This window comes from Thermogemmatispora sp. (assembly GCF_042408735.1).
Taxonomy (GTDB): Bacteria; Chloroflexota; Ktedonobacteria; order Ktedonobacterales; family Ktedonobacteraceae; genus Thermogemmatispora.
The window spans coordinates 57,672-108,822 of the sequence record NZ_JBHOQV010000128.1 but is presented as its reverse complement, the minus strand read 5'-3'; the positions used below and the strand labels follow the sequence as shown (position 1 = coordinate 108,822).

At 61.4% G+C, this 51,151-nt stretch carries 42 protein-coding genes and 2 tRNA genes (1 of these 44 running past the window's edge); 29 read left to right on the top strand and 15 right to left on the bottom strand.

The features are described from left to right. The first annotated feature begins 886 nt into the window (after nucleotides 1-886). The 7 genes from ACFMO7_RS12895 to ACFMO7_RS12865 all read left to right on the top strand — a co-directional run bounded on the left by ACFMO7_RS12895 (nucleotide 887) and on the right by ACFMO7_RS12865 (nucleotide 8,731). A complete protein-coding gene (locus tag ACFMO7_RS12895; RefSeq protein ID WP_376795889.1) occupies nucleotides 887-2,116 on the top strand; it encodes a glycosyltransferase family 4 protein in 1,230 nt (409 codons plus the stop codon). An 88-nt stretch (nucleotides 2,117-2,204) separates the two neighbouring features. Further along, on the top strand, nucleotides 2,205-3,812 hold the full coding sequence (locus ACFMO7_RS12890) for a sugar transferase (protein WP_376795888.1): 1,608 nt from the start codon (nucleotides 2,205-2,207) through the stop codon (nucleotides 3,810-3,812). A 5-nt stretch (nucleotides 3,813-3,817) separates the two neighbouring features. Then, nucleotides 3,818-4,990: a glycosyltransferase gene (locus ACFMO7_RS12885; RefSeq protein ID WP_376795887.1), complete on the top strand. Its 1,173-nt coding sequence runs from the start codon at nucleotides 3,818-3,820 to the stop codon at nucleotides 4,988-4,990. A 101-nt stretch (nucleotides 4,991-5,091) separates the two neighbouring features. Then, on the top strand, nucleotides 5,092-5,925 hold the full coding sequence (locus ACFMO7_RS12880; protein WP_376795886.1) for a YveK family protein: 834 nt from the start codon (nucleotides 5,092-5,094) through the stop codon (nucleotides 5,923-5,925). A 252-nt stretch (nucleotides 5,926-6,177) separates the two neighbouring features. Beyond that, nucleotides 6,178-6,858, top strand: a complete 681-nt coding sequence (locus tag ACFMO7_RS12875) for a CpsD/CapB family tyrosine-protein kinase (RefSeq protein WP_376795885.1) — start codon at nucleotides 6,178-6,180, stop codon at nucleotides 6,856-6,858. Nucleotides 6,859-7,071: 213 nt separating this feature from the next. Then, entirely contained in the window at nucleotides 7,072-7,731 is a 660-nt protein-coding gene (locus tag ACFMO7_RS12870; protein ID WP_376795884.1) for a hypothetical protein, read from the top strand. A 79-nt stretch (nucleotides 7,732-7,810) separates the two neighbouring features. Next, nucleotides 7,811-8,731 carry an alpha/beta hydrolase gene (locus tag ACFMO7_RS12865; protein WP_376795883.1) on the top strand — a complete coding sequence of 307 codons (921 nt, stop codon included), beginning with the start codon at nucleotides 7,811-7,813 and terminating at the stop codon, nucleotides 8,729-8,731. Nucleotides 8,732-8,793: 62 nt separating this feature from the next. On the opposite strand, the gene ACFMO7_RS12860 is transcribed toward ACFMO7_RS12865, so the two are convergent. Further along, nucleotides 8,794-9,957 carry an acyl-CoA dehydrogenase family protein gene (locus ACFMO7_RS12860; RefSeq protein WP_376795882.1) on the bottom strand — a complete coding sequence of 388 codons (1,164 nt, stop codon included), beginning with the start codon at nucleotides 9,955-9,957 and terminating at the stop codon, nucleotides 8,794-8,796. 947 nt (nucleotides 9,958-10,904) lie between these two features. Here ACFMO7_RS12860 and ACFMO7_RS12855 point away from each other — a divergent pair. Further along, nucleotides 10,905-12,116: a tRNA dihydrouridine synthase gene (locus tag ACFMO7_RS12855; RefSeq protein WP_376795881.1), complete on the top strand. Its 1,212-nt coding sequence runs from the start codon at nucleotides 10,905-10,907 to the stop codon at nucleotides 12,114-12,116. A gap of 35 nt (nucleotides 12,117-12,151) precedes the next feature. Here ACFMO7_RS12855 and queC read toward each other — a convergent pair whose 3' ends face one another. Further along, nucleotides 12,152-12,829, bottom strand: a complete 678-nt coding sequence (queC, locus tag ACFMO7_RS12850) for a 7-cyano-7-deazaguanine synthase QueC (RefSeq protein ID WP_376795880.1) — start codon at nucleotides 12,827-12,829, stop codon at nucleotides 12,152-12,154. 475 nt (nucleotides 12,830-13,304) lie between these two features. Between queC and ACFMO7_RS12845 the strand changes: the two genes are divergently transcribed. Further along, nucleotides 13,305-13,976: a queuosine precursor transporter gene (locus ACFMO7_RS12845; RefSeq protein ID WP_376795879.1), complete on the top strand. Its 672-nt coding sequence runs from the start codon at nucleotides 13,305-13,307 to the stop codon at nucleotides 13,974-13,976. 163 nt (nucleotides 13,977-14,139) lie between these two features. On the opposite strand, the gene queF is transcribed toward ACFMO7_RS12845, so the two are convergent. Then, complete coding sequence (queF, locus tag ACFMO7_RS12840; protein WP_376795878.1) at nucleotides 14,140-14,595, bottom strand: preQ(1) synthase; 456 nt, start codon at nucleotides 14,593-14,595, stop codon at nucleotides 14,140-14,142. 622 nt (nucleotides 14,596-15,217) lie between these two features. Between queF and ACFMO7_RS12835 the strand changes: the two genes are divergently transcribed. The 8 genes from ACFMO7_RS12835 (at nucleotide 15,218) to ACFMO7_RS12800 (ending at nucleotide 24,387) form a co-directional block, all read left to right on the top strand. Further along, a complete protein-coding gene (locus tag ACFMO7_RS12835; RefSeq protein WP_376795877.1) occupies nucleotides 15,218-17,902 on the top strand; it encodes an ATP-dependent Clp protease ATP-binding subunit in 2,685 nt (894 codons plus the stop codon). Nucleotides 17,903-18,366: 464 nt separating this feature from the next. Continuing rightward, nucleotides 18,367-19,506: a phosphate ABC transporter substrate-binding protein PstS gene (gene pstS, locus ACFMO7_RS12830; protein WP_376795876.1), complete on the top strand. Its 1,140-nt coding sequence runs from the start codon at nucleotides 18,367-18,369 to the stop codon at nucleotides 19,504-19,506. 133 nt (nucleotides 19,507-19,639) lie between these two features. After that, entirely contained in the window at nucleotides 19,640-20,641 is a 1,002-nt protein-coding gene (gene pstC / locus ACFMO7_RS12825; RefSeq protein ID WP_376795875.1) for a phosphate ABC transporter permease subunit PstC, read from the top strand. Continuing rightward, nucleotides 20,638-21,561, top strand: coding sequence for a phosphate ABC transporter permease PstA (gene pstA / locus ACFMO7_RS12820; RefSeq protein WP_376795874.1), 924 nt, complete (start codon nucleotides 20,638-20,640; stop codon nucleotides 21,559-21,561). The genes pstC and pstA overlap by 4 nt, the downstream gene beginning before the upstream one ends. Nucleotides 21,562-21,663: 102 nt before the next feature. After that, nucleotides 21,664-22,416, top strand: a complete 753-nt coding sequence (pstB, locus tag ACFMO7_RS12815) for a phosphate ABC transporter ATP-binding protein PstB (protein ID WP_376795892.1) — start codon at nucleotides 21,664-21,666, stop codon at nucleotides 22,414-22,416. A gap of 38 nt (nucleotides 22,417-22,454) precedes the next feature. After that, nucleotides 22,455-22,691 carry a hypothetical protein gene (locus ACFMO7_RS12810; protein WP_376795873.1) on the top strand — a complete coding sequence of 79 codons (237 nt, stop codon included), beginning with the start codon at nucleotides 22,455-22,457 and terminating at the stop codon, nucleotides 22,689-22,691. A gap of 24 nt (nucleotides 22,692-22,715) precedes the next feature. Next, nucleotides 22,716-23,615, top strand: a complete 900-nt coding sequence (pstB, locus tag ACFMO7_RS12805; RefSeq protein WP_376795872.1) for a phosphate ABC transporter ATP-binding protein PstB — start codon at nucleotides 22,716-22,718, stop codon at nucleotides 23,613-23,615. 16 nt (nucleotides 23,616-23,631) lie between these two features. Then, nucleotides 23,632-24,387, top strand: coding sequence for a response regulator transcription factor (locus tag ACFMO7_RS12800; protein ID WP_376795871.1), 756 nt, complete (start codon nucleotides 23,632-23,634; stop codon nucleotides 24,385-24,387). A 64-nt stretch (nucleotides 24,388-24,451) separates the two neighbouring features. Here ACFMO7_RS12800 and ACFMO7_RS12795 read toward each other — a convergent pair whose 3' ends face one another. After that, nucleotides 24,452-25,243, bottom strand: a complete 792-nt coding sequence (locus tag ACFMO7_RS12795; protein ID WP_376795870.1) for a PhzF family phenazine biosynthesis protein — start codon at nucleotides 25,241-25,243, stop codon at nucleotides 24,452-24,454. A gap of 178 nt (nucleotides 25,244-25,421) precedes the next feature. On the opposite strand from ACFMO7_RS12795, the gene ACFMO7_RS12790 reads away from it, so the two are divergent. The 4 genes from ACFMO7_RS12790 to glp all read left to right on the top strand — a co-directional run bounded on the left by ACFMO7_RS12790 (nucleotide 25,422) and on the right by glp (nucleotide 28,336). Beyond that, nucleotides 25,422-25,955, top strand: coding sequence for a vitamin K epoxide reductase family protein (locus tag ACFMO7_RS12790; RefSeq protein ID WP_376795869.1), 534 nt, complete (start codon nucleotides 25,422-25,424; stop codon nucleotides 25,953-25,955). Between the two features lie 203 nt (nucleotides 25,956-26,158). Then, nucleotides 26,159-26,710, top strand: coding sequence for a hypothetical protein (locus tag ACFMO7_RS12785; RefSeq protein WP_376795868.1), 552 nt, complete (start codon nucleotides 26,159-26,161; stop codon nucleotides 26,708-26,710). Between the two features lie 126 nt (nucleotides 26,711-26,836). Beyond that, nucleotides 26,837-26,913 (top strand) — tRNA-Glu (locus ACFMO7_RS12780). 202 nt (nucleotides 26,914-27,115) lie between these two features. Next, nucleotides 27,116-28,336, top strand: a complete 1,221-nt coding sequence (gene glp, locus ACFMO7_RS12775) for a gephyrin-like molybdotransferase Glp (RefSeq protein ID WP_376795867.1) — start codon at nucleotides 27,116-27,118, stop codon at nucleotides 28,334-28,336. 29 nt (nucleotides 28,337-28,365) lie between these two features. On the opposite strand, the gene ACFMO7_RS12770 is transcribed toward glp, so the two are convergent. From ACFMO7_RS12770 to ACFMO7_RS12755, 4 genes are all read right to left on the bottom strand, one after another. Next, a complete protein-coding gene (locus ACFMO7_RS12770) occupies nucleotides 28,366-29,508 on the bottom strand; it encodes a sigma-54 interaction domain-containing protein (protein ID WP_376795866.1) in 1,143 nt (380 codons plus the stop codon). Nucleotides 29,509-29,677: 169 nt separating this feature from the next. Continuing rightward, entirely contained in the window at nucleotides 29,678-31,240 is a 1,563-nt protein-coding gene (locus tag ACFMO7_RS12765) for a DUF4388 domain-containing protein (protein ID WP_376795865.1), read from the bottom strand. Between the two features lie 297 nt (nucleotides 31,241-31,537). Beyond that, nucleotides 31,538-31,621: transfer RNA gene (locus ACFMO7_RS12760), tRNA-Ser, on the bottom strand. Between the two features lie 156 nt (nucleotides 31,622-31,777). Beyond that, nucleotides 31,778-33,043: an aminoacyl--tRNA ligase-related protein gene (locus ACFMO7_RS12755; protein WP_376795864.1), complete on the bottom strand. Its 1,266-nt coding sequence runs from the start codon at nucleotides 33,041-33,043 to the stop codon at nucleotides 31,778-31,780. Nucleotides 33,044-33,362: 319 nt separating this feature from the next. Here ACFMO7_RS12755 and ACFMO7_RS12750 point away from each other — a divergent pair, with 319 nt between their 5' ends. The 3 genes from ACFMO7_RS12750 (at nucleotide 33,363) to ACFMO7_RS12740 (ending at nucleotide 36,205) form a co-directional block, all read left to right on the top strand. Then, nucleotides 33,363-33,830, top strand: coding sequence for a DUF402 domain-containing protein (locus tag ACFMO7_RS12750; RefSeq protein WP_376795863.1), 468 nt, complete (start codon nucleotides 33,363-33,365; stop codon nucleotides 33,828-33,830). Nucleotides 33,831-34,482: 652 nt separating this feature from the next. Beyond that, nucleotides 34,483-34,944, top strand: a complete 462-nt coding sequence (locus tag ACFMO7_RS12745) for an HAD family hydrolase (RefSeq protein WP_376795862.1) — start codon at nucleotides 34,483-34,485, stop codon at nucleotides 34,942-34,944. A gap of 322 nt (nucleotides 34,945-35,266) precedes the next feature. Beyond that, nucleotides 35,267-36,205 carry a DMT family transporter gene (locus tag ACFMO7_RS12740; RefSeq protein ID WP_376795861.1) on the top strand — a complete coding sequence of 313 codons (939 nt, stop codon included), beginning with the start codon at nucleotides 35,267-35,269 and terminating at the stop codon, nucleotides 36,203-36,205. Between the two features lie 36 nt (nucleotides 36,206-36,241). Here ACFMO7_RS12740 and ACFMO7_RS12735 read toward each other — a convergent pair whose 3' ends face one another. From ACFMO7_RS12735 to ACFMO7_RS12720, 4 genes are all read right to left on the bottom strand, one after another. After that, nucleotides 36,242-37,120 (bottom strand): DUF429 domain-containing protein, encoded by an 879-nt coding sequence (locus ACFMO7_RS12735; RefSeq protein ID WP_376795860.1) that lies wholly within the window; start codon nucleotides 37,118-37,120, stop codon nucleotides 36,242-36,244. Between the two features lie 222 nt (nucleotides 37,121-37,342). After that, a complete protein-coding gene (locus ACFMO7_RS12730) occupies nucleotides 37,343-37,918 on the bottom strand; it encodes an ATP/GTP-binding protein (RefSeq protein ID WP_069801542.1) in 576 nt (191 codons plus the stop codon). Between the two features lie 27 nt (nucleotides 37,919-37,945). Next, nucleotides 37,946-38,440, bottom strand: coding sequence for a roadblock/LC7 domain-containing protein (locus ACFMO7_RS12725; RefSeq protein WP_052888162.1), 495 nt, complete (start codon nucleotides 38,438-38,440; stop codon nucleotides 37,946-37,948). 223 nt (nucleotides 38,441-38,663) lie between these two features. After that, complete coding sequence (locus tag ACFMO7_RS12720) at nucleotides 38,664-39,029, bottom strand: roadblock/LC7 domain-containing protein (RefSeq protein ID WP_376795859.1); 366 nt, start codon at nucleotides 39,027-39,029, stop codon at nucleotides 38,664-38,666. Nucleotides 39,030-39,442: 413 nt separating this feature from the next. Between ACFMO7_RS12720 and ACFMO7_RS12715 the strand changes: the two genes are divergently transcribed. Continuing rightward, the gene (locus ACFMO7_RS12715) at nucleotides 39,443-40,210 is read left to right on the top strand and encodes an N-acetylmuramoyl-L-alanine amidase (protein WP_376795858.1); all 768 of its coding nucleotides are present in this window, start codon (nucleotides 39,443-39,445) and stop codon (nucleotides 40,208-40,210) included. 66 nt (nucleotides 40,211-40,276) lie between these two features. Here ACFMO7_RS12715 and guaB read toward each other — a convergent pair whose 3' ends face one another. After that, entirely contained in the window at nucleotides 40,277-41,836 is a 1,560-nt protein-coding gene (gene guaB / locus ACFMO7_RS12710) for an IMP dehydrogenase (RefSeq protein ID WP_376795857.1), read from the bottom strand. An 845-nt stretch (nucleotides 41,837-42,681) separates the two neighbouring features. Between guaB and ACFMO7_RS12705 the strand changes: the two genes are divergently transcribed. Continuing rightward, nucleotides 42,682-44,256 (top strand): amino acid permease, encoded by a 1,575-nt coding sequence (locus tag ACFMO7_RS12705; RefSeq protein WP_376795856.1) that lies wholly within the window; start codon nucleotides 42,682-42,684, stop codon nucleotides 44,254-44,256. Nucleotides 44,257-44,480: 224 nt separating this feature from the next. Then, nucleotides 44,481-46,049 carry a helix-turn-helix domain-containing protein gene (locus ACFMO7_RS12700; protein ID WP_376795855.1) on the top strand — a complete coding sequence of 523 codons (1,569 nt, stop codon included), beginning with the start codon at nucleotides 44,481-44,483 and terminating at the stop codon, nucleotides 46,047-46,049. Nucleotides 46,050-46,068: 19 nt separating this feature from the next. Here the strand turns inward: ACFMO7_RS12700 and ACFMO7_RS12695 are convergent, their stop codons facing one another. Together ACFMO7_RS12695 and ACFMO7_RS12690 are read right to left on the bottom strand one after the other, a co-directional pair. Then, the gene (locus ACFMO7_RS12695; protein ID WP_376795854.1) at nucleotides 46,069-47,001 is read right to left on the bottom strand and encodes an ABC transporter permease; all 933 of its coding nucleotides are present in this window, start codon (nucleotides 46,999-47,001) and stop codon (nucleotides 46,069-46,071) included. Nucleotides 47,002-47,009: 8 nt separating this feature from the next. Next, entirely contained in the window at nucleotides 47,010-48,143 is a 1,134-nt protein-coding gene (locus tag ACFMO7_RS12690) for an ABC transporter ATP-binding protein (protein WP_376795853.1), read from the bottom strand. A gap of 333 nt (nucleotides 48,144-48,476) precedes the next feature. Between ACFMO7_RS12690 and ade the strand changes: the two genes are divergently transcribed. Both ade and ACFMO7_RS12680 read left to right on the top strand, forming a co-directional pair. Next, nucleotides 48,477-50,213, top strand: coding sequence for an adenine deaminase (gene ade / locus ACFMO7_RS12685; protein ID WP_376795852.1), 1,737 nt, complete (start codon nucleotides 48,477-48,479; stop codon nucleotides 50,211-50,213). 119 nt (nucleotides 50,214-50,332) lie between these two features. Beyond that, a protein-coding gene (locus ACFMO7_RS12680; RefSeq protein WP_376795851.1) for an FAD binding domain-containing protein crosses the window boundary here: on the top strand, nucleotides 50,333-51,151 show its 5' portion. Its footprint extends 141 nt past the window's final position; 819 of the gene's 960 nt are visible here — the first part of the coding sequence; it begins with the start codon at nucleotides 50,333-50,335; its stop codon lies beyond the right edge, outside the window.

Genomic DNA, 51,151 nt, shown 5'->3' with positions numbered 1-51,151 from the left:
ACGTCGAGACGGAGTTGTTTGGCCAAAGCACTTCTCTCCCGTACTTGATAGCTCGCGATTGAGTGATGTGCACACTAGGCAATTCCGAGACTTTAGGCTATATTACACCGACGCCGAGAAAAACGCAACGCATGGGAAAGGGCATAGTAAGGCCGAGTAGAAGCCGCCTCACCAGGACAGGCTCCGGCTTGCCGCCATCCACCGCAGCCGCTCCATGCGCCTCCTCTTCGGTATTCTTTAACAAGGGGCCTTGCCGGGCCAGGCCCAGCCTGGGCGGTACCTTCTGACTTTCCGACTTCACTCCGCCGCCGGCACCACCCCTTCCCGCGCGGCGCTTGTCCTGTCCGGCTGCCGTCCTCTTTGCTCTCCCTCTCCTCCCTGGCTGCCTGACCAAGACAGGAAACGGCCAGTCCACCCTGGGTCGAGCCCGACCAGGAGGAGGAGTGCTTCCCTTTTTGCATTGTATACAGGCAAGGGGCTCTGGTCAAGAAAGCTGGCCTGAGTGGTCCGGAGGTCAGGGTCACTCAGGGTGGATCAATCTGGAGCAGGAACCGGCCTGAAAGCCGGCTCCCAAAGGGCCTGACCTCGCCGGCAGGCGCGGGAGAGCGGCTAGAAGAGGGGGAGGGTCCCTTGTGTCTAAAGGACCGGGCCATGCGTTATAACCGTAATGGGGTAGTAGAGACAGGCGACAGAGAGGTGAAATGAGGCTGAGCTGAGCTGGACTGAGCGGTTGCCCCTGGCTGGGGCAGACGGGCCGACAAAGGGCGGGCGAAAAAGGCCCAGAGCTGTTACCAGGCTAGCCTGCGAGCCGTTCTTCTGGCAGGTTATAGCGGCTGCTATAGCATAGAATAGGGAATATGCAATTCTGAGAGGGGCAGTGGCCGTTATGCATATTGGGATCAATGCACAGCTCCTATCCTACAGTCAGGGCTACCGGAACAGTGGCGTGAGCCGCTATATTCGCCGACTGCTGGAGGGGCTGGCTCAGGAGCCTGGTGAGCATAGTTATACTATCTTTGTCAATGGTCAAGAGGTGGCAGAGCAGCTGGCAGCAGTGGCGCGCCACCCCCAGTTGACCTACGTGAGCGCACCCTGGCCGGAAGAGCGGCCCGCGATGCGCGTGGCCTGGGAGCAGCTGAAATTACCGAGCGAGCTGAGTCAGCGCCGGATTGAGCTGCTGCACTCGCCAGTGAATGTGCTTCCGTTTCGGCTACCGGCGGGCTGCCGGGGGATCGTCACCCTCCACGATCTGGCGTTTCTGCGCTTCCCAGAGGTTCTGACAGGCCCGAAACGGCTCTATCAGCGCACCTTTACCCTGCATAGCCTGCGCCGGGCAAGGTTGATTGTCACCGTCTCGGAAAGCACACGACGCGACGCCATCGAGCTGCTCTCTCTGCCAGCGGAACGCCTGCGTACCGTCTATCCCAGTATCGATGCCCGCTTCAACGCCACGCACGGCGATGAGCAGGCCGTCCAGGCGCTGCGCGCGCGCTATGGACTCGAGAGCGGTTTTATTCTCTACATTGGGACGCTAGAACCACGAAAAAATCTTGATACGCTGATTGAAGCTTTTGCTCGCCTGAAGCGCCAGCAGGGGATTCGCGAGAAGCTCGTGCTGGCGGGCGGCAAGGGCTGGCTCTATGACTCGATCTTTGCCCGTGTCCGCAGCCTTGGGCTTGAGTCAGAAGTCCTATTCCCGGGCTTCATCGCGGACAGCGAGCAGGTTTTATGGTATCATGCAGCCACGGCCTTTGCTTATCCCTCCCTCTATGAAGGGTTCGGACTGCCGGTAGCGGAGGCGCTGGCTTGTGGGCTGCCGGTGGTCACCTCTACTGTCTCCAGCCTGCCCGAAGCGGGTGCCGGCGTGGCCCTGACAGTCGAGCCACGCGATGTGGATGCCCTGGCGAACGCTCTCTATCGGGCACTCAGCGACGAGGCTTATCGGCAGCACTGCCGCGCAATGGCCAGGACGGTGGCAGAGCGCTTCTCGCTACGCACCATGGCTCGCCAGATGCGAGCCGTCTATGAGGAGGCCCTCAGCCAGGAGCCGAGGCAGCCACCCCAGCCCAAGCCGTGGCCGCAGCACGAGGAGCGACATGTTTCTTCACTGGAGTGAGAAAAACGTTGAATAAAGCAGGACTATGGCCGTGAAAGGTAGCGAACTCTCACACGCACAGCTCTCCCGAAGGTCAGAGGCGGGCCCGTTGGCCGCGCAAGCGGGGTCTTCAGAGACGGCCGCAGCACCAGCAGCAGCCGCCGGCACCAGTACGATGATGGGCACCACGGGGGTGATGGGAGTAACGGGAGCCACTGGCCAACTGACGCGCATCATCTCTCAGCGACGCTCGCACCGGCGCCAGTGGCGCATCCTGGAATGCATCGTGATGATGCTGCTGGACGCGACATTAGTCGCGATCTCGTTCTACCTCGCTTACCTGATTCGCTTCCAACTGCTGTTTGAAAGCCCCTGGCTGGATCGCCTGCGCAGCGCGCTGACCGACGCCGGCCCCAGCCATGCCACCTTTATTCCTATCGATAAACTGACCGAGATGCAGATCGGCATCGTGATCGGGGCCATCGCTATCTTCGCCGTTCGCGGCCTCTATCGGTTGCGCCTGACCGGAACCTGGTTTCGCCAGATGTGGACGATCGTGAGTTCGGCGACGCTCGGCATGGCCTTCTTGATCACGTACTACTTCGTCTTTCAGCCGACAGCCAATTCACGCTTGCTGGTACCTTTTGTCTGGGCCACCTCGATCGTGCTGCTCTGCCTGGGACGCCTGATCGCTTCGGCGATCATGGGCACCCTCTATCAGCTTGGCCTGGGAGAGACGCGGGTGCTAGTGGTTGGTTCAGGTCGCCTGGCCAAGATGATCATGCAGCACATTACGGCCAATCCCAGCCTGGGCTATTCGATTGTGGGTTTTCTCCACGATCTGGAGAATCCGCCTGGCGACTTCGGCCGCTTTAAGATGTTGGGCACGCTGGATGACCTGGGCATGGCCATCCGCTCCATGCAGGTCGATGAGGTAATCATCGCTTTGCCCTCTCACCTGCATGAGCAGGTGATCAGGACCGTGCGCCTCTGCGAGCGGTTGGGCACCTCCTTTAAGCTGATCCCCGATCTCTACGAGCTAAGCCTCTCGCGCATCGATATGGAGTCGATTGAGGGGATCCCCCTCATCGGCATCAAGCAATCCTCGCTCAATCGCTGGCAGCGCGCCGTCACTCGGGCGGTCGATATCGCGGTCTCCAGCCTGGTTCTGATTCTGGGAGCCCCACTCTGGCTCTGCATCGCTCTGGCCATTCGCCTGGATTCGCCCGGCGGGGTGATCTATAAGTCGACGCGCATCGGGCTGAACGGGAAGCCTTTCCAGATGTATAAGTTCCGCTCGATGTACCAGAACGCCGATCAGATGTTGACGGCACTGCTCGACCGCAACGAGGCCCAAGGCCCGCTCTTCAAGATGCGGGCTGATCCGCGCATAACGCGGGTTGGGCGTTTCCTGCGTAAGCTGAGTCTGGATGAGATTCCCCAGTTCATCAACGTGCTCAAAGGAGAGATGAGCCTGGTTGGCCCGCGCCCGGCGCTACCGCGCGAGGTCGCCCAGTACGAGGAGTGGCAGAAGGGCCGGCTGGCTATTAAGCCCGGGATCTCGGGCCTGTGGCAGGTGCGCGGTCGCAGCGATCTGAGCTTCGACGAGGGCGTGCTTCTCGACCTCTACTATATAGAAAACTGGTCGCTGCGCCTCTACTTCCAGATCTTGCTGGGTACTATTCCAGCGGTTATCTTCAGGCGGGGTGCATACTAAAAGCGATGAGAGTGGCGCTCGTCCATGATTATCTGAATCAGATGGGGGGCGCGGAGCGCGTCGTGCTGGCATTGCATGAGCTGTTCCCAGATGCCCCCCTCTATACTTCTATCTATGACCCGAAGCGAGTCGATCCCGCGTTTCGGCGTATGGACATACGTACCTCTTTTATGCAGAAATTTCCGCTGGTGACCAGCCATCACCAGCCCTATTTGCCTTTCTATCCCTACGCGATGGAAAGCCTGGATCTGCGTGGCTACGATCTGGTGCTCAGCAGCTCCAGCGCTTTCGCCAAGGGGATCGTCACACGCCCGGAGACCTTGCATATCTGCTATTGCCATACGCCAATGCGCTGGTGCTGGAACTACGAGGAGTATGTGGAGCGCGAGCAGCTCGGAGGGCTGGCCCGCCGCCTCTTGCCCTTCCTGATCAGCCGCCTGCGCCTCTGGGATCAGGTGACAGCGGCCCGCGTTGACCACTTTATCGCCAATTCTCCCGTAGTGGCGGAGCGCATTCGCAAGTACTACCGCCGCGAGTCGGTGGTCATCCCCCCTCCGGTCGATGCCAGCCGCTTCAAGTTCGAGCCGCAGGCCCGAGGCAACTATTTTTTGATCGTCAGCCGCCTGGTTCCTTACAAGCGCATCGACCTGGCCATCGAGGCCTGCAATGCCCTGCGCCTGCCGCTGGTTATTATCGGGAAGGGGCGCGATCTGCCGCGCCTGAAGCGCCTGGCCGGCCCGACCATCCAGTTCGCCGGTCAGCTCAGCGATGCCGAGGTTCTGGATTATTTCGCCCACTGCCGGGCCCTGATTTTTCCAGGCGAGGAGGATTTCGGCATCACGCCGCTTGAGGCCCAGGCTTCGGGTCGTCCGGTGATCGCCTACGGAGCTGGGGGGGCCCTGGCTTCCGTCATCGAGGGCGTGACCGGGGTCTTCTTCCGCGAGCAGACGGTGGAGAGCCTGGCCGCCGTTCTGGCAACCTTCGATGAGCGGGCCTTCGATCCCTATACGATCCGTGAGCACGCTCTGGAGTTCGATAAGCCGCGCTTCCAGCGCCGCATCCAGCAATTCATCGAGGCGAAGCTGGCCGAGCGCCGGTCGGGCGAGCAGGCTCTGGCTCTCTCTTCGGCAGCAACGCAAGGCCGACCACCGGGGCAGGTAGGAACCCCCGGATCTTAATAGCGGCTCAGCAGGCCGCCTCTCCACTGACTACGTGTATGCTGATAAAGAAAAAAGAAGAAAAGAAGAAGAGGAGAAGAAGAGAGGAAGGATAGTCAATCGTGGAATTGCGAGCTTATTGGGGTGTCGTCAGGCGTCGTCTCTGGCTCGTTATCCTGGTAGTAGCGATCGCTGCTCTCTATGTTGCCTATCAGGGCTATCATCTGTGGAAGACGCCCGGTGCGCTGAAAGCCTACCACTCGACGGTGACGGTTCAGGTGGGCTTGCAACCGGCTCCTCGCAGCATGATTCCTAGCTATATCGAGGATATGCAGGTTGCAGAGGCGCTGGCCGACGCGGTGCCGAGTGTGGTCACGATGCCCGGTTTCGACCAGGCCGTTGCCAATCAGATCGGACAGGATATGCAGGCTATCCAGGCACGCTACGGCAGCAATCCGGACCTGGGAGACTGGCAGAATCCAGGGGCGATCGCCGGTGCGCTGTCGGCCAGTCGAGTGCACAATCTGGTGACCATCGATGTGAGCTGGCCCACCGCCCCGGGAGCCTGGGCTATTGCCAACGCCGTGGGCGAGGTACTGACGAGCCATCTGAATACCTATCTCGACTATATTATCGAGGGTACGCCGGGCACCGCTGTTAACGGGCAACAGTTGCAGCCGGCAGCCATCGGGCGCCTGGTAAGCCCGGCTTCCGACCCCGCACCTGGCTCTGGCTCGGCGGGGAATCGCTTGACGTTGCTGGCCGCGATTCTGCTCGTCTCCCTGATCATCGGTCTGGCTCTGGCCTTCCTGGTAGACTACCTGGATGACCGTCTACGCAGCGCCGAGGAGGTCGTCGAGCTACTGCAGTTGCCAGTGTATGGGGAGCTACCCAGAGCGCCACGGGCTGGGGAGCGCAGCGCAGAGCGACGGGTTCCACCGGCTCCAGTTTCCTGAGCCGGTGAAGATGCTCACAGCACGCGAACCTGCAGCTTCCTCGTCCTCGATCGGTGACTGAGCCAATCAAAGGGGGATGGCATGGATTCTCTCCCCGATCAGCGGACCGCCAGAGGAGCGAAGAGGCAAGCTGTGAGCTAGCTAGAAGCGACTCGACTAACGAAGAGGTGACTGGACGGCGGTTCTCTGCTCGACAGCCGCTAGCCGATCCAGGCAGGGGCTTAGCCGTCTGGCAACTCGGGAGATTGTAGCGTGGGTGAATCACATACGCAGATGCAGCCTTTGTTATGCGATTATGATCCCGGTTCAGACTATGTGGAGGCAGTCTTCTCGCTTTTTGCAACGATTCGCCTGAACTGGGAGAGCCAGCAGCGCTCGTTAGCACTGTTGTTGACCAGTCCGTCTCATCCAGAAGAGCAGGCGACAGTGGCAGCTAATCTGTCCATCGCTTCGGCTCAAAGTGGTCTGCCAACGGTGCTGATCGAGGCCGATGTGCGCCATCCCGGATTGAGCCAGCGCTTTGGCGTGAGTCAGGGGCCGGGCCTCTCGGATCTGCTGTTGCAGGATCAGGCTCTGGCTCCACAGCAGGTGAGCCGTTACCTGGTGCCAACCTTTGTACCTCACCTCTGGCTGCTGAGCAGCGGCACGGCCAGGATGCCCCACGGCCTGGCGCCGCAGGCGGCTCGCTTGCCGGAGCTGCTGCAGAGCCTGCGGCGTTTTCTTGAGGAGGGCCAGGGCCAGCCAGGCTTATTGGTGGTGCAGGGGACACCGGTTCTGGAAGGCGGCGACGCTTCGCTTGTGGGTGCCTGCGTCGATCAGACTTTCCTGGTGGTTGTTCTGGGAGGCAGCACGCGCATGGCCACCAAAAAGGCCAGCGAGCAACTACAGCGCGCCCGCGCCCACCTGAGCGGGGTGATCCTGGTTCAGAGATAGGCTGGCCGGATGTTTCTCAGCCCGCCAGACAAAATCTGGTCGAAGCGGCTTGCTTTCCGAGAGCTTCTCCACACATAATGTCCTTAAGGAAAACAGTCAAGGGCAGCACGGGCGCAAGCGAGAAAGCCTGGACACAGAGGCTGCCTGATACAGGGCATCGCTGGATAGCAGGTGAGCGAACGCCATGCTGTTACAACACGGCGGGAGGATTGCATGCCAGGACGCAGGGACTGGGATGAAGGGTCTCAGGAGCGCTATGAGGAGGATTTTGCCGAGTTCGACATAACCGAGGGGGCCAACGGCCACAGCGGTCGCGGCCGCCGGTCGGCAGCAAGGGGTCGATCTGCTGCCTGGTTCCCTGCAGAGTTTGAGCCGGAGCTTCCTCGCAGACCCAGACGGGGCTGGCTATGGTTGGGAATCGCCGCCGGCTTGGTCATCTGTGCGATCTGTGGCTTCATGGGCGTCTTTGCCGCTGTCAATCTGCAGACAGGCCTGAGCCTGAACAAGGATGCCGCGGTGACAGCCAGCAACTTCCTGGCCGCCTTGGGCACCCAGGATTATGCTCAGGCCTACCGCTACCTTGGTCCCCCCATGACGCTTCAGCCAGGCGCCCAGAGTAGCTTTATCGCTCAGGCCCAGCGTTACGACGCTTGCTTTGGTCCAGTTGTAGACTATAAGCAAGTCGAGGACACGACTGTCATGCAGGACAATAGCTGGAGTTCTACCTACGAGATCACTCGCAGCAAGCTCCAGCGCAGCTATCGCCTAACGCTCACCCTGCAGGAGGATAGCAATCACCAGTGGAGAATCGTAGACTATCAGAGCGAGGGAGCGGATAACGCCCTGGCTCCTTCCCAGCCGGCTTGCCAATGAGCAGCCGGCCGCTTGCGCGTGCTGCGAAAACAGAACAAGCGAGTAAGCACAGAAGAGGGCCAGTGGAAGAGAGCGCGCTATGCCCAGCCTGCGAAGCCTTCTCTTTCGTCATCTCGTGCGCCTTGGCTCGCTCAGCAATCGAGCTAATGTCGACCTTGCCCGGCTTCGGGCCAGCATGGAAAAAGGCAGTTGGTTTCTTTCCCTCTCGATCCCTCGCGGCACAGGTATTGAGCCGGTCGTCGCGGGCGGCGTTCCGGCGGAGTGGCTTTTGCCGCCTGCTCATGACCGCGAGAGCACCCTGCTTTTCCTCCACGGGGGAGCCTTCGTCATGGGTTCACCGCGCAGCCATCGTGGCCTAGCAGCGCGCATCGCGGCAGCGGCCCGGCTGCGCGCCCTGGTCATCGACTATCGACTGGCGCCCGAGCACCCTTTTCCGGCAGCGCTTGAGGACACGCTGAGCGCTTATCGCTGGCTGCTCCGGGAGCACTGCCGCCCCACGGAAATAGTCTTAGCCGGTGATTCGGCCGGCGGCAATCTGGTGCTGGCGACCCTGCTCGCCCTGCGCGCCGCCGGCGAGGCTCTGCCCGCCGCGGCGGTTTGCCTTTCGCCCGCCACGGCCCTTGACGGTAAGGGGGAATCGCTGCGCACGCATGCCGAGCGCGATCCAGTTCTGCGCGCCGAGACCATTGGTCCTCTGGTAGCGGCCTACGTCGGGGGCCACGATCCAGCGGAGCCGCTGCTATCGCCGCTCTATGCCGATCTGCATGGTTTGCCACCGCTGCTCTTACAGGTGGGAAGCGACGAGATCCTGCTCAGCGATGTGGTAGCCTTCGCAGAACGCGCCCGTCAGGCTGGGGTGGCCGTCGAGCTGGAGGTCTGGGAAGGAATGTGGCACGTCTGGCAAATCGGGGTTCCCTGGATGCCAGAAGCGAAACAGGCTATTCAGCATATCGCAGCTTTTATTCGTCGCCGTCTTGCTAAACAAGCACAGGCCGCCTGAAAAGCGCGTCTCCCCTTCCGCGTCGAGAAAAGAGGAAGAACAGGAGACGCGCCAGGCAGGGACTAGTACCAGTTGAGCAGGTTATCTTTGACCGCGCGGGCGATGATGAGGCGCTGGACCTGGCTGGTGCCCTCGACGATGGTGAGTTGGCGTGCGTCGCGATAGAAGCGCTCGGTCAGTGACTCATGCATGTAGCCCAGGCCCCCCATGATCTGGAGAGCCTTATCGCAAGCCTCAACGGCGGTCTCTGTGGCGAAAGCCTTGGCCATCGAGAGGAAGTGAGCGTGTTGGCGATCGGCTTTTCCTTCATCGACCAGCAGGGCGGCCTGGTAGGTTAGTAAGCGTGAGGCTTCGATGCGCATGGCCACATCGGCGATCATCATCTGAATGGCCTGGTGCTCGATCAGCGGCTGGCCGAAGGTCTGGCGCTGGCGGGCGTAGTCAACAGCATACTGAATAGCTCCCTCAGCGGTGCCAACACCGCGGGCCGCCACGCAGGGACGTACCGAATTCAGGTTCCACATGATGAGCTTGAAACCGTCATTCTCCCGTCCCACCAGGTTGCGAGCGGGCACACGCGCTTCCTCAAAGATCAGCTCACAAGTAGGCACCCCGTGGACACCCATCTTGCGGTCCTCTTTGCCAACCCGGAAACCAGGCGTGTCGCGCTCGACGATGAAGACGCTGAAGCCGCGAGAACCGGCCTGGGGATCGGTTTTGGCGGCGACAAGAAAGAAATCAGCGACGCTGGCACCCGAAATGTAGCATTTGGTGCCCGTCAGAATATATTCGTCACCCTTGCGTAAGGCACGAGTGGCAATATTGGCCGAATCGGAGCCGGCCCCTGGCTCGGTGAGGGCGAAGGCGCCGCGTAGCTCACCGCGAGCCGTTCCGGCACAGTATCTCTGCTTCTGTTCCTCTGTGCCCGCCTTGAGAATGGCACTGGTCGAGAGGCGCGTCAGGAGAAGGATGAGGGCACAGGCATTGTCGACCTTGGCAACTTCTTCAATGGCCAGCGCTAGCCCAAAGATGCCGGCACCGCTGCCCCCCAGCTCTTCGGGGAAGCCCAGGCCCAACAGGCCGGTCTCCTTGTAGACCTGGAAAATATCCTCGGGATAGACCCCGGTATCATCAAGCTCGGCTGAGCGAGGCGCAACGACTTCCCTGGCGATGCGTCTTGCTGTGTCGCGAATTAATTGCTGCTCTTCGGTCAGATAGAAATTCATCGCGCGTAGACTCCTTTACTGCAGCCGGAGATCCAGACTGGGTGGCAGAGCGAGAGACTCTGCGGTCCCGAAGCGGCAACGAGCGCCACTGCTCCTGCGGCTCATTATATCCCAAGGTAGCCGTTGGATGCCAGGCAGCCAGGTGCAGGGCAGGGAGGCGACTTGCCAGATGAGTCACGATAAAGCTATAATCGCAGTGGGAAGGTAGATCAACGATATGCCACAGGGGTCCCCTGCTTTCAAGCAGGGGGAGGAATGCGACACTCCTTCATGCATTTCCCGCTATCACAGGCCTGTGGCCTTGATTTCAGCAGGGGGCACCTATCGGAGCCGCTAAGCTCCGGTATGATACGCCCAGAAAACAGTTTTACCTGCTCGTCACGCCTGAAATCGAGGTGGCTGTACCTGAGTCCGAGACCCATCAGCAGAGTGCGGGCGTGGATATCGGGCAACGCTACCTGGCCGTGACCGCGCAACTCGACAAGGGCGTCTCCTTCTTTTCGGGAAGGCGCGCAAAGTGGACGTCCATTACACCAGCAAGGCCTGTCCCAGACGTGGGCACACTGCCAATGGCAACCGTCCCAAACATGGCCTGCTGTTCGTCTGTCAGAGTTGATATTATACCCTCCATGCCGATCTGATTGGCACCAGACAGAAACATTGCACAGCGAACGCTGCCTGTCCGGCAAGACTGGATGAGCAGGGGCGTCTTGTCAGGGCGCCCAGATGTGTCGTGCGGAGGAAGCCAAAGCCGAACGGCGGCAACGCTATTCGGAGTTGCGGCGGAGCACAGACACAAGCTCCCGCCTTGCGGCGTGGGTCCACTGACTAAAAAAAGAGAAGGGCTTTACAGGTGGTCTCTTGGGCCAGGTGCGGCCCTACAGACCGGCACCTGGTATCTCAGTACACAGCCAACCCGGTAGGGGAAGGTGGCACCAGAGGGAGATATGGCAAGATACCCATCGTTTTGGGAGAAGATCCCACAGCCAATTGTTGGCCTGGCTCCGATGGACGGAGTGACTGACGCGCCATGCCGCACTATGCACGGTCTCTATGGGCGGCCCGATCTCGTGATTACCGAGTTTACCAACGTTGAGGGCCTCTGGCGAGGAAGCGATCGCATCTTTCGCGATTTTCTCTACACGCCCGCCGAGCGGCCCGTGGTGGCCCAGATCTTCGGCAACAATCCTGAGTCTTTCTATCGCGCCGCTCATGTGGTTTGCGAGCTGGGCTTCGACGGCGTCGATATCAACATGGGCTGTCCGGCCAAGAGCGTCGCCAGCCGTGGCGGCGGCGCGGCCCTGATCCGCACTCCCGAGTTGGCGAAAGAGATCATCCGCGCCACCCAGCGCGGAGTGCGTGACTGGGCCAACGGCCAGACGCTGGAGGATTTGGGGATGGAGCCGGAACGCATCCAGCGCATCCGGCAGATGAACGAGGAGCGCATCCATCTCTGGGGCGACCAGCCGCGCCACGAGCGACGCTTGATCCCGGTTTCGGTCAAGACACGCCTGGGCTATGACTCGATCGTCATCAGGGATTGGGTCCAGCACCTGCTGGAGACCGAGCCATTTGCCATTTCGCTGCACGGACGGACATTAGTGCAGCACTACAAGGGAGAAGCGAACTGGGAGGCGATCGCCAGCGCCGCCGAGATCGTGCGCCAGACAGATACGCTGATTCTCGGCAATGGTGACATCCATTCGCTCTACGAGGCTGCCAGGCGTATTCGCGAAACAGGTGTGCATGGAGTGCTGATCGGGCGCGCCAGCCTGGGCAATCCCTGGATCTTCCGCGAGCGCGAGCGCATGAAGAGCCTGCTCAAGGCCGGCCTGGAGCCAACGGAGGCCGATCTTCCTCCGCCCAATCCCAGCCGCGAGGAGCGCCTGCTGATGGCGCTGGAGCATGCCCGCGTCTATACCCGGCTCAAAGGCGAGGACCATTTCGTCGAGCTACGCAAACATATGGGCTGGTATCTGGGCCACTTCCCAGGAGCCAAATATGTCCGTAACGCGCTGGTGCGCGTCAATAGCCTGGCGGAGGTGGAGGCGATCATTTACCAGGCGCTGGAGAATCCGCGGGCCTTCTCAGGGCCTGGTGGGGAGGAGGAGATGGCAGAAGAGGCAGTTTCCGCGCTTGATCTGAGCTGTGCTTGCTAGTCCTGGATAGCGCCTCCCCTTCGCCCAGGACCGGCTCACTGGAGATAGTCGGTGGGATCAGGAACACCCGCGAGCAGGAAAGCCTCTTTGCGCTCGTTGCAGGTGCCACAGGTGCCACAGTGCTTCTCGCCTCCTTTGTAGCAGCTCCAGGTTTCAGCGAAGGGGACGCCGAGCGCCGCGCCGAGACGGACAATCTGCTCTTTCTTGAGATGGGCAAAGGGCGCTTCCAGGTGTAGGCGCGGGTGACCGTGCCCCTCAACGGCGAGACGCTGCATGGCCCCGAAGGCCTCGATAAAGGCCGGACGGCAGTCAGGATAGATGAAGTGATCACCTGCATGTGCCGCAAAGGCGACCGCCTCCGCTTCCTCGGCTACGGCAATTCCATAGGCGATAGCCAGCATGATGGCGTTACGGTTAGGGACAACGGTAATAGCCATGTTAGCCGCTGCATAGTGGCCGTCAGGCACGGCTACGCTTTCGTCGGTCAGGGCCGAACCTTTGAAGTGCTGGCCAAGCTGTCGGAGGTCGAGAAGGGAAAAGGTGGCCTCTAGCCGACGGGCACAGCGCTCGGCAAACAACAACTCTTTGCGGTGGCGCTGTCCATAGTCAAACGAGAGCAAATGGAGCTGATAGCCCTGAGCATGGAGCAGATGGGCCAGGGTCACGCTGTCAAGACCTCCGCTGACAATGGCAATGGCTTTGGGTCGCGACATGTCTGCTTCTCCTCTTGTTGGTTGGCCGTTCTACCGCTCTGGCCAGGCGAGCTATGTGATGGCAGCGCGGCGCTCTCAGTTGTGTCGGTCGGATAGCCCCAGCGGCCCTGGATAACGCCGACTGAGGCTCGCGACACCAGGCTCGCCCGCGATCGCCGCAGGATAGTTCCGTTCGCGACTGTTCCCGGCACCTGATAGTGTACTGATATTGTACGCAGGCAGGGACGACCTGTGAAGGTCTCCAGTACAAGAGAAGAGAGAGCGACCTTTTCTCGACCAGGCCGGGGCTGCCAGAGGATGGCTCCTTCTTCTCTCTCTGTCTGCTGACCCTGCCCTGCTCGCTGACCGCGCAAGCAGAGGGGGCTGGTGGGGAAGCCAGACGGGCAGGCGGGCAAGAAAAATAATCTTCTATAGACAGCAGATTTCTATCTTGCCCAGGAAAACGTGGGCAAACAGAGAAGAAAGGATGGCTCAATTGCGAGTATCGTTCTGGTTCGTAACCATCGCGGCATTATTTGTGACCTGCCTGATCACAGCAAATATTATCGCGGTCAAAATCATCAGTCTGGTGGGCTTGCTGGTACCGGCGGGGATTATTGTTTTCCCCCTGAGCTATTTGTTTGGCGACGTCCTGACAGAGGTCTACGGCTACGCCGCCGCGCGGCGTGTTATCTGGCTTGGTTTTGCCTGCAATCTGCTGGCAGTAATCGCGATTTTCCTGGGGGGACTAGCGCCAGCAGCCCCGTTCTGGAAAGGACAGGCCGCCTATAGCGCCATTCTCGGCTTTACGCCGCGCCTCTTACTTGGCTCTTTTGTGGCCTATCTCTGCGGCGAGTTCGCCAACTCGTTTGTCCTGGCCAAACTCAAGATTTTGACAAAGGGGCGCTGGCTCTGGACACGGACCATCGGCTCAACTTTCGTAGGTGAGGGACTGGATACTCTGATTTTTATTACGATCGCTTTCTGGGGAGTGATTCCACCCGCTGAGCTGCTGGCGACCATGCTCACCCAGTGGCTCTTCAAGGTTGGCTATGAGGTCGTGGCAACCCCTTTGACCTACCTGGTCGTCAACTTCCTCAAAAAGCACGAGCAGCTTGATACTTTTGATTATCAGACTAACTTTAGCCCGATTCTCTTCTCCCGCTGATGTGAATGGCTGGTCCTGACCTGAAGGGTCCAGGGCTGGCCCGCCAGGCGAGAGAGGAGGCGCCCCGCCTTTCCTGCCTGGCCAGCGGCGGCAAAGGGTCCCTCTTAGCCAGGCGCCAGGTGTGCGCCTGGCTCTCTCCTCTCTCGCAGCGCCGGCAGAGCAGTTACAGGCCGCTTCCCGTCATGTAGCGCCGATACTCAGAGCGGGGACCACTATAGTCAGGGGCAGCATATTCGGCGAAGATAATGGTTTTAATGTTGCCCCGGACATTAAAGTCGCCGGCCACACGCATCCAGCGCGGTCCCAGCAGGGTCACCAGGTCGTTCAGAATAGTATTTGTGGCAGCTTCATGACTGATCTGCCGGTCCCGGTAGCCATTGATATAGAGCTTGAGGCTCTTCAGCTCAACCACCGAGCGATCAGGGACATAATCGATGACGATTGTGGCGAAATCTGGGAAGCCTGAACGCGGGCAGAGACAGGTAAACTCAGGAATCTCCAGGTGAATCACATAGTCGCGCTCTGGGTTGGGGTTGGGCCAGGCTTCCAGCCGATTAGCGGCAATCTCATCCAACCCATAGCGGCCCGGTACGCGCGTTTGCTCTTGCTCTTCACTCATACGAGAACGACCTCCGAATTCCTTTAAGCGGCAGCAGCAACGCCAGCGGCCCTGAGCGGGTGGTTCCCTCCCTGGCCGCAAGGCGGTCGGCCCCGAGGTTAGCCCCCTTGAGCAGGAGCCGACCAGCAAGAAGAGAGCAGAGACAGTTAAGGCTGTCCCTGCTCTACCTTGTCTTATCAACTAATACTCTAGTTGAGCTGCAACTTCAGATAGCGTTTGCGAGAGAATCGTAGCACATACGGGACAAGGCGTCCAGTTTATCGCGTCTGCCGCGTTCGCTGAGTGACTCGGGAGGGGGACCAGCGGACTGCCCGGCCAGATGGAAGCAAGAGCAACCCTCCTCCGGCCATCTTCTGGCGAGGTCCCTTCATAGGATAGGCAGGTCCCAGCGACTTTCCTCTAATAGACCGGCCACTTCTGCCGACAAGAGATATTGTAGAGATATTTATCCTTATCGATTACTGCTGAGTTATTGACGGAGGCCCCTGCCTTTTTGTCCAGCCGTCCCTGGCCTGCGCCAGCGGTCAGGCTCCGGGAGCGAGCTGGAAGAGAGGAGGCAGCGGGTCGCTTGTGCTTCCTTAAGACTATCTGCCAGCAGAAGATGATTTACAAGGCCAGATCAATGAAAGATCTTGATAAAGCCTATACACCAGCAGCCCGTTTGGCACTGCATTATGCGCGAGAAGAGGCCAGCAAGCGCCACCGCAGGCTGATCGGCAATGAGCAGCTCCTGCTTGGCATCTTGCGTCTCAACGATCCCCTCATTGGCAAGCTCTTGACTTCCTTCATGCTGCGGCCCACCCTGCTTCGCCAGATCGTTGAGGCATTGGATCGACCGCGCAAGCCTGTCCATCGAGGCCGCCAGAGACTGTCCCCGGCCCTGCAGGCAGCCCTGCGCGCCGCCAGATTGCATGCCAGCAAGCTCGGAGCAACCTCCATTGGTCCCGAGCACCTGCTCCTGGGCCTGCTCAGCGTCCAGGATCGGCAGGGCGCCCTGCTTCAGGGATTGCTAGAAGGCTTCGGCGTCACCTGTGCCAGCGTGCGCGCGCGCTTGCAGGCTTTGACAACGCCGCTTCCACCCCCAGAAGCAGCAGCGGTCGCCATCTCCCAGGCGAGCAGGCCGAGCTTAGAGGACAGCTCGACCCCTGATAGGCAGCCAGGCCAATCGGCCAGCGTAGCCGGTGATCCCCAATCAGCCTACCGCGAACGCTACGAGCGTACCCCAGAACTGAACAGCGTCAGCCGCGACCTGACCCTGGCAGCCCTGGAGGGCCAGCTTGATCCTCTCATCGGACGCGAGGCGGAACTGGGGCGTACGATCCAGATCCTGCTGCGCTATACCAAGAACAACCCGCTCCTGCTGGGGCCGGCAGGCAGCGGCAAGACGGCCATCGTCGAGGGTCTGGCGGCCCGTATTGCCGTTGGGGCCGTACCGGAAGGTCTGCAAGGGAAGCGGGTCGTGGCCCTCGACATCGGCCTGCTACTAGCTGGCACGCGCTACCGCGGCGATCTAGAGGAACGTGTCCAGGGCATTGTAGCAGAAATCAAAGAGGCCAGCGATATCCTGCTCTTTATCGACGAGATCCATATGCTGATCGGCGCTGGAGGGCCGGCCAGCGCTCCTAACGTGGCCAACCTGCTCAAACCGCTGCTGGCACGCGGGCAGCTCCAATGCATTGGAGCCACGACCTTCGAGGAGTACGCCTGCCACTTTGAGGGCGATGCCGCGCTAGCCAGGCGCTTCCAGCCAGTTGTGATCGCCGAACCGGACGCTGCTGAGACCCTGACGATCCTGGAGGCGCTGCGCCCACGCTACGAGGCCTTTCACGGCGTTGTCATCGGCGATGAGGCCCTAAAAGCGGCGGTGCGCCTCTCAGGACGCTACCTTGCCGGGCGAGCCCAGCCAGATAAAGCCATTGACCTGATCGATGAGGCAGCCGCCGCGCTACGCATGCGTCAGGCCCTGCCACCAGTGGCCCTGCGCCAACTCCACGAGGCCCTGGCCCGCCTCCGGGCGAAACGAGAGGCAGCCGTTCACCAGCAACACTTTCCCGCCGCACTAGAGCTGCGCCGGCAGGAGCAGCAGCTTCTGCGCCGCGCCCTGGCCATCGAGAGCGAGTGGCTACGGCAGAGCAGGCCAGGCATCCCAAACACTGACTCACCCGCGCCAGTCCAGCGCCCGCGTCTTGACGAGGAGGCCATCGCCGCGGTAGTGGCTCAGTGGACCGGCCTGCGCGTAACCTTTCCAGGTGGCGAAGAGGCCCGCTATTTGCTCTCCTTAGAGCGCTTACTGCGGCAAAAGGTCGCCGGTCAAGAGGAAGCTATCAGCATAGTGGCCCGCGCCGTACGTCGTGCTCGTAGCAACCTGCGCGACCCGCGCCGTCCCGCCGCCTCCTTCCTCTTCATTGGTCCCAGTGGCGTCGGCAAGAGTCACCTGGCAGCCGCTCTGGCGGAGGTCCTGACTGGAGACGAGCGCAGCCTGATCGCCCTGGACATGGCCGCCTTCATGGAGCGTCAGCAGGTACAGCGTCTGCTTGGCAGTCCACCAGGCTACCAGGGCTACGGAGAGCCAGGACTCCTGAGCGAGGCCATTCGCCATCGCCCGGCCAGCATCCTTCTCTTTGAAGGTATCGAAAAGGCCCACCCGGTCCTGCTCGACCTGCTACTCCAGATGCTCGAAGACGGGCACCTGAGCGATGGACAAGGTCGGCTGGTGGACTTCCGCGAGGCCATCATCATTCTCACAACCAGCCTGCCCAGCACTCCCGCACAAGCCGTTGGCTTTGGAGCCAGGAAAAGCCTTTTCCAAAGCGAGCAGCAGATGCTTGCCCTGTTGCAGCGTACCTTTCGGCCCGAGCTTCTTAACCGACTCGATGCCCTTATCCCCTTCCATTCGCTCAAAGAAGAGCATCTCGCTCAGATTCTTGATCACCAGCTAAACGCCACCTGTCGAGATCTGAGCAGACTCGGCATCAACCTGGAAATCAGCGTGGCAGCCCGAGAGTATCTACTTGCTCGCAGTCAAGAGCATTGGCCCAGCCAGGGAGCACATCCCCTGCGGCGGCTCGTCCGTCGCGAAGTGGAGGATCGCCTCAGCGAGGCGCTGCTGCGCGGCGAGATTGAGCGCGGCGATTGCCTCCTCCTTGAGGCCAATGGCGAGAGCAGCGGCCTGCGCCTGGAGAGGCAGGCAGACCGTTCCAGGCCGCATCCATCAGCGGCAGAGCTGCTAGCCAGCTCCCCGCCAGAAAGCAGCGATGCTTCAGCGGTCCTCACCTGGCCTGAAGCCCCGGGCCACAGCGCCGCCTGATCTGCTTTTTTCACCTTCAAAGTTAACAATCCAGCTATCTAGCTGCGCCTGCCCGCCGTGGGGAGAGAAGAGCGCAAATTCTCCCTCAGCACCTCTTCGGCCAAAGGCGCCACCACGGCGGGCCTCCCCCACGCCCCGCCCGTCGGCCGCAGGCCCCTCCACCTCTTCGCAGAAGACCTTCAGCCAGGCCCACGAGCCTGGCCTCTCTCCCACGTTAACAGAGCCTGCCTATCCCTTCGGCAAACTTTAACGGAGCCTTAAAGGGCTTTAACCGCGCCTTAAACCATGATTAAAGCGAGAACTGTACAATTCGGGTGGTGTGGAAAAGAGCCAGAGCCAGGACGCGCCCAAGCCGAACAGCGCTCCAGCTGAGGCTGACAAGGCGACCTGAGCGCCGACTCGCAGATCTATTTTTCGCTGCCGTTGCCCCACGGCAGCGTCACTGAGGAGGGGAAACCAGCACTATGACACACAACAAACCTTCGCCCAGCCACCGAGGGCGCCCGCGACTGAGATATCTTAGCGCCCTGCTGCTGGTAGGTCTGCTCAGCTTGCTGGCAGCCTGCGGCAACAGCAACAACAGCTCCAGCGGCACCACCACGGGTAGCGCCAATACCTGCCCTTCGACCAAGCAGCTTACGGGCGCTGGATCGACGTTTGACAATCCTCTATTCTCAAAGATGTTTCAGGAGTATCCCAAAGTCAAGTGTGGTATCAACGTAAACTATCAGGCGGTGGGTAGTGGAGCCGGCATCAATAACCTCTTGCAGCATATCGTCGACTTTGGCGCTACCGATGCGCCTATGACCAACGATCAGCTTAATAAAAGCACCAGTGGAGCGATTCTGCACATTCCGATCACGATCGGAGCAGTAGCCATCTCCTACAACCTCAGCGGAGTTAATCAGCTCAAGCTCACGGGGCCGATTCTGGCGGCCATCTACGAAGGCAAGATCACCAGCTGGGATGACCCCCAGATCAAAGCCATCAACAGCGGCGTCAACCTGCCCCACAAGAACATCACCGTTGTCCACCGCTCTGACGGCAGCGGCACCACCAGCATCTTCACACACTATCTCTCGGCCATCAGCCCAGACTGGCAGAGCAAGGTAGGAGCAGGCACCACCGTGAACTGGCCAACGGGTGTAGGGGCCAAAGGAAGCTCTGGTGTTGCCGGGCAGGTCAAGAACACCGATGGTGCCATTGGCTACGTTGAGCTGACCTACGTCCTCGCCAACAACATTCCCTACGCACTCCTCCAGAACGCCGCCGGCAAATTCGTCGCGCCCTCGCTGGACAGCGCCAAAGCCGACGCCGAGAGCTTCACCAACATCCCGAGCGACCTGCGCTTCTACATCGTTAACGGCAGCGGAGACAACGCCTATCCCATCACTGGCTTCTCCTGGGTTGTCGTCTACCAGAACCAGAGCAACAGCGACAAGGGGCAAGCCCTGGCGCGCCTCCTCTGGTGGATGGTCCACGACGGGCAACAATATGCCCAGCCGCTCAACTACGTCCCCCTGCCGGACACGATCGTCAGCAAGGACGAGGCCCAGATCAAGGCCATGCGCTGCGGCGGCAATGCCTGCTACAGCGGCTCCTGAAGGCTGAGCTGGCTGGCGGAGAGCGCCATCGGCCAGGCAATCGGGAAGATCCACTAGCACGGGCAGGGGCCTGCATCTGCCGAAGATCAGCCCCTGCCTCCTCAGCAGGGTAGAGAGAGCCAGGGGAGAGCCAATGATCCAGGAGAGAATCACCCCAAGCAAAGCACGTCAGCAGTGGATACGCTGGCAACGAGTCCTGCGTGCCCAGCGGCCCGGAGACCTTTTCTTCCGAGGCATCACGCTGCTCTTTGTCCTGATCGTTCTCGGGCTGGTGGCCGGCACAGCCTGGATTCTCGTCAGCAACTCGCTGCCCACAATCAGGCGCTTCGGCCTCAGCTTTCTAACCAACAAAGCCTTTGATCCGGTACACGAGGTTTACGGGGTCTTGCCGGCCATCTTTGGGACCCTCATCACCTCGACCTTTGCCCTCATCTTCGCCGTACCGCTGGGGATCGGAGCCGCCGTCTTCCTGGTCGATTTCTGTCCTCGCCCCCTGCGGCTCATCTTAGCCTTTCTCATCGACCTCCTAGCGGCCATCCCTAGCGTCATCTACGGCCTCTGGGGGTTTCTCGTACTGGCCCCCTGGCTGCACAACGCTGGCGAGCCCTGGCTCCAGCAACACCTGGGCTTCCTGCCGCTCTTCCAGGGAGAGCCGGAAGGTGTCGGCTACCTGGGAGCTGGCATCGTCCTGACCATGATGGTTCTCCCCCTCATCATCTCGGTCTCACGCGAAGTGATGCTGGTAACGCCGGTCTCCCAGCGCGAGGCCCTGCTGGCGCTGGGAGCGACCCGTTGGGAAGTCATTCGCCATGCCGTCTTACCCTTCGCGCGCGTCGGCATTCTCGGCGGCATCATTCTTGCTCTTGGAAGGGCCCTCGGCGAGACGATGGCCGTCACCATGATCGTCGGCAACCAGGCCAACGAGCCGAGCCTCAGCCTCTTCACTCCCGGCTATACCCTGTCTAGCGTCATCGCCAACCAGTTTGGCGAGGCAACACCCGGCCTCTTCTTCTCGGCCATCATCGAGGCCGGCCTGATCCTCTTTATCATCACCCTGATCACCAACATCCTGGCGCGCTGGCTGATCGCGAGCCTCCAGCGTCAGGCCAAAGGAAGCAGAGGAGGGCGCCCATGAGCGTGCCTACATCTTCATCCACATCTTCTTCCATTCTCTCGCCAGGGGAGAGCCGCACTCACCCGTTCCTGGCCGCACGCTCCTCCCTGAACCTGCGGCGGCGCCTGCTGAACGCTCTGGTGATTCTGCTGACGACTCTGGCAGCCCTTTTCGCTGTAGGACTGCTCATCTACCTGCTCTGCTACGTGCTGGGGCAGGGCCTGCGCTACATCAATCCTGACTTCTTCACCCAGCTACCAACGCCCAACGGCGAGCCGGGCGGCGGCATGGGTGAAGCTTTCCAGGGGAGCCTGATCCTGATCGGCCTGGCAGCGCTTATGGGCGTCCCGCTCGGGTTATTTACCGGCATCTACCTGGCCGAATTCGGACGTGGCCCGTTTGCTCAGGGAGTGCGCTTCCTGGTCGACGTCCTCAACGGCATCCCGACCATCATCTTCGGCCTGTTGGCCTGGGTCCTGATAGTCATCCCGATGCAAACCTTCTCGGGTCTGGCCGGCGGCTTTGCTCTCGGTATGATCATGATCCCCATCGTGACGCGCACCTCCGAAGACGTGCTGCGTCTGGTACCGCGCGAACTGCGCGAAGCCTCGCTGGCGCTGGGAGCGACGGAGGCGCGCACCATCTTGCAAGTGGTCCTCCCGGCAGCCCGCAACGGCATCATCACGGGCGTGGTCCTGGCGATGGCCCGCGTAGCCGGAGAGACAGCCCCCCTGCTGATGACCGCCTTTGGGACGACGTTCTGGAACACGGACATCACGCAGCCGATCGATGCCCTGCCACTGCGCATCTTCCAGTTCACCCTTAGTCCCTATCAGCAACAAGTCAATCAAGCCTATGCAGGCGCCTTCGTGCTGATCATCCTGATCCTGCTCGCCTCCCTGGCTGTGCGCCTGGCCACGGGCGGCTTCAAACAGCGGTAAGCAGCAGGACTCGGGCAAGCACGACGATGTCAAGAAGGGAGGTCGTCAATGGATCAGGTCATTGCGGGGCAGGTAACGAGCAGCGTGCCAACCCAGGGAGGCATGGCCCTCAGCATCGAGGGGTTGAACGCCTGGTATGGGCGGAAACAAGCGCTCTTTGATATCAACCTGACGGTGCCCCCGCTGAGCGTCACAGCCCTCATCGGGCCATCCGGCTGTGGCAAATCGACCCTGGTGCGCTGTCTGAATCGGCTCCATGAGACCATTCCCGGGGCCCGGGTGGAGGGGCGAGTCCTCGCCAATGGCCTTAACATCTACGGGCGTGGCATTCGCCCGATGAACGTCAGGCGCCACATCGGCATGGTCTTCCAACAGCCCAACCCGCTGCCGACACGCAGCATTTTTGAGAATGTGGCTATCGGACCACGTCTCAATCTGGGACTGCGCGGCTCCCGGCTCAAGGAGCTGGTCGAGCGCAGCCTGCGGCAAGCCGCTCTGTGGGAGGAGGTCAAGGATCGCCTCCATAGCCCAGCGACCAGCCTCTCGGGCGGGCAACAGCAGCGGCTGTGTATTGCCCGCGCCCTGGCACTGGAGCCAGAGGTCCTGCTCATGGACGAGCCGTGCTCGGCCCTCGACCCGATCTCTACCCTCCAGGTGGAGGAACTGATCACGTACCTCAAGCGACAGTACACCATCGTCGTCGTGACCCATAACATGCAGCAGGCCGCACGGATCGCGGACCGCACGGCCTTCTTCTTGCATGGTCACCTCGTCGAAGAGGGAGAGACCCAACAGCTCTTCACGCACCCGCGCAAGAAGGAGACCGAGGACTACATCAGTGGACGTTTCGGTTAGTCGAGTTGGTCAAGACAGCTACAAGAGAGGGGATTACCGTGAAGGATACCTCTGCAGAGAGCACACATAACCTGAGTACCACGGGGAACACCTTCCCAGAGGGCGTCAGCATCTTCTCGCGGAAAGTGGCCCGCAGCGGCCACATTTCCTACGAAGGGCGCCCCTACTTTATCAGCAAGGCTCTCGCTGGGCGCTACATTCGCCTGATCGTGACGAACAACCGTTTGATCGTAGATACGGCGATCCCACTTCACAAGGAGTATCAGCTTCTCTAGCCGGAGCAGCGGCGAGGAAGGGCAATGGAGAGTAATATGAGTGGGCCATACTCGCGGCTGCCAGCGACAGAGGGGCGTCTCGCCAGCCAGCAATCCGAGACGCCCCTGGCCAGGCCTGGGCTGAGCCATGCCCTTGGGGCAGTCGAGCCGGGGCAGCCGCTGAACGAGAGGGCCGGCCTGGCTATCGATGTCAGGCACTTGAACTTTTACTACGGAGCACGACAGGCCCTTTTTGATATCTCGCTGCCGATTCGCGAGCGGCAGATCACGGCCTTGATTGGGCCTTCGGGCTGCGGGAAATCAACGTTCCTGCGCACGCTCAATCGCATGAACGACCTTATTCCTGAGACCCGCATCGAGGGGGAAGCCATCTTCGACGGAGAGAACATCTACGATCCCGCCACCGACGTCATCCGTCTCCGCCAGCGCATCGGCATGGTCTTTCAGCGTCCTAACCCTTTTCCCAAGTCGATCTTCGAGAATATCGCCTACGGTCTGCGCATCCAGAGGAAGCCGCGCCGACAGATTCAGGAGGAGGTTGAACGTAGTCTACGGGCCGCCGCCCTTTGGGACGAGGTCAAGGATCGCTTAAAAGCTTCTGCCCTCGGCCTCTCGGGCGGCCAGCAACAGCGGCTGTGCATCGCTCGCGCCCTGGCCCTGCGCCCCGAGGTGCTCCTGCTCGACGAGCCGTGCTCGGCCCTCGACCCAATTGCTACGCTCAAGATCGAGGAGCTGCTGCTCTCACTGAGCAAGGAATATACCATTGTGATCGTTACCCATAATATGTCTCAAGCTGCCCGTATCTCACAATACACGGGCTTCTTTCTCAACGGCCGCTTGATTGAATACGGGCCAACTGCCGAGCTATTCAAGCGACCGCGGAAGCGAGAGACAGAGGACTACATCAGCGGGCGCTTCAGTTAGGAATGAGAGCGGCAAGATGGTCAAAAGTCAACGAGAGAAGATTCTGGTGGTCGATGACGAAGAGGTGCTTGTTGAGACCATTGCCTACAACCTGGAGCAGGAGGGCTACCAGGTAGTCACCGCCCTGGATGGAAAGGCCGCTCTGGAGCTGGCGCGACGCGAGCGACCGCACCTGATTATTCTCGACATCATGCTCCCAGAGATCGATGGGTTAGAGGTGTGTCGCCGGCTCCGCCGGGAGCCAGCCACAGCCACAATCCCCATCATGCTTCTGACGGCGCGCGGGGAAGAGATCGACAAGGTTGTGGGTCTCGAAGTTGGGGCAGACGACTACGTGACCAAGCCATTCGGGCGCCGAGAACTGCTGGCGCGCGTGCGCGCTTTATTGCGCCGCGCCTCCTATCCCGCTGCGCAGGTGCAGGCCGAGGTGGGCGGCCCTGTTCAGGAGGCAAGCGGGCAGTCACGGCGCAGCCCGCGAGAGCTGATCGCCGGGCCTGTGCGCATCGACCTGCCAGGGCGACGGGTCTGGTGCCGCGATCAGGAGATCGAAATGCAGCCGAAGCAGTTCGATCTCCTGGTCTATCTTGTGCGCAATCGCGGAACCGTCCTTACCCGAGACCAACTCCTGCATCACGTCTGGGGCTACGATTACGCTGGCGATACTCGCACGGTCGACGTTCACATCCGCTGGCTGCGCGAGAAACTGGAAGAGGACCCCGCAGCACCCAAGCTGATCCAGACCGTGCGTGGCGTGGGCTACGTCTTCCGCTAGCCTACGCGGCCAGGGCCCTCCCTGCCGGCGGTCCGTCCGGAAAGACAGGGTCAGCCGTCTCGCTCTAAAAGAAGCCCTCGGCGCGCATCACAGTGACCGCCTGGCCACTGATGAAGACCCGCTCGCCATCCAGGCGCACGCGCACCAGACCACCGCGAGCAGAGGCCTGGTAACCCGTGAGCGTTGAAGACCCCAGGCGAGAGCACCAGAAAGGTGCCAGCGTGCAGTGAGCCGAACCTGTGACCGGGTCCTCGGGAACCCCTACGCTGGGGGCAAAGAAGCGCGAGACGAAATGGTAGTCGCTACTCTCGGCCCGGCTGGTGACAATGAAGCCCCGAGCCTCAATTGCGAGCAGGCGAGTCGGGTCGGGCCGGAGAGCACGCACCATCTCCTCGCTTTCCAGTTCAATCAGATAGTCGAATTGGCTTCTGGCCACCAGGCGCGGCCTGACACCCAGGGCCTCGCTCAGGCCCAGAGGAGGGGGCACTGGCGTGGCCGGCGTGGCAGGAAAGTTCATCTCGATCCAGCCGTCCAGACGACGGGCCGTCAGCAGGCCACTGCGCGTATAAAAACGGGCCGGCTCCGCCGGCGGCAGCACGCCTTCTTCCCAGAGGACATGCGCGCTGGCCAGGGTGGCATGGCCACACAGATCGACTTCGGCCGTCGGCGTGAACCAGCGCAGGCGATAGCCATCTCCCTCGGGGAGCAGGAAAGCCGTTTCTGAAAGATTCATCTCGCGCGCCACAAGCTGCATCCAGCTCTCATCGCGCGGCTCCTCCAATAGACAAACTGCCGCCGGATTGCCAGCAAACGGTCGAGCGGTAAAAGCATCGACCTGGATAATGCGCTGTCCCATCTTGGTCTCCTCCATGCCAAATAGTAAGCAAGCGAGTAATCGCTTCCTCGGCCCAAAAGCTGAGGGAGTTCTACCTCATTCTAGCACTTGATTGACCCTTGACAGAGGGTGGAGAGCGCAGTATCCTCTCTACAGAGAGTGCTGTTGTAACCGATTTTACATCGAAGAGTCTGACTTAATGGAACTGTTGCTACGACGTTCAGGCTTGCAGCTCCTGGTTCTTTTGCTCGCATTAGCGGGTATGGGGGACGCCATCTATCTGACCATCGTCCATTATCAGGACGCGCCACTGGTCTGCCCCGCCTCGGGCGCGATTGATTGTGCCCATGTGCTTAACAGCAGCTATGCCGTCGTACCTGGGACGACGCTCCCTATCTCGCTACCTGGCCTCGGCTGGTGCCTGGTCCTGGCCGGGCTGGCCCTGGTGAGCTTACTGCGCTCCTCAGAGCCTGGCTGGCTCCGCCCTGCGCAGTTCCTCTGGTCGCTGGCTGGGATGGCCACCGTCCTCTATCTGATCTACGTCGAGCTGGTCCGCCTGCACGCCATCTGTCTCTGGTGCACCGTTCTCCATGTCTTGATCCTGATCGCCTTCTTGATCAGCCTGGCCAGGCTGCTGGAACCGGAGCCTGAAACGGAGGCCGGGGCTGCTCAGCGCTCCACCACCTCTACGCTTGCCCGCTCACGCCCGCGCTCCTCTCAGGCCAGCCGTTAGATAGACAGACAACTATCGCTGCCTGGTGACGCAGAAGAGTGCTCGGCGGGCGCGGAGAGGAGGGGCTTTCTTTCTCCCCTTCCTTGTCCCAGTGAGCCGGGCGGGGAGGTGAGAGCGCTCGATGAAGGCACCCTTTCCCAGCCAGGAAGGGAGGCGCCAGGAATGATCTGATTGCCGGTTCCTTCCTGGAAGGGGAAGCCGCCATGAAGCAGCGTTGGCAGTTGGGGCTATTGGCCGTGCCCCTGGCGCTGGTGCTCCTGCTGGCAGGCATCCTGGTGCTTATCCATCAGCTGCACCCTGCCACGACGCAGAGGCGCCTACCGCCGCCGCACGTTCAACTCGTACGCAGTCCCAATAGCGCTTATAAGTACCATCTCTGTGCCGAGGCCTATGCCTACCTGCGCGCCACTCCAGACAATCCCTACAAGACCGACTTCAGCTTTCACGACCCTTTTCGCGACGCGCAGGATACCATTATTCCCCACCTTGTGGCCATTGATGCTTCCGACCACAGTCTCAGCTTCAGTATCACCGTTATCTTGCGCCAGTTGGCCACTTTCGAGGCCCAGATCTCTCACATTCACGAGCTGGATGGGATCAGCATCCAGCTACCCGATCGCCAGAACCAGCTCCAGGGGTCGAGCGTGCCCCAGTTCGTCGTGGTGGCCGTGGCTGGTCCGGGTATCGTGGCCGTTCTCGACTACACCTGTCCCCAGCAATGGCACTGGTCCACGGTCGCCGCTCAGCGGTCCTGAGCAGCCCAGCGGGTCCCGTCGCCAAAATCCGCTTGACAAAACGAGCCAGATACAGTACAATCCAGATGACGCATACGCGATGCCGTCTCAGCGCCCAGCGCAAGGCGAGCGCGCGGCGGTCGTTGGGCCTCGTTCGTCTAGCGGACTAGGACGCCGCTCTTTCAAGGCGGAGATCACGGGTTCGAATCCCGTACGAGGTACCAGGAACATCGTCAGGAGAGCCTGGCAGACCTTCCTCTTGCTCGGTTTGCCAGGCTCTCTGCTTTTGGTTCGCATGGAAGCGGGGGGACTGGCAGACTCGTCAACCAGTCCTGCGATCATGGTCTTCTGTTCTGTATTCTCCGCTCGCCCCACTGACCTCTCTCTGCGGGGAGCGAGCCAAGACAGCGCAAAGGAATAGGGCCTATGATGAGTGTAGAGGAAGCCCAGGAGCGCATGCTGGCCATCATTCAGCCGCTACCTCCCATCACCGTCGCCCTGGCGGAAGCTGCGGGCCTGGTCCTGGCAGAGGAGATCACGGCGGAGGAAGATCTCCCGCCATTCGCCAACTCGGCAATGGATGGCTATGCTCTGCGCAGCGTCGACACACGCATGGAGGGCGGTCGCCCGGCGCGTCTGCGCGTCATCGGTACGATCGCTGCCGGTTACGTAGCGGAGCAAGCTATTGAGCCAGGCACCGCCATGCGGATCATGACTGGGGCCCCGGTACCGCGCGGAGCCGATGCTGTTATCCAGATCGAGCTAACGCGCAGCGATCCTGCTGATGAGGGTTGGGTCGAGATTCTGCAGGAGGTTGCCCCAGGGAATAACATTCGCGCTGCCGGCGAAGACATCCGCCGCGGACAGCTCGTCCTGAGCCAGGGAAGCGAGATTGGTCCCTGGGAGATCGGGGTGTTGGCAACGGTAGGACGAGCCCGCGTGAAGGTCTTTCGCCGTCCGCGCGTGGCAATCGTTAGCACGGGGGATGAGATCATCGACGTAGGGGAGCCGCTACAGCCGGGCAAGATTCGCAATAGCAATGGCTACCTGCTTGAGGCGGCAGTGCGGCGGGCAGGGGCCGAGCCGCAGCGCCTGGGGGTCGCGCGCGATACCGAGGAGAGCCTGCGCCAGATCTTCAGTCAGGCCATGCAGTACGACCTGATCATCACCTCGGGGGGCGTCTCGGTCGGCGAGTTTGACCTGGTCAAGCGCATCATGCACGAGCAGGGGGCCATCGACTTCTGGCAAATCAACATGCGTCCCGGCAAGCCGCTCGCCTTTGGTCGCATCGGGTCAGTCCCTCTGCTAGGGCTGCCTGGCAATCCCGTCTCAGCCGCGGTGACCTTCGAACTATTTGGGCGACCGCTCATCCGCAAATTGCTTGGCCACCGTCATCTGCGGCGTCCCCAGGTGGAGGTCACAGTCGAGGACGGGGTCAGCGAGCGCACTCCCCGCCGCCATTACGTGCGCGCCCGTGTGCGTTGGGAGGAGGGTCGCTTTGTAGCGCGCACAACCGGCCAGCAAGGCTCGCATATTACGACCTCGCTGCTGAATGCCAATGCTCTGGTGATCGTTCCAGAAGGCGGCCACACCCTCAAGCCCGGCGAGAAGGCCCAGGCGCTCATGCTCGATTGGCCAGAGGAGTGAGTTCTTTTTCTGCCGCCTCTCAGCCATTGTCAGGTAGGCGTTCGGCCAGAGGATGGGCGAGCTTGTGGGGAGCCTGTGCTCTGGCGACGCCTCCAACTGTGCTGCGCACCCGCCCGCGTCAGGCGGTAGCGTAGCTGGTCTCGCGAGAGGCCCAGCAGGGCCGCAGCTCGCACCTGGTTGTAGTTGCAGCGTTCCAGAGCCTCCTGTACAAAGCGCTGCTCGATCTCAGCAAGAAACTCCTCTAAGTTCACCCCTTCAGGGGGCAAGTGGAGCTGATCTTTGAGTTCCAGCAGGCGCTGTAAGGCCCCACTGCTGGCCGATTGCAAATAGGCAGGCAGGTGCTCAACGCGGATCTCATCGCCCTCGCACATAATCTGGCCATGCTGGACGACGCTGCGCAGCTCGCGCACATTGCCCGGCCAGCTATAGCGTTCGAGCAGGGCCAGCGCTTCGGGACTGAGGCGCAATGAACGGCCTTCTTCGGCAGGCTGCCCTCCCTGCCGACGCAAAAAGTATTCGACCAGAGGGGCGATGTCTTCAGGATGCTCGCGCAAAGGAGGAATTTGAATGGTGAAGACCTTCAGCCGATAAAAGAGATCCTCACGGAATTCCCGTCGGGCGACCGCTGTCGCCAGATCGACGTTGGAGGCCGAGATGACGCGCAGGCGAACCTGGATCTCGCTGGTGCCTCCGACGCGGCGAAAGGTGCGGGTTTCCAGGAAGCGCAAGAGCTTGGACTGAAGCACGAGAGGCATGGAGGCAATTTCATCCAGGAAGAGGGTTCCACCATCTGCCCGAGCCAGGTAGCCATCGCGCGTCAGACGAGCGTCGGTATAGGCGCCAGCTTCCACACCGAAAAGCTCGGTCTCCAGCAAGGTTTCGGGAATGGCCGCGCAATTGATGGCCACGAACTGGCGTTCGGAGCCGCCGCTGAGGGCATGGATGGCGTAAGCAATGACTTCCTTGCCGGTGCCACTCTCCCCCTGGAGCAAGACCGTTGTTGTCGGGAAAGCTGCAACCTGGCGAATCAGGGTAGCAACCTGGCGCATGGCCCGACTGCGCCCAATAACCAGGCCGAGACGCTCCAGGTCAGCTAGCGCTTCCTCATGGATAGCGAGCGAGCTTGCGGCAGGCTGAGGGGCCTCATGCGGATCAGAACCCTGCGACATCATCCCCACCCTTCTATTCCAATCCAGTCGAATCGAGAGCCGACGCCTCTGCCTGGGGGCCGGGGCAACGGCCTAGAGGAGCCGGAGGATCAGGCCAGCAAGAGCGATGATACGACGAGGGGCGCCGCCGGGGAGAGGCAGGGGCGCCCGTTCTTCACCCACTCGCCCCTGACTATCTGCCGGGCTGAGAGCCTCCAACCGATACCGAGGCGGAATATGGGGGCTGCGGTGCGGGATTCGTAGGCGAGAGCGGTCTTGTCGGCTGAACTCCCCAGCCACGTCCCACGATAAAGCGCGCTCCATTGCCACCGTTGCCCCACTGCGATTCGGTCTCCACATAGATGGGCGATTGTGGGACCGCGGAAGGGGAGGGAGCGAATGCCCCCGTCGTCTGGGCAGGGGACTGCGGAGGCGCTGGCCATGCCTGGCCCTGGGCAGCCATCCAGGGAGCGGAAGCCGCCATCTGGGGCTGCGGGGCGTAGGGGCCACCGATCGGAGGTACAGCGGCGGGCGACAGCTCATGAACGGGGTACTGCATCTGCATAGCGTACGGATTCTGGACCAGGCCCAGGGCCATCAGCTCCCCAAGCACGACGTAGACCTGCTCGAGCGGCATAGCCAGACGCTGGGCCAGCAGCAACGGAGTTGTTTCTCCATCCAAACAGCTAAAGACGCGCCACTCATCGGGAGTCAGCGGGATCTCGACGTTGGCGGACCGCCAGGACTGGAGATCGGGAGGCGTCAGTTTGAGATCAGGGGGAATAAAAGAGACATCGACCCGCCGAGGCGTGTAGGGTGTCGTGATTGGACGCGGGGCCGGCAAGCTGGCCGGAGCCGCGGAGGCCGACGAGGCGACCTGTTGGGAAGCGGCAGGCTCACGCTGGGTAGCAGCAGTCTCCGCCACGTTGGCTGGTGAGCCGGAGGGAGCGACAGCCGAAGCAACTGCCGAGAGGCGTGCCAGAGCATCGGGATCAAAGAGCGAGCTGAGATCAAGACGTCCGCGCTCCTGACGCTGAGGCGACGCGCCAGTCTCGGGTAGGGCCTGGGTCACGCGCGGCTGAGAAGCTGGCGAAGGCTCGTGAGCGGCCGCCTGGCTCTGGCCGGCAGGCTGGAGCGGTTGCGACAACGGCGGCTGCTCGGCCTGGGCCTGAGCAGGTAGCGGACCAGAATAAGCTGGCGCAGGCATAGACGCGGGCACAGCGGGCGGCATCGGATTGGGAGCGGGCTGCGACGCTGACACAGGGGCAGAGGGAGCGGGCGCTGAGGGCAGGAGAGCCGACGGAGACAGGGAGACCAACAGGCGAGAGGCTGGGGGCGTGCGCCCTTCCTCGAAATAGACCTCACCGGAACGCCAGGAGAGCAGGACATCAAGCACACGGGAGGCCTCGCGCGCGGCCCAGGCGCGCAATTGCTCGCGCGTGGCGTAACCCAGTTCCATCAACAAGAGGGCGATGCGGGTCTCACCAGGCTCCTCGCCACGTTCGCGCAGGACGGCCATCACATGAGCCAGAGCGGCCTGAGAGATCACTCCGGCCTGCATCAGGCGGTCACCCAGCGTTAGCTGAGCGCGAACAGGACCAATACAGAGCAGGCGCCCCTGGCAGAAGTAGAGCTCCACCCAGAGAGAGCCTTGTTTTACGACCAGCATCCCGCTTTTCTCATGGGCCTCCAGGCGCCGCAAGAGATCAGCCAGATTGACCCGATCTAACGTCGTCGCGAAACTCACCGTAGACACAGCAATTCACCGCCTGTCGTCGCCATGCCCCTGCTGCCTGCACGCGTGCAAGCAGGCATCTGGCCGCTAGCAAGCACGGCATGCGTGAGAGACATCAGCAATATCTACAAACAGAATACGACCCGAGTCAAATTCAACAACGTTGAGCAGCGTTAGCGTCAAACAGCCTTGTTTGACCATGTGGGTATAAGAGTATGATCCTATCCACTGGCCCCAGTGGCGCAAAAACAAAACTGCGCTGCCCCACAGCACCCCCGAGCTATGGACACGGGGCAGCCACCGCCCGTCAACGCAGGGCGGAGGGGGGGGGATTCGAACCCCCGGGGCTCATCGCCCGGCCGTTTTCAAGACGGCTGCATTCGACCGCTCTGCCACCCCTCCGCTAGATAGTTTACCACAAGCGGTTTCAATTTGGAAGATTGGCGGCCTTGTGAACATGCCATTTGGGTCATTGTCCCATGCATTGCACAACAAGGATGACTGACATAGTCAGTACTTTGTCATGGCGAGAACAAACATTTGTTAGAATCGCGTCCGTCAGCGAGTGAGCAAGGAGAGGCCGATCAGAGGGCGCAGGACCTTGGGTACCACCACGCTGCCATCAGCCTGCTGATAGACTTCCAGGATGGCGGCCAGGGTCTGCTCAATGCTCAGAGCACAGGCCCCCAGGCTATGAGGATGCTCGATCTGGCCACTGGGAGAGCGATAGAGGACATTCGCGCGGCGGGTCTGAAAGCTTTCATAGTTGCTGGCGGCAGCCAGGGGGAGGAAGCGGCGCTGGGCGGGCAGCCAGACCTCGACCGTTAGGGTCATGGCTGCCGCAAAGGGGAGCAGGCCGCTACAGAGCATGACAACACGATAGGCCAGTTCCAGACGCTGCAGCAGCATCTCAATCTGCAAGAGGAGGGTTTGCAAGAGGGCATACGATTCGTTTGGCTGGACTATCAGCAGTAGCTGCACCTCGCTGAGCTGGTGCCAGGGCAGACGGGCCGAGCTTGGGGGGAGCGAGGCAGAGCCACCATCGCGATGAAAGACAGGCGTCCAGCTAACCAGGCGCAGGGGCAAGCTCTCGGCGGCAAGAACCGTACCGCCGTAGAGGTTCACCAGAGGTGTTCCACCCCCAGGGTTCAAGTAGAGTTCATCGGCCTGGCAGCTGTAGCTGTGGGGTTCCAGGGACGGAAATTGGCCGGCGGCCAGCAGCGTACCATACTTCAAGAGGAGGGGGAGCTGCACCTCCTTATAGTCCCACTCGCGGGTGAAGAAATCGAGGGCGAAGGTGACGAGAGCACGCAGCAGCCGCGCCCCGGCGCCTCTCAAGACTACAAACTGGCTGCCGCTCAGGTGGCTGCCGCCAACACTGTCGATCAGACCCAACCCGCTGCCCAATTCGCGATAGGAGCGCGGCGAGAAATAGAAGCTCATCGGCACTCCCCAGCGGCGCAGCTCGCGGTTGGCCGAACGCATGAAGCCGGTGGGAACATCAGGATGGGGGAGATTGGGCAACGGCAAGAGCAACAGGCGCAGGCGCGTCTCCAGGTCAGCGATCTGCAGCTCTAGCGCCCGGATCTCTTCACTGAGGCTTGCAATCTGCTTCTCAAGCTCGGCATGCTTTCCGGCAGGGGCCGCCCGACGACGCTCTTGCACCTGTTTGAGGGAGCCATACAGTCCCTCACAACGCCTGGCAAGGCCGTCGCGCTGTTCCGCCAGACGAAGAATCTCTTCTAAAGCCACTGAGACCTGGCGTTTCTGCAGTCCTTTTTGCACAAGATCGGGTTGCTGACGCAGTAGGTCGAGATTCAGCATACGCTGTTAGTATAGCATAGCAAGCGAGTAGAACAAGGCGTCTTCTGCGGTTTCCAGGCTCTCAGCCTTCCACCCCATGCCAGGGGGCCGACCGACACCGCCCAGTCCCTGCCACTTGAGGTGCAGTCAATATCTTATTATTTTGTTGTAATCCTCTCTTCTACTGCAATACAGATATGGCCGCTTTCTCTTGTGGCTCTTCCGCCACTTGACAAGGGAGGCTCTTGCTGCTACCCTTCTCCCAGGACGGATGAGTCATGCAGGTCAGAGCCCGACTCGTCTGGGATTGCCACGGGGATCACCACGGGGATCGCCAAAGATGATCACCATCATTAAGAAAAATCCGCAGGGTGAGGCGCTCTTCTCCTATCAGGGTGAGGTGCTCGCTGCCACCTCGCGCACCTGCATCATCCGCGCCTTCTGGACATGGCCCGATCGAGATCTTGGCTACGTGCGCTTCGAAACGGGCGACTGTTTTACGGAGTATTATTATACTGATCGCTGGTTCAACATTTTTGCTATTGCGGGCAAGGATGGTGAGCGCAAGGGTTGGTATTGCAATATCGCCGAGCCAGCGGTGATTCGGGACGATCGTATTGAGCAGGTTGATCTTTTTCTCGACGTCTGGGTCGATCGCCAGGGAGGGACACAGGTGCTGGATGAGGACGAGTTTGAAGCGGCCACGACGTTGAGCGCGGCCCAGCGTCGAGGTGCCCAGGAGGGCTTACAGGCCCTGCTGGAGATGGTCACCCACCGCGCGGGGCCTTTCTCCGAGATAGGGGCGTAAGCCAGGCCCGGCCTGGGGCCTTTCCCCAGGTGAACGCGCCTGTCGTCTATCGACCCGTCCACCTCTGCAAGAAAGGCTGTGCGCCAACTTGCTTACGGCCTGGGTCTGCCTCTCCGCCGATCCGCCGAGACACTACCTGATCGCCTACGCCAGTCTGGCCCAGACCGTCAGCCAGCATTGTCCAATCTGATCCGAGGGAGGAGGGAGAGGGAGAGGAGGCCAGGTTGATAGTGCTGGCTTTAGGGGTCTCAGAGGCTACCAGGCTGACTATCTCTCTGGCTCGCCCGGCTAGATCGCAGTGGGGATTGGCCCGCTGCTCGTTTTGGTCGGTCCGCCTGAGCAGCCCCAGATGGAGAGAGCATGTCACAGGCACCTTCTGTCGGCGGGCAGGGGGCGGCGCGGACAGGAGAAGACAGGGATCGTGGCGAAGGGCCTTCCAGAGGCTCTGCCTGGTCCAGATCGCCAGGGCAGGCCCCCTGAGAGCACTGGGCAGGGCGACGAAAGCCAGGGACTGCTTGTCTGGCAAGCTGCTGGTTAGTTGATCTGGCTGCCGCTCCCACTTCGGCCCCGCTGCTTTGCCGAGAGCCACGGGGTCGGGCCGCGGTCAGCCCTATCATTCTCATAAGCGCCATGATGTCTGTAGTCGATAGAGATGATCAGGATCGAGATTCCGCAAAGAGAAACCATTGAGCTGAAGCACGCCGTATTTGATATCAACGGGACACTCGCCCTCGATGGGAAACCGTGGCCAGAGGCCGTGAGCCGCCTGAAGCGCCTGACAGGCTTTCTCTCTATTCACCTTCTCACCGCGGCAACCCACGGCCAGGTGGCCGCCCTGGAGCGGAGCCTGGGTCTGCCGCTGCACGTGATCACTAGTGGAGAAGAGAAGACCCGCTATGTCGAAGAGCTGGGTCCGGCCAACGTGATCGCCTTTGGCAACGGTGTTAACGACGCTGGCATGCTGCGCCGAGCGGCGATCGGCGTGGCAATTCTGGGACCAGAGGGGGTAGCCCGCGAGGCTTTGCAAGCCGCTGATGTGCTGGTACGCAACCCGATCGATGGGATCGATCTCCTCTTCTATCCCAAGCGCCTGATTGCAACCCTACGCCCTTAGCGTTCTCAATCAATAGGAGTCAGCCGCCCTGGCCCATGCCTCCAGGAGACCGGTAGCCCGGGAGCGAGCGCCGGCGGAGAGCGGGTTCCCAAGGCGCACTGGTCGCCATCAGACCTCCCTCGCTCGCCTCAGCTTGAACAGGCGGGACACCGGCGAACGGCTTGTGCTTAGCCGCCAGCGATGCCCTGCCGATCTCGGCGCGGGAGCGATTGCCGCTGACCGGGCATCTGCTCCCGCTCATGCGCCGTCCGGCCTTGTGGAGGCGACCCTGTTACCTCATGCAGCCCGACCAGGTGGCTGGTTGGGCCAGGCTAGGAGGAACATGATGAAGTCCCATTCCCCCGAAGATACTGGCGTGGAGGCCACGGCTCCCGCTGGTACCTACCCAACAGGCCGCTCCTGGCAGGGTCTGCTCTTCGCCTGCCTGGCGGTCTTCTTTTTCTCGACGAGCCCCGTTTTTATTCGCCTTGCAACGCCCTTTACTTCTGTCGAAATTGCTTTCTGGCGTCTGGCTATCGCAGCGCTGCTGGTGCTCTTATTGGGACTGGCCACGCGCCAGTCGCTGCTGGTAAGCGCCCGGGAACTGCCGCGCTTCCTGTTCTATGGACTGGTGACGGCTTTGCACTTTATTTGCTACATCGCCTCTTTGAGCTTTACGACGATCGCCCACTCGCTGGCTATTGTCTACACTTCGCCGATCTTTGTGACCCTCTTCTCGGCTCTGGTTCTGCGCGAGGCTCTGCCCTGGCGCAAATATGCCGGCATCGCGGTGGCAATCATCGGAGTGGCTTTCATGGTGGGTTTTGAGCCTCACTATAGCGCCTGTCAGCCACAAGAGGGCCATTGCATGCTGCTGGGCGATGGCCTGGCCCTGCTGTCAGCCATCTGCTACGGGATCTACTCGATCGTCGGGCGCGGCGAGCGGGATCGCCATCCCCTCTTTCGCTATACCTTTTATGTCTACGGGTTGGCGGCGCTCTGGCTATTACCGGTGATGCTCTATTTTGCCTTTCGCCATGCCTATCCTCTGCCAGCCCTGGGCGCGGTGCTTGCCCTGGGGATTCTGCCCCTTGGTCTGGGGCATACTCTCTACAATGCCTCCTTGAGGACCTTGCATGCCACCTACGCGAATCTGATCGCCACACAGGAGGTGACTGGTGGCATCCTGCTCGGCATTCTCTGGCTTCACGAGGTCCCATCTGTGACAGCGCTTATCGGGGTAGTCGTGACCCTGGCCGGAATCATCAGCGTGCTGGTCTGAGATGCGACTGAAGGCCGGATCAGAAGAGGGGTAGGTTTACTCTCCACCGCCAGGGCTGGCCGCCAGGGCGGGATCAAAGATCCAGCCTTCGTTGGGGTCACAGGCGGGCAGGAGGGCAGAGAGAGAGCGGCGAGCCTGCTCAGGTGTGGCAGCATTGGCAGCCCCGCTCATGCGGGCTGCCCAGGCCGCTTGTACGGCGCAGAGCAGGGCATCGAGATAGTCGCCGCTAGAATCATTCAGGCAGACTGTGCGGGAGCTTTCGCCCAGAGAGAGCGTCAGACCATAGCGCCGGGTCAGCCCGGCACAGGTCAGGCCAGCCAGCAGGCGAGCACGGGCCAGCCGGTGCCCCTCCCTCTGGTCGGGCCTCGATCCTTTGTACGGCTGGCGAGCCAGCCAGCACCGGGCTACCAGGGCGGGATAGCCCTCGAGCACAAAGCGCCCGTCCTCCGTTGGATGGCAGGGCAGAATGCAGGCGCCACTGGCCAGGAGCCGCGGCGCCCCCTGCCAGAACATGCGCGCCAGGGGGACGCGCTGACACATCAGAGGACTGCGAGCCTGAGCCAGGACATCGGTAAGGCGGCGCGGCAGCTTCTGGCCTGCAGGCTGTCGCGAGCTGTAACCCTGGAGCAGGGCCAGAAAGGCCGATAGTTCAAGGCGGGCAGCAACTGCCACATAGTCCGCCCAGGTCGCTGGCCAGGCGAGCGCGGCCACCACGGCAGCGGGCAGGCCGAAGGGGAGGTCCAGGGCTGCGATCCAGGGACCAGGAAGGCGCAGGTAGCCCTCGAAGGTCGCCCAGTCGTGGCAGCCTACCAGATCAAGAATGGTCAGATGCGCGCCTTCTAGCTGTCCACGAGCGACCACTAGCGGCTTGCGACGGGAGGGAGCGCTGGTGAAATCAATACCATAGATCAGCATGTGGGCACGGCCTGATTGGGCAGGAGGGCGACAAACAGCCGACAGATGGACCTCTCGCCAGACGGCCCCTTTTCTGGCCCCCTCGTTGTCCCACCTTCATCCTCCATCCGCCGCTGGCTTCCCCACGAGCGCACCACTAACAGGGACGGGCCTGAGCTGGGCCGCCAGGTCAGGCAGAGACTGGCTGCAGGCATCTCTGCGAGCGGCCTGTGCGGGCAATGGCTAGAGCTGCGCGATCACACTCTTACTGATGGCGCGCAGGGTAGCAAAGACGCCGATGCCACTGGAAGCCACCGCCTCAAAGGCTGGCACCCGACGGCGATTCAGGTAGCGATCAAGCACGTGGACAGGCAAAGCAGAAGGCAGATCGCGCTTATTCCACTGCATCACGAAGGGGAAATGGCCGAGATCTTTGCCGAGGCGGCGCATGTACATCTCCAGCTCGGCGATGCTTTGCACATTCTCCTCGAACTTTTCCGCCTGAGAATCGACCACAAAGACGATACCATCGGCGCCATTGAGGACCGCCAGGCGAGTGCGCTCGTAGAGGATCTGGCCGGGCACCGTATACAAATGGAAACGAGTGCGGAAGCCATGCACCGTACCGAGGTCGAGGGGGAGGAAATCGAAAAAGAGCGTGCGTTCGGTCTCAGTAGCGATAGAGAGCATCTCGCCGCGGATAGCGGGGTTAATGCTCTTATACACGTACTGCAGATTAGTAGTCTTCCCACAATATCCAATGCCGTAGTAGACGATTTTGCAATGGATCTCGTGAGTAGCGATATTGATAAGAGCCATAGAAACCAAATACCTCGGAAGCAGGCCCTAATCGCGGAAAAGCAAATCGATCGTATCCTCGACAGAGGAACGGAACTCGACGTTAATCACGGACGTCTTTCGGCGAGACGTATCGGCCTTGACGCGCGCCAGGACGCGCACCAGCTCATCGGTAGCTTTCTTAGAGAGGACCTTGACCAGGCCGATATGAGTCAGTTTATCGAAAACGATCACCAGCAGCCACTGTTCCTCGACCAGGGTAGTATAGATATTTTCATGCATACCCTGCTGGAAGATGGTACGGAAATCCTTCTCGCCGAGCAGCTCGGCCACCTGGCGAGAGGAAGAGAACGCGCCGGCGAGCAAGGCGCCCAGGGAAGTCACATTGCGGCGCACTCCATTGCCAAAGTTAGAGATCACCTGGCCGCTCTTGTCGAGCAACATCACAGTGGACGCGCTGGTATCGTGCAACAACTTGCTCAGTGTTGCCCGAATAGCCTCAAGTTCATGATCGGAAATGACCAGATTCGATAATTGCTCCATGTACGCGCCGCCTCCGGTCCGGTACAACAAGCTTAGCGTGCACAGCACGGGCACGGCTTCATGAGCGCCAGCGAGCAGCGGGCGTCATGAACAAACCGAAGAAAGAAGAACGAACGAACGAGCCAACGAATAACAGTCAAGACAGGCAAGAGCCAACGAGCACCGATGGATGAGCGAGCCAGCCGGTGAGCGAGAGAGCAAGCGAGCGAGCGATAGGACCTGATCAGGCGATATCGAGCGCTTCGAGGATCTCATCGCGGCTACTTTTGACCAGATGGCGAACCCGCCCCAGAGCTGAAGCGGAATCGAAGACGGTGACGATCAGAGCGAAATCGCCCAGAGGGTCAGCGCTCACCAGGCCATGCTCGAACTCGACGAGAGCGCCCACAAGCCCGCCGCGAGCGATCTCGCGCCCCAGGGCCTCGGCCGAGCTGAGGCCACTGGTCATAATGGCCCCCACCGCCTCCAGATCCTCTTTGCTATCGCGGGGAACCCCTTCTATCAGCAGGCCATCGCGTCCGACGAGGATCGCCATCTTCACACCAGGAATGGTTAAGAAGCGGCCCAGCGCCTGCTTCAGGTCAACCATGCTCTCCTCCGTCTCTCACGGAACGCACCACCGCAATGGGTCGGTCGGTCGATCGTATAGATAGAACTACCCAGCCTTCTCTAGCGGCTAGCGAGCAAAAGAAGCCAGTCGAACGTCCAAACAGGTGACACCTCGCGGCAGGTGGATGAGGAAAGGCCGCTATTAGTTATCTAGCCTGTTCCCGCCTATGCTCTGCCGTACGGGGACTGCTGGTATTGTATACGATACGGCTTGGGAGCGCAACCAGGTGAGACTTCTTGGCTAATGGTTATATGTAGATGTATGAGCAATATAGTCAGCCTGCTCGAACCGGTAGAGGCCCTGGCCAGGGCAAACTAGAAATAATGTAGGCCCTGAATATTCTCTCAAAATTAAGCCAGGGATCGATTATAAGTATACCAAGGGAGGATCAGTTGAGCAATCTCGTCGTCAGTACTGGAGGGGGAAGTGGGGATGAACCTGGCGCTCTGTGGTGCCCTTCCCCCAACTATTTCCCTGGTCGGCGGGGAAGGCGACCGCGCTGGATCATTGTGCATGGGACCGCTGGCTTCAGCAGCGCGGAGGAAGTTGTGGCCTTCTTCCAGCGTCCCGAGACGGAGGCGAGCACCCATTACCTGATCGCCCGCGATGGGCGCATCTTCCAGCTCGTGCGTGAGGCTGACGCGGCCTGGGGAAACGGGGCCGTGACCCGAGGGCACGATCGCTGGTGGCAAGCGGTCGGCAATCCCAACGATCTGACGCTTTCGATAGAGCATCACAAGCCGAGGCGCGACAATGGCGATGAGCTGACCGAGGAGCAGAAGCGCGCGAGCTTTTTGCTGATTGCCCACCTCTGTGAGCGGCATCATATCCCGCGGCGTCCTGCCGATGCCACGGGAGGCATTACGGGTCATTTCTCGCTTGACCCGGAGAGGCGCAGTTACTGCCCAGGTCCTTACCCCTGGGAGGAACTCTTTGCCTACCTGGCCAGCAGTGGGGGAGCGACCGAGGCCGACCGGGCGATCGCCGGTGCTGGCAGCGATCCCAGCTGCGCCGGGCTACGGCAGCAACTGGCCGAGCTGCGCGAGGTGGCCGCTGCCTTCCAGCGCCGGCTGATCAACGTTGAGCTGGAGCTGGCGCGGCTGCGGGGCCAGGAAAGGCCGCCCGGCAGTCGCGCAGAGAACCTGTCTGGAGAGGGCTAGAGGAGCGGAAGCGCGGACAAGGTAAAAGGTGGCAGCGGTCGCGCGACCGCTGCCACCTCAGGTCTTCTAGCGGAACTTGGTGCCGTAGTTGGGCGCTTCCTTGGTGATCATGACATCGTGGGGATGGCTCTCGCGCAGGCCAGCGCTGGTAATGCGCACAAAGCGCGTGCGGGTTTGCATCTCCTCGATAGTAGCACAGCCAGCATAGCCCATTGCCTGGCGCAATCCGCCGACAAGCTGATGCACGAGCGGTCCTAACATGCCCTTGTAGGGAACGCGCGCCTCTATGCCTTCGGCGATCAGCTGCGATTCGTCGCCGACGTCGCCCTGGAAGTAGCGATCCTTGCTGTAGCTGCGCTGCTTCATGGCGGCGATCGATCCCATGCCGCGGTAATCCTTGAAGCGCTCGCCGTGGGAGATGATCAGTTCGCCGGGGCTTTCGTCAACGCCGGCCAGGAGGCTACCGAGCATGACGGTATCGGCGCCTGCGGCGATAGCCTTGGCGATATCGCCGGAGTACTGGATGCCGCCATCGCCGACGATCGGCACGCCGTAGCGGTGGGCCACGCGCGCACACTCGTAGATAGCGGTGATCTGGGGCATGCCCACACCGGCGATGACGCGCGTGGTGCAGATGGAGCCGGCCCCAATGCCAACCTTAACGGCATCGGCGCCTGCCTGGATCAGGGCTTCGGTGGCCTCGCCAGTCACGACGTTGCCGGCCATAATCTGGACGCGGCTGCCGAAGAGGCGCTTAAGGCGCGCCACTGTGTCGAGCACCATCTGCGAGTGGCCGTGCGAGGTATCGACGACCAGGACGTCGACCCCTTCTTCGACCAGGGCCCCGGCCCGCCCATCGGTGTCGGGTCCGACACCTACGGCTGCCGCGACGCGCAGGCGCCCGTACTCGTCTTTGGCAGCGTTGGGGTAGAGAATTTTCTTCTGGATGTCCTTGATGGTAATCAGGCCGCGCAACATGCCCTGCTCGTCGACCACAGGCAGCTTCTCGATCTTGTAGCGATGGAGGATGTCGCGGGCCTGTTCCAGGGTAGTGCCAACCGGCACAGTGATCAGGTTGTCGCGCGTCATCAGCTCAGAGACGGGTCGATCGAGATTGGTCTCGAAGCGGATGTCGCGGTTAGTGAGAATCCCGACCAGTTTGCCGTTCTCAACGACGGGAATGCCCGAGATGTGAAAGTGCTGCATGGCCAGCAGCGCTTCCCGGAGGGAGGCCTGCGGCCCAAGGGTGACAGGGTCGGTGATCATGCCCGACTCGGAGCGCTTGACTTTATCAACCTCGCGGGCCTGGTCTTCAATCGAGAGGTTGCGGTGGATGACGCCGATGCCTCCTTCGCGCGCGAGGGCAATGGCCATGCGCGCTTCGGTAACGGTGTCCATGGCGGCGCTGACGATGGGGATGTTGACGCTGATGGTGCGCGTGAGGCGGGCTTTGGTTGAAACGTCACGGGGCAAGACCCGCGAGGCTGCTGGGATGATCAGGACGTCGTCAAAGGTTAGCCCTTCGCCGACAAATTTCTCTCGCCCATCAAGTTCAAATTCGGCTGGGGCAACGGCAGGATGCGCTTGCAGGTCGTCGACGGTCTCTGCAGTATGAGCCTCGGCCATAGCTCTCCTTCCTTTCCTCCTTACAACATACGCAAACGCCCGGCACGTGGTCCCGTGTTCTCCAGATTGTGGAGTTCCATCGGTTGCTGTGCCGGGCCACTCGTTCCTCCTCTGCAGGGTAGACGAGCACCGGATATGAGACTTTCCTGTTGGGCCTGTTCCTTCTTCGCCTGGCCTGTCCAAGAAGACACTAACGGCAGGGCAGGAAGCTGCAGCCGGGAGGTCGCTGGCCCGTCTTGCTGTCCGGCCCACCCAGGGACGATCATGTCACTTTCAGGGGATCCGCTTCCTGGGGTCTCCTGCTCTCTCTCTCACTCAGACTTGAGGTGGAAGCATGCATGCAGGCAGGCAGGCAGGACGCCTGTCCTTCCGTGCTGCGCTGCCTCGAGTCGTTGCTCCGACGGCAACTCTCTCCCTGGCACCTTTCCGCCCCCTCCACCGCACCGGTCGAGACCGACCAGGTCCGTCGCGCTGCCAATCGCCTGGGGCGGGCCGTCAGCCGGCCAGCAGGTCCCTTCAGCAGGCCACTTGCCGATCGAGTCGGGGCCTGTTCCTGAGCGTCCAGGCAGAGTACCAGCTTGACGCTCTCGGCTGTTTGTTCCTTCTATAAGAGCATATCTTTCCCCCCGCTGTCAAGGTACGGTAAAGAGAGCGCACTCTTGCTGGTTTCTGAGGCTTATACTCTCTCGAGTACAATATAAATGAAAGTGTTTCTTGTGTAAAATGCGAGAGCGGTCAGGCGATCAGCCTCTTGCGTAGTCTGATCGCTCGCATGTCCGCTATCTCCTCATCTGTTGGCACACGGAGGCGCAGGGTGGAAGGAGAAGAGGAAGGAGGAATAGGTTATGATAGGGCAGCAACCACATGGCAGGGATGCCAGGGCTGAGACGGGGAAGAGCGGGCCGCTGAGCCGCACTCTCCGGATGGCCTGCCCGCCAGCGCTCTCCCACTACTATACAAGACGGGCCTTGCCACGGCCTCTTGGATCGCTCGATCTCTGTCTGCTGCACTTTGCAGCGCTGTTCGCCCCTGGTCCGCTGATCCTGCTGGTCAGGGAAAATCCGCTTGCCTGGCTGGCCGCCGTCTTGGGCGCGCTGACGTTCCTGTTCCCTATGACACTGGCCGTCTGGCAGCTGCTGTCTCTGGCTCCCTTTGAAGGGGCACTCTATGCCTGGACCGCACGCTTACTGGGACCTTACTGGGGCATGGTGGTAGGGATCAGCGACTGGCTGCCGGGTCTACTGGCAGCCGCGAGTGCGCTGGTGAGCCTCGTTACAACCTTGCAGGGTCTTAGAGTCGGCTGGCTGGCTGAGCCTTGGCAGCGCGGGCTGGTGGTGATGGCTCTACTGGTACTGCTGCTGGCCCTTGGCTGGCAACGCCAGCGCACCGTGCAGCGGATCGTCAACACCCTCAGCGCGTTAATGCTGGCTATTGTGCTCCTGGCAGGAATCGGCAGCCTTGTTTTACTCCCCCAGCGCGCCTGGCGTTTTTCTCTTCTCTGGCGCCCAGAATGGTCTGTAGCCGGACTATCACGTCCCTCCGGCAGCCTGGCCATTCTCCTCTATCTGGGCTACAGCGTCCCGCTGAGCATGGCAGGCGAGCTGCGTCCGGGGGTGGCGCCGGGCCGCCCTCTACTCGGCGGGGCCTTGCTCGCCGGTGGCAGCTATCTGCTGGTGGCCCTCTCCAGCGTGGTCGCTTCCGCGGGCGGCCCAGATCTGGGACTGGAGATGGTCCTGGGACATGCCGCCAGTAATCTGGCCCTCGTCGGCCTGCTGGCATTCTACCTTTGCGCGGCTTTCGTCCACACCTCCGCCGGCACACGCTGGCTCTTCGTGGCCAGTCTGGATGGTCTCTTGCCAACGGGCCTGGCGCGGCTCAACAGCGAACGGGTCCCGTGGCGCGCTTTTCTTGTTCAGACGACGCTCACTGGCCTGCTAGCCAGTGCTGTCCTGGTCCTGCTGCCTCAGATGACCTCTGAGACCTTCCCCTCCGCACTGGGAATTCCTTTGCTCCTGGCAACGATGGCCTTGCTGCGGCTGATGGTTGCCTTCTTCGGTCTCTACGTGACGGCGCTACTCTCCTGCTCGCAGCCACGCACAGCTCTGGGGGGACCGACCGTCTCCCCCTGGCTGCTCTGGCCCGGCATCTTCATGGGGGCCGTGGGAAGCACGCTGGCGCTGCTGGGAATCCTCTCCCACTCGTGGAGTCCCGCCCTCTCTGACGCTACCTGGACGCTGGTGACTGGCACTTTGACGGCGCTGAGTATGAGCGCTGCTACGGTCGCCGCTCTCCCAGCAACGACCCGCGCGAACCACCTCGCTCCTCGCTTGTTCCACTGGCTGCAAGGAGAGCCTCGTCTGTCAGCGGATCAGGCTCTCAGCTCGTGGAGAAGTCGTTCGCCGCGAGACTTGAGGCGCTAATCAACCGCCAGGCGGCACAGCCGTATCGCCAGCCCCAAATTGGCCCAGGTCCAGTCTACAAAGCCAGGGAAGTATACGAGCCAAATGCGGGCTGCTTGCAAAATTATGGCTGAAAAGCTACAATGATACATTGTGATTGAAATATTCAAATTATCGCTCTCCTTCTTGTGTATCAAGAAGAGAGGCTTTCAGGAGCAGAAGCAGAAAGGGCAGGGAAGAGCAGCATGGTAGCTGAGTGGTGGCGGATCTACGGGGCCTTTGATCCCGAAGACGAACACGGGCACTATCCAGATCCGGGGCAGGTGGTCGCGCATTTTCGTCGGCAGAAGGGCTGGTCGCAGGCCGAACTGGCGCGCCGCCTGGGTGTGCACCCCCGCATGATCTACCATCTGGAGAAGCAGCAACAGGGGCTTGACTCCCTCAAGCGGCGGCGTCAACTGGCTGAGGTACTGAACATCCCGCCGGAGCTGCTGGGGCTTGATCCGCAGCATCCGCGCCTCACCGGCTCGCCGCCCTGGTGGGTACGAGATGGCTATCCGGCCTTTCCGGCCGGCGATGACGGCTATCCGCTGCCTGGGGCCGTCATCAAGTACTACCGCTTGCAGCAGGTCCGGCGCCAACAAAGCGGCGAGCGGTCCTGGACCCAGGCCGACCTGGCGGAGGCCCTGGGCCTTTCAGAACTAGCGATCCGGCGGATGGAGAATCGCAGCGACTATCTGGACTCCCCGCGACGCCGGCGGATGCTCTCCGCCATCCTGGGCATCCCTCCCCATCTACTGGGATTGGACGTGCGCCGTCCCCCAGCGCCAGGTCTTGCTTCTCCCCCCCCTCCCACCTTCCTCCTTGTCAGTGAAAACAGCGATGAAGACCTCCTGATCACCTACCAACGCCAGCAAGCCGAACTCTACGCCGAATTCCGAGCTCGGCGGCAACCAGAGCTACTGACACGGGCCTTGCGCCGTCTCACCTATCTCAGACGCCTCGCTCCCCTCATCCATGAAGATCTATTGCAAAGCATTTTACGTCTCGAATTCAACTATGCGCAACTAGTAGCTGATGGTCTGGCCGACCTCTATGGGGTAGCCCGTGCCTTGCCCTTTGTCAAGCTCTGCCTGGCGATCGCCCGCCGCTGTGAGGAGGCCAGCCGCCAGAGGCAGCAGCCAACGGAGGGAGTTCCTTCCGATCTGGTGGCCAATGCTCTGATTGGGCAGGCAATCGCGCACTTCGAGCTGGGAGAAACGGAAGCCGCCCGTCAACGCGCCGACGAGGCTTTGGAGCGCCTGGGTCAGACCTGTCCATCTGTTCAGCGCTTTGTGCTGGAGGAGGCCGCACATATCCTGGCCCACCTGGCCAGAGACGAGTCTGAACGCAAGCAGGCGCTCACCTTGCTTGACCAGGCAGGCCGACTACTGAGCGACAGCGGCGAAGCAGAGGACCCCTACTTTCTTGCCGCCGACCCCGGCTACTACCATCTCAGTCGAGCCAGAACGCTGCTGGCCCTGGGTCAGGCTCGTCAGGCTCTCGGCGAGCTAGACCAGGCCAGCCAGCAGACGCAGCCGCTGTTCATAACGCGCCGGCTTTTCATTGTGATCTACCGGGCCCTGGCCCATCTGGAGCTTAAGGAGTACGAGGCGGCAACGACCCTGGCTATTCAGGCCGCTGGCGAAGCCCGCGTCCTCAACGCCCGCCGGGCCTTAGCCTACCTCCATCTTCTTTACCAGCGTCTAAAGGAGAGTCCCTACGGCAGTATGCCCGGAGTGGCTCGTCTGGGCTGGTTGCTCGGCACGGGCTAAGGGGAACGAGGCCAGCCAGCTACTCCCGGATATCGCGGCTGCGCGTCAAGTAGAGCGAGACGCCGAGAAAGACCAGGGCGTAGACCAGCAGGAGCAGCCAGATGTGACGTGCGTCGACTAGCTGCATGTTCAAGGGGACCGTTCCCATCGAAAAAGCATGACCATGAGTGACAACCATGCCCATGGCGTTGAGATTGGGGCCAAGCAGATAGGCGGAAACATCCTGCCAGAACTGGTTATTGGTCAGCCTGAAGGCAAAGTAGAGCAAGGCGACCAGAAAGTTATCGGCAGGAAAGTAGCCCAGGGCGGCGCTCAGGCCGAAGGTTTGCGAGCGTCCGATCACCGCCAGCGCCACGGCCATCAGGACCGAGATTCCCATACTGCTGGCCACAGCCAGAGTGTAGAAGCCGGCATCGTGCCAGAAGGTAGCATTGGCAGCCGAGAGTACATTGAGGTTGCCCGAGAGGAGCAGCGTCAGCAGGCAGAAGCAGATGACGATCTCAGCGAGGCCGACGACCAGCGTCAGCAGGACAATCAGCGAGAGGGTCAGGAGCTTGGCTGCAAGGAGCTGGAGGCGTCCAACGCCGCGCGCCAGGATAATACGGATGGTGCCAAGCTGGTACTCGAGGCCAACGCAGCGCGCCGCCACGACGATGAGGAAGACGCCCGCGAAGACCCGCAATATATCGAGGCCGCGTAGCTGCAGATAGAGATAGGGCAGAGGGTCCCGCCGAATCTCCTCCCCGAGAGAGCTTTGCGTTGCCTCAATGATATAGAAGCCTGCGACAAAAGAGAGCGTCAGCATCAGCAAAAGCCAGGTACCCCACTGGCGCGAGATTTTGAGCAGCTCGGCCCGCATCAATCCCCAGAAGCGGGGCCGCGGTCCACTGAGAGCGACCAGGCCTGGCCTCTGGTTACCCCATTCTTTCGAAGAGAGTGAGACATCTTTCATGATTGTTATTACCTCAGTACCTTTCCTCCACTAGCAATATCTTCACCCGTCAATTGCAGGAAGACTTGCTCCAGGTCGAGTCTGGCGGGAGCCAGGGAATCGGGAATGAGGCCAGCTTCGATCAGGAAGCGATTCAGTTCGCGCCCGCGTCCGCCGGGAGCGGGTGTTATCAGCTCACCGCTCTCGTTGAGGCGTGCACCGGCTCCCCAGGGCTGGCCACGCACGAGGTGCAGGGCCTCCAGGGGCCGTTCTACCCGCACCACAAACTCGCCCTGCCCGCGTGTCAGCTCCTCCACACTGGCTTCGGTCACCAGCCTGCCGAGCCTGATAATGGCCACGCGGGTACAGATTTGCTGGACCTCGCTGAGCAGATGGCTAGAGATGAAGATCGTCTTGCCCTGGGCGGCGAGCCTGTGCAACAGATCGCGCATCTCGACGATGCCGGCGGGATCGAGACCATTGGCCGGCTCATCGAGGATCAGTAGCTCGGGGTCATGCAGGAGGGCCAGGGCCAGGCCCAGGCGCTGCTTCATGCCAAGCGAGTAGGTTCTGACACGATCCTTCTGACGGCTGCGCAGGCCCACCATCTCCAACACCTCATCAAGACGACGTTCTGGAACCCCCCCCAGAGCGCTGGCCATGACACGCAGATTGTTGCGCGCTGACAGGTACAGATAGAGGGCCGGCGTCTCAATCAAGGCCCCCACACGTGGCAGCACCAGGCCCGGCTGACGCCGCAAATCCTGGCCCAAGATCTCAACACTGCCAGCACTCGGTGCGATCAGGCCCAAGAGCATCCGGATCGTCGTCGTCTTGCCAGCCCCATTCGGCCCCAAGAAGCCAAAAATTTCGCCACGCCTGACCTCCAGATTCAGATCGGCTACGGCCAGGCGCTGGCCATAGCGCTTGGTGAGGCCGCGTGTGCGCAAAGCCAGGTCGGTTGCTGGCTCCCTATATCTGGCGTCGGACGGCATGGCAGTTTGTGCATTTTGCAACATAGTATCCAATTCCCTGATTCCTGGTAGTTGAATATATTCATAATGAGAGAAGAGCGAGGCTATGATCAGGGCGGGTCCCCCATCAGCAGCCAGCGGCGGCTCAGTCAGGGCAGCCCGTTTATCCTCACCCAGAAGAGTTTTCATCCGAGCCAGCTCTCACGTTACAGGTCCGGCCAGTCCAGGCATCAGAAAGTAGCGGTAGCAGAAAAAGCAGCGCTCTTGTAAGGGGCCTCTCCCCCTCCGAAGAGGGGCTTCTCCCCCTCGACGAGAGGCCATATTTCTGCTACCATGTGCGGCAATAGCAGGCGTGATAGCAGGGATGCCCAAGCGGTGGCGGAAGGACCAGCGACCAAGCAAGCAGATGAACGATCAAGTCAACGCGGAACACGCCCGCTCTCCAGAGGTGTCAACTGATCCCCGACAGGTGAGGTGCACAAGCAGCTCAAGCAGCCTATTTTCCGGCCAGGAGGTTCTTGGATGTACACGGTGGAAGGACTCCGGCAGCGCATTCGCGTGGCCCGAGGAGAGGAGCCTGCCGATCTGGTCCTGCGCAATGCCCGGCTCGTCAATGTCTGCAGCGGCGAATGCTACCCCGCCGATATCGCCATTGCCGACGGGCGCATCGCCGGCATTAGCGAGCCGGCAGGAGGCTATCGCGGCCAGCAGGAACGCGACCTTGAGGGCCGCTGGCTCGCTCCGGGACTCATGGATGGGCACATGCACATCGAGAGCACGATGCTTGTTCTCTCAGAGTTTGCCCGTTTGGTTGTTCCTCGTGGTGTAACGGCGGTGATGCTCGACCCGCACGAGTTCGCCAACGTTTTAGGGAGCGCCGGTATCCGCTTTGTGCTGGAGATGGCGCGGGGCCTGCCGCTGGACGCTTTTGTCCTGCTCTCCTCCTGCGTTCCCGCCTCGCAATACGAAACGCCCTATCGCGCGCTCCTGGCCAGCGATCTTCTGCCCCTGCTGGACGAGCAGGGGGTGCTCGGGCTGGCGGAGATGATGAACATGCCCGGCGTCCTGAACGGCGACGACCAGGTACTTGCCAAAATCGCCGCCACCCTGAATCACGGTCTGGTTGTTGATGGGCATGCGCCGGGACTCCAGGGGCGGGACCTCTGCGCCTACGCAGCCGCTGGCATCTTATCGGACCACGAATGTACCACCCCTGCCGAGGCCCGCGAGCGTCTGCGCCTGGGCATGTGGCTGATGATTCGCGAGGGTTCGGCGGCCCGCAATCTAGAGGCCCTGCTCCCGCTGATCCAGGAACTGCACCCCCCGCGGGTTTTCTTTGTCACCGACGATCGAGACCCGCTGGACCTGCTGGAGCGCGGGCACATCGATTCAATGGTGCGGCGGGCGATCGAGCTGGGCCTGGACCCCGTGGAGGCCATCCGCCTGGCGAGCTACAACACGGCCCAGTATTTCCGGCTCTTCGACCGAGGGGCCATCGTCCCAGGAGCGGTGGCCGACCTGGTCGTGCTCGACGACCTCACAACGTTCCAGGTGGAGTCGGTCTATAAAAGCGGTCAGTTGGTCGCCCAGGAAGGGCGCTTACTTATCGAGCCGCGGGCCAGCCAGCCACAGGAGCTGAGCAACACCATTCGGATAGCGGCCCTGCGGCAAGAAGACCTGCGCATTCCGGGCCGGCCTGGGCCAGTAGCGGTGATCGGTATCGAGCCGGGCCAGATCGTCACACGGCACCTGCAGCTAGAGGCGCCGCTGCGCGATGGAGAGATCGTTGCCGACCCCGAGCGCGATCTTCTGAAGCTCGCAGTGATCGAGCGCCATCACGCCAGCGGGCGCATTGGTCTGGGACTGGTACAGGGTCTGGGGCTGAAGCGTGGGGCGCTTGCCTCCAGCGTTGCCCACGACGCCCATAACCTGGTCATCGCAGGCGTCAGCGACCACGACATTCTCAAGGCCGCCCAGGTCCTGGCCGAGATCGGAGGAGGTTTTGCCCTTGTCGTTGATGGCGAGCTGCGCGCCAGCGTTCCCCTTCCCCTGGCGGGCCTGGTTTCAGCCGCCCCTATCTCTGAGCTGGTCGCCCGTTTGCGATCCCTCGACGAGGCAGCCGCGGCCCTTGGCTGCACCCTAGAGCATCCCTGCATGACCCTCAGCTTCCTTTCGCTCTCAGTGATTCCTGCTTTGAAGCTCACCGATCAAGGACTGATCGACGTTGAGCGCTTCGCGCCGCTGCCACTGCAAAGTTAGCCAGCCAACCAATCAACCAACACCAGGTCAGCACGCGGGCAGAGCGGGCCGGGGTCTTTCCTCCCTTCCTCCCGATTTGCCCAGCCGAGCCTTGAGGCAAGGAAAGTCCGAGGATAAGCATGCTGCCAAACTTACTTGAATATCACTGGGTTGAGGACGTCGATGACGCGCTCATCCTGCTCTCGCGTCCTGACATCAAGACGGTGCCCCTGGCCGGCGGCACCCATCTGCTGAGCCAGAACGACGAAAGCATCCAGGCCGTGGTCGATCTACGCGACCTGGGCCTGGCCTATATTTTAGAAGACCAGCGAGGGATTCGCATCGGAAGCATGACCACCTTGCAGAGCATGGCGGAGGCGCCGCTACTCAAGAGCTTTCTCGGCGGCCTGCTCGCTCAGGCCGCTCATTACTCCGCTCCATCGCCACTGATCCGCAACGCCGCCACCCTTGGAGGCACGCTGGCGCTCGGGCCAGCCGCCCAGGCAGACCTGCTGACCGCGCTGGCGGTTGTCGATGCCGAGATCGTCCTGCGCTCCGGCCAGAAGACGCAAGTCGATCTGCGTGGAGGAACGCCGGAGCGCCCGGGCCTCGCCCTCTCGGGCGTCACCTACAAAGGAAAGCAGGAGCGGCGCGTCTCCTACCATCGGCTCTTACTAGAACGTCGCCCCCAGGAACTCATCATCGAGGTACAGATCGCTCCCCCAGGCCGTGGTTGGGGTACAGCCTTGCAGCGGGTTGGGCGCAGCGCTGTCGACGTAGCCCTGATCACCGCCGCGGCTCTGGTGGAGGTCGAAAACGGGCGCTATCGCAGCGTTCGTCTGGCGCTGGGCGGTGCCAATCTGGAGCCACAGCGCCTGACAGCCATCGAGCGACAGCTGGAAGGGCAACCTGTCCAGGACCTCCGCTTGCTGGCCTCCGCCATCCAGGCTGGCCTGGCC

Coding starts and splice junctions, on each gene's coding strand:
- ACFMO7_RS12895 (WP_376795889.1), top strand. CDS start 887: ATGCATATTGGGATCAATGCACAGCTCCTATCCTACAGTCAGGGCTAC.
- ACFMO7_RS12885 (WP_376795887.1), top strand. CDS start 3,818: ATGAGAGTGGCGCTCGTCCATGATTATCTGAATCAGATGGGGGGCGCG.
- ACFMO7_RS12870 (WP_376795884.1), top strand. CDS start 7,072: ATGCCAGGACGCAGGGACTGGGATGAAGGGTCTCAGGAGCGCTATGAG.
- ACFMO7_RS12865 (WP_376795883.1), top strand. CDS start 7,811: ATGCCCAGCCTGCGAAGCCTTCTCTTTCGTCATCTCGTGCGCCTTGGC.
- ACFMO7_RS12860 (WP_376795882.1), bottom strand. CDS start 9,957: ATGAATTTCTATCTGACCGAAGAGCAGCAATTAATTCGCGACACAGCA.
- ACFMO7_RS12855 (WP_376795881.1), top strand. CDS start 10,905: ATGGCAAGATACCCATCGTTTTGGGAGAAGATCCCACAGCCAATTGTT.
- queC (WP_376795880.1), bottom strand. CDS start 12,829: ATGTCGCGACCCAAAGCCATTGCCATTGTCAGCGGAGGTCTTGACAGC.
- queF (WP_376795878.1), bottom strand. CDS start 14,595: ATGAGTGAAGAGCAAGAGCAAACGCGCGTACCGGGCCGCTATGGGTTG.
- ACFMO7_RS12835 (WP_376795877.1), top strand. CDS start 15,218: ATGAAAGATCTTGATAAAGCCTATACACCAGCAGCCCGTTTGGCACTG.
- pstS (WP_376795876.1), top strand. CDS start 18,367: ATGACACACAACAAACCTTCGCCCAGCCACCGAGGGCGCCCGCGACTG.
- pstC (WP_376795875.1), top strand. CDS start 19,640: ATGATCCAGGAGAGAATCACCCCAAGCAAAGCACGTCAGCAGTGGATA.
- pstA (WP_376795874.1), top strand. CDS start 20,638: ATGAGCGTGCCTACATCTTCATCCACATCTTCTTCCATTCTCTCGCCA.
- pstB (WP_376795892.1), top strand. CDS start 21,664: ATGGCCCTCAGCATCGAGGGGTTGAACGCCTGGTATGGGCGGAAACAA.
- pstB (WP_376795872.1), top strand. CDS start 22,716: ATGGAGAGTAATATGAGTGGGCCATACTCGCGGCTGCCAGCGACAGAG.
- ACFMO7_RS12800 (WP_376795871.1), top strand. CDS start 23,632: ATGGTCAAAAGTCAACGAGAGAAGATTCTGGTGGTCGATGACGAAGAG.
- ACFMO7_RS12795 (WP_376795870.1), bottom strand. CDS start 25,243: ATGGGACAGCGCATTATCCAGGTCGATGCTTTTACCGCTCGACCGTTT.
- ACFMO7_RS12790 (WP_376795869.1), top strand. CDS start 25,422: ATGGAACTGTTGCTACGACGTTCAGGCTTGCAGCTCCTGGTTCTTTTG.
- ACFMO7_RS12785 (WP_376795868.1), top strand. CDS start 26,159: ATGAAGCAGCGTTGGCAGTTGGGGCTATTGGCCGTGCCCCTGGCGCTG.
- glp (WP_376795867.1), top strand. CDS start 27,116: ATGATGAGTGTAGAGGAAGCCCAGGAGCGCATGCTGGCCATCATTCAG.
- ACFMO7_RS12770 (WP_376795866.1), bottom strand. CDS start 29,508: ATGATGTCGCAGGGTTCTGATCCGCATGAGGCCCCTCAGCCTGCCGCA.
- ACFMO7_RS12755 (WP_376795864.1), bottom strand. CDS start 33,043: ATGCTGAATCTCGACCTACTGCGTCAGCAACCCGATCTTGTGCAAAAA.
- ACFMO7_RS12750 (WP_376795863.1), top strand. CDS start 33,363: ATGATCACCATCATTAAGAAAAATCCGCAGGGTGAGGCGCTCTTCTCC.
- ACFMO7_RS12745 (WP_376795862.1), top strand. CDS start 34,483: ATGATCAGGATCGAGATTCCGCAAAGAGAAACCATTGAGCTGAAGCAC.
- ACFMO7_RS12740 (WP_376795861.1), top strand. CDS start 35,267: ATGATGAAGTCCCATTCCCCCGAAGATACTGGCGTGGAGGCCACGGCT.
- ACFMO7_RS12735 (WP_376795860.1), bottom strand. CDS start 37,120: ATGCTGATCTATGGTATTGATTTCACCAGCGCTCCCTCCCGTCGCAAG.
- ACFMO7_RS12730 (WP_069801542.1), bottom strand. CDS start 37,918: ATGGCTCTTATCAATATCGCTACTCACGAGATCCATTGCAAAATCGTC.
- ACFMO7_RS12725 (WP_052888162.1), bottom strand. CDS start 38,440: ATGGAGCAATTATCGAATCTGGTCATTTCCGATCATGAACTTGAGGCT.
- ACFMO7_RS12720 (WP_376795859.1), bottom strand. CDS start 39,029: ATGGTTGACCTGAAGCAGGCGCTGGGCCGCTTCTTAACCATTCCTGGT.
- guaB (WP_376795857.1), bottom strand. CDS start 41,836: ATGGCCGAGGCTCATACTGCAGAGACCGTCGACGACCTGCAAGCGCAT.
- ACFMO7_RS12705 (WP_376795856.1), top strand. CDS start 42,682: ATGATAGGGCAGCAACCACATGGCAGGGATGCCAGGGCTGAGACGGGG.
- ACFMO7_RS12700 (WP_376795855.1), top strand. CDS start 44,481: ATGGTAGCTGAGTGGTGGCGGATCTACGGGGCCTTTGATCCCGAAGAC.
- ACFMO7_RS12695 (WP_376795854.1), bottom strand. CDS start 47,001: ATGAAAGATGTCTCACTCTCTTCGAAAGAATGGGGTAACCAGAGGCCA.
- ACFMO7_RS12690 (WP_376795853.1), bottom strand. CDS start 48,143: ATGAAAACTCTTCTGGGTGAGGATAAACGGGCTGCCCTGACTGAGCCG.
- ade (WP_376795852.1), top strand. CDS start 48,477: ATGTACACGGTGGAAGGACTCCGGCAGCGCATTCGCGTGGCCCGAGGA.